Genomic DNA, 56,408 nt, shown 5'->3' with positions numbered 1-56,408 from the left:
GCTGCGGATCACCTCGACGGCCGGCACCAGGTGGGCCGGCATGAAAAAATGCAGGCCCAGCATGCGCTGCTGCGTCGCCAGGCCGGCACCGATCCGGCTGATCGGAAAACTGGACGAATTGCTGGTCAAGGGAGTCGGGGCCGGACACAGCGCCTCGAGTTCGGCGAATACCGCCTGCTTGAGCGCGAGGTCCTCGAATACGCATTCGATGACGATATCCACGCCCACCCAATCGACCTGAGCAAGCGCGCCATATACGGCCGGCGCGCTCACGGCGCCATCGGCACCCAGCGCGCGCGCGGCCGCATCCACCTTTCCGGGCGCCGCCAGCCGCGCCGATGCGTCGCTCTCGACCACGTGCGCGGCCCAGCCAGCCACGCTGAACATGGCCGCGACCGCGCACCCCATGGTCCCTCCTCCCACCACAACAACCTTATTGACGCTGCTCATTTTTTTCCTGCCTGCAGGTTCGGTTAAGTGCTGGATCACAATGTACCGACATGCGTACGATTGGTAAAATTCAAATAAGCGAATAGAGTTTTTAAAAAAACCGATAGTTCAAGCTATCGGCTCCACCGACGGAGTCAGGCCATGCTGGGTGATCTCAAGCAGCTACGCGCGTTTCTCGCCATCGCCCGCCTGGGCAACTTCACCCGGGCCGCCTACGAACTCAATATCTCCCAATCGGCGCTGACCATACAGATCCAGCAGCTGGAATCGCATCTGTGCACACAGCTTTTCGACCGCAACCGCCGCTGCGTCAACCTGACGCCGCAAGGTCTGGAGCTGTTCCCCCGGATCGAGCGCCTGGTGAGCGACATCGAAGACCTGGTCACCCACGCGCGCGACACCAGTGACCCCGACCGCGGCGCCGTCACCGTGGCCGCCCTGCCCTCGCTGGCCGCGAGCGTGCTGCCCCACGCCATCCGCAGGCTCAACCGCGACTATCCGCGCATCACCGTCCGCATCCGCGACACGGTCGCCTCGCGCCTTACCTTCATGATCCGCAACGGCGAGGTCGATTTCGGCGTGGGCAGCCCGGTCAAGCGCGACCCTGAACTGGTCTGGGAGAAATTGATGACCGACCGCTTCTGCGCGTTCGTCTCGCCGGACTATCCGTGGACCACCCAAGACACGGTCACGCTCAGCGACCTGGCGGGCCCGCCGCTGATCCTGCCTGTCAGAGAAAGCAGCATCCGCATGCATATCGAGGCGGCCGCCGACAAAAAGAAAATACTGCTGCCTGCCGCCTACGAGGCGGTCTACAACTCGACGATCATGGCGATGGCGGCCGAAGGCCTGGGCGTGGCCATACTGTCCGAACTGGTGGTGCGCGGCGGCGACACCAGCCGCCTGCGCCGCATCTCCATCGACAACCCGCCGCTGTATCGCGATATCGGCATCCTGCGGCGCGCCGGCAGGTCCCTGTCGCGACCGGCCGAATTGCTCATGAGCACATTAAGAGAAGTCGCGGGCAAGGATTGATACGGCGCGCCCTAATGGAGGTTGCCTCACCAGATAGTCTGAACGTGGGGGTAACCACGAATCTTCATATCAGCAGAGATCAGAGGGGCCGAATGACGCCGCGCCGTGGCCACGATGATGCGGTCCGCCGGGTCCTTGTGAAACTCTCCGGGCAGCTGGACAGATTGGATCGAAATGCCGACATCCACCGGAACGAACCGGATTGCGCGCACCTGGGCGACCGTATCCAGCCAGGCCTCGGCCTCCATGGTCAAAGCCAGACGCCCGGCCTTGGCCAGCATCGCCACTTCCCAAGCGCTGATGGCCGAGACCAGGATTTCGCCATCCTGGGCCTCTGCCTCGATGGCGTCGCGCGCGGCGCGGCTAAGCTGCGGATCGCCCGCCGCCCACCAGATCAGCACATGGGTGTCCAATACGATCATTGCGCTGCCTCCCACGCATCGTCGCCGACGGGAGACAAGGGATCATCGAACCGCAAAACGGACCCGCGCAACACCTCGAGCGGGTCCCGTTGCGGAGCCGCCCGATAGGGCCGGATTTCCAGCGCGGGCTTGCCGTGGTCGGTTACGACAATGGGCTCGCCCGTCGCTTCGACCTGCCGGAAAAGCTCCAGCGCCCGGGCCTTGAACTCGGTTTTCGACACATGCAGGGTCGACATGACGGCCTCCCATGGATGGATGATGCAGTTCATCTTATCAAAAATGACCATTAAAAATAGTCATTTCATGGATGGCGGGCTAGGCTGCGCTGTCGTTCACTACAGGCGAAAAAAAAGCACCGCGATTGCTCGCAAGTGCTTGATTCTCTTCTGCCTTCTTCTGCCTTCCTAAAAAAGGAAGGGGTGGTGGGTTGAGCGAGACTCGAACTCGCGACCAACGGATTAAAAGTCCGCTGCTCTACCGACTGAGCTATCAACCCGACCGAAGCCAGACATTATGGCGTGTTACGGGAAGTTTGTCAAAAAAATCCCGACTTGCCGTGCTTACCAGGCCGCGACCACGGCGCCCTTGTACTTGGTCTCGATGAATTGCTTCACGGCCGGGCTGTGGTAGACGCTGACCAGCTTGGCGAATTCGGGACGGTCCTTGTCCTTTTCGCGCACCACCAGCACGTTGGCGTACGGCGAGTCGGGCGATTCCTGGGCGATGGCGTCCTTGGCCGGGTTCAGGCCGGCTTCCAGGGCGAAGTTGGTGTTCACGGCCGAGGCGTCGGTGTCGTCCAGCGAGCGCGGCAGCTGGGCGGCGTCCAGTTCGATGAAGCGCAGCTTCTTGGGGTTTTCGACCACGTCGATCGGGGTCGCTTTCAGGCCAACGTCGGGGCGCAGCTTGATCAGGCCGTTGGCCTGCAGCAGCAACAGGGCGCGGCCGCCGTTGGTGGGATCGTTGGGCAGCGCGAAGCGGGCGCCCTCCTTCAGCTCGGACAGCGATTTGATTTTCTTGCTGTAGATGCCGATGGGGAAGATCACGGTCTTGGCGATGCTGACCAGCTTGTAGCCGCGGTCGGCGTTGGCGTTGTCCAGGTAGGGCTGGTGCTGGTAGCTGTTGGCGTCGAGGTCGCCCGAGGCCAGGGCCACGTTGGGCTGCACGTAGTCGGAGAATTCGATGACTTCGATCTTCAGGCCCTGCTTGGCGGCTTCCTGCTTGACCACGTCGAAGATCTGGGCGTGCGGGCCGGCGGTCACGCCGATTTTCAGCGGCTTGTCCTGGGCCAGCGCGGGCTGGGCGAATACGGCGGCGCCCAGGGCGAACGCGGCCAGCGACTTCAAAACCTTGATGCTCATGTTGCGTGTATCCCGAATATCGGAAGTGGGGGGAAGAAAATCGCTCAGCGGTGCGAGATGCGGCGCACGTAGCGGTCGCCCAGGCTCTGCACCACCTGGACCAGCACGATCAGCACGATGACGACCGCGGCCATCACGTCGGACTGGAAACGCTGGTAGCCGTAGCGGATGGCCAGGTCGCCCAGGCCGCCGCCGCCGATGGCGCCGGCCATCGCGGAATAGCCGATCAGGCTGACGATGGTGACCACGGTGGCGGCCACCAGGCCGGGCAGGGATTCGGGCAGCAGCACCTTGAGGATGATCTGCATGGGCGAGGCGCCCATGGCGCGCGCCGCGGTGATCAGGCCCGGATCGACCTCGCGCATGGCGTTCTCGGCGATGCGGGCCATGAACGGGATGGCGGCGACCGACAGGGGCACGATGGCGGCGGTGGTGCCGATCGAGGTCTGGGCCACGAAGCGCGTGAACGGGATGATGGCGACCATCAGGATGACGAAGGGCACCGAGCGCGTGGCATTGATGATGGCGCCCAGCACGTGGTTGACGGACTGGTTTTCCAGCATGTTGCCGCGGGCCGTCACGGTCAGGACCACGCCCAGCGGAATGCCGACCACCACCGCGATGGCGCTGGCCACGCCCACCATCAGGAGGGTGTCAAGCAGCGACGTAATAAGCAGGTCGATCAGTTGCGGGCTCATGGGCGATTTCTTCTACGGAGATGTCACGGGCGGTCAGGGCGGCGATGGCGTCCTTGACCGCGGCGGGCGCGCCCTGGGCCAGCACGAACATCGTGCCCACGGCCACGCCCTGGATGTCTTCGACACGGGCCTGGATCAGGTCCACGTCGAGCGAATGCTGCTTGGTCAGGTCGGACAGGAACGACCCGGATGCGTCGTTGCCGGTCAGCGACAGGCGCAGCAGGCGCAGCGCCTGGTCCGGCTTGGCCGCGGCCAGCGTCTCGATGCGCTGCCTGACCGCCGCCAGCGTGGCGTCGGTCAGTTCGGAAGCGGTGGCGGCCGAGACCATGGCGCGGGTCACTTCATGGCGCGGCTGCGCGAACACTTCGCGCGTGCTGCCCATCTCGACCACTTCGCCCTGCGACAGCACGGCCACGCGGTCGCAGACTTCGCGCACCACTTCCATCTGGTGCGTGATCATGACCACGGTCACGCCGGTCTTGCGGTTGATGTCGCGCAGCAGGGCCAGGATGTTGTGCGTGGTTTCCGGGTCCAGCGCCGAGGTGGCCTCGTCGCTCAGCAGCACGTCGGGGTTGTTGGCCAGGGCGCGGGCGATGCCGACGCGCTGCTTCTGGCCGCCGCTGATCTGGCTGGGATAGCGGTCGCGCAGATGCTCCAGGCCGACCAGCGCCAGCAGGCGCTCGACGCGCGCCGGGATCTCGGCCTTGTCCACGCCGGCGATTTCCAGCGGCAGCGCCACGTTGCCGTACACCGTGCGGCGCGACAGCAGGTTGAAGCCCTGGAACACCATGCCGATGCGGCGGCGCTGGGCGCGCAGCTGCGCCTCGGACAGGCCGGTCAGGGGCTGGCCGCCGATGGCGATCGAACCTTCGTTGGGCCGCTCCAGCAGGTTGATGCACTGGACCAGCGTGCTTTTGCCGGCCCCGCTGGGGCCGATGATGCCGAAGACCTCGCCCTGCGCGATGTGCAGGTTGATGCCCCGCAGCGCCTGGAATTGTCCATGCGGCGTGGCATAGGTCTTGGATAGGTTCTCGATGTGAATCATGGCAAGCGATTTTGTATCTTCTCTCTTCTAAAGAGAACGACCGTTTTTTCCATTTTTTATAACTTTAAGTAATATAAAGGCCCGAATCCGCGCTTGCCGGCCCTGCGGCAAGTGTCCTTCATAAAGGCGGAAATGGGCAGCCGGGAAGGAATGTCCTCCTGACTGCCCATCTGCTTTCCGGACCGCCTCCGTGGAGGCGGGCCCCGCGATCAACGTGCGCGCGAGATGCGGACCTCGGCGCCGCGGCGCTTGACTTCCAGCCCCTCGGACGGGGAAATGCGCAGGCCTTCCAGACCCTTGATGTAGCTGGAGCCCTGCATCTGCATCACGCGGATCTTGTTGCGCATGACGACCGGATTGTGCACCGGCATGCCGAACATCCAGACCTCGTCGAGGATACGGGCCGAGTTGAACTCGCCCGTATGCTGCGCGGCCGGTCCCAGACAGAGCATGTGCCCCTCGCGGCCGAACACCGGGAACTGGCCGAAGTCGCAATCCATGGTCCAGGTGGTGCCGCCTTCGTAGCGGTGCCCGGTGTTCAGGTCCCACCAGGCCTCGCCCTTGGGCAGGTATACGCGGACCTGCTTGCCGGGCTCGGTCACAGGGGCCACCAGCAGCGCCGGGCCGAGCAGGTATTGCAGGTCCCAGTCGTGGGCATGGGGATCGTTGGGGAACGACATGGCCATGGAGCGCTGCACCGGCAGGCCGGTGCGCGCCGAATCCTCGATGGCGCCCAGCACGTAGGGCACCAGGCGGTAGCGCCATTGCAGCCAGGTCTTGGCGTGCCCCAGGATCTCTTCGCCGAAGTCCCAGGGCATCAGGCCTGCCACGCCCTGGAACGAGAAGTTGGACGAAAACACGCCGGCGGTCAGCCAGCGCAAATAGAGTTCGGGCGTCATGCCGGCGCGGTCGCGCGAGGCCGAGCCGATGCCGTGCACCTGCACCGGCACGCCGCTGGCGCCGATGGACAAGGCGGTGCGCAGGGTATGGCGCAGGCCTTCCCAGCTGTTCTCGACCTGCGGCCCCACCTGCCACGGCAGGCGCTGCGCGGCCGGGAACAGGTCGGCGCTGGGCACCACGCCCTCGGGCGGGACCTTGAGGCCGGCGACCGCGTCGAACAGCGCGCGGCGCACCAGGAGCGGGTACATGCTGCGCAGCGCCGGGCCGGTTTCGCCGTTGCGGGCGCTCACGCCGTCGGGAATGGCGATCTGGGCATCGCACGCGGGCGCGTCCAGGCCGTCTTCGACCAGCTGGCGATGGCGCTCCACCCACAGGTTATAGATGTCGCGGTAGGTCAGGTCCAGCAGGCCGTAGGGCTGCCCCGAGGTGGCGGCGTTGCCGTCGAACACCTGGGCCGAGCCGTCGTCCCTGGTCAGCAGCCAGCCGCGGTCTTCCAGTTCCTCGAACAAGGGGCTGGTCTTGAGCACGCCGGGAAAACCGGAGGCCGCGACGTGCACGTTGTGCTTGTGGAAGAGCGCCAGCATCTGCTTGGCGTCCGGGAAGCGCTGGGCGTCCCATTCGAATACGGTCTTGTCCGCCTGGAAGCCCCAGGCCGCCGGCTGCGCCAGCGTCACGGCGTCGACCGGGATCTGGTTCTCGCGCATGCGCGCCACCAGCGCCACGGTCTCGGTCGGCATTTCGCCCGAGGCCTGCTGCAGCCACGCGCCCATCGCCCACAGCGAGGGCTGGCCGGCGCGGCCGGTCAGCGCGGTGTACTGGTTGAGGATTTCGCCCGGCTCGCCGACGAACAGGAACAGGTCGAGGACGGCGTCGTCCAGCGTCAGCACGTAGGCGGAATCGGCCGGCGCGACGCCGACCGAGTGTTCGACGCGGCGCATGGAATTCACATAGAGGCCCCAGCCGCGCGGGCTCCAGGCCAGCGGCAGCGCGCGGTGCTCCGGATCGTCGGACACCACGGACTCTTCGCGGCGGTTCAGGTCTCCGGGAGTTTCGCCCAGGCCGTACACGCGCTCGTCGGCCTGCAGCGTGAAGCCGGCCGTCCAGACGGCGTCTTCGGCCTGGTCCAGCGCGTTGTGCCCGAACGCGGGCGTATGCGCGGAGACCTCGGATTCCAGCACGCGCTCTTCGTTGCGGTAGAGCGCCACGCGCACGGGGTTGGACAGCAGCTCCAGCACCACGTCGCCCTGGGCGATGCGCCAGCCGTCGCCGTCGTCGCGCGGGGCGACGGTGGCTTCACCCACCGCTTCCTGGCGCGCGAGCAGCATCTCCGCCACGGCGCGGGCGCGCGCAGTGGGCTTGTCATCGGTAAGGTGATTCGCCTCGCCGCAGCGCAGGCGGAACACACCAGGCGCATGCGCCTCGACTACCAGGTGCAACCCATCGCCCGCGTCGAAATCTATGCGACTGGGACGGGACGTCAGCAGCTCGACGGTATCGAGCTGGGTAGTATGGGCAAAGTCGAACTTGGGCGGCACAGAGCATCCCCCGGCTTAAGCCAAAAACCATCAAAAGACGCTATTTTGACGGATTTGGGCTTTGAAATAAACTCGGTCCCTCTTTTGGACGGCCATATCGTCCAAAAAAGGGGTCTAAAGCCCCCGGTCATCGCCCACGGGCGGAATGCCTGCCGGGCCCTCGACGCGCCGGGTGTGGCACCAATTCCGGCCCAATTGGCGTCAAATCCTGGCAATTCCAGCATTCTACGCCACCGTCCCCGTGCGCCCCGCCCTGCGTCCCGACTTTTTCAGCGCGGCGCCACCAGCCTGGCCAGGTCGGTCTCCAGCGGCGCGGGTTCGCCCTGCAACCGGGCGCCGATCAAGTCGCCCATTAGCGCCGACCACGACAGCCCCCGCGAGGCATAGCCCACGGCCAGCCACAGGCCGGGCGCCTGGGGCAGTTCGCCCACCGCCGGCAGGCGGCCGGGCAGCACCGCCCGCCATCCCGCCCAGCCCGGCAGGCTGCCCGGCTCCAGGGCCTGGAACGCCGCGGGCACGCTGCCCAGCAGGCCCGCGGCCTTGTCCAGCGTGACGCGCTGGCCCTCGGCGCTCACCCGGGCCTCGGCGGCGCCATGCACATAAGTACTGCCGGCCACGCAGCCCGCGCCGGTGTCCGGCAGCAGATAGCCTTCGCCGCCGACGATGCAGCGCGGTCCGCCCGCCAGCGCCGCGGCCGGCACCAGCGTGACCTCCCCGGCCAGCGCATGCATCTGCGCCAACCGTGGCAGCGGCTCCAGCAGTCCGCTGGCCGCCAGCACGCCCTGCGCCCCCGCCGCATTGGCCAGGATCACGGTATCGGCCTGCGCCAGTTCGGCGCCGGCTGCGTCCAGCACGCGCCAGCCCTGCCCGGCCCGCTCGACCCGCGCCGCCGCGCCGGGTTGGACCGTGACGCCGGGCGTGGCCAGCAGGGCTTCTATCAGCCGCCCGGGCTGCACCAGCATGCCCTGCGCGAAAAACACGCCGCCGCGCGCCAGCGGCAGGCCGGCCAGCTGGCTGGCCTCGTCGCGGTCGACCTGGCGCACCCATTGCGCCGGAAACGCCAGCGCCTCCAGGGTGCCGGCCATCGCCGCGGACCGGCCGGCGTCGCGTTCGAGCTGGACGGTGCCGCAGACCCGCGGGGCGGCGTCCCCCGCCAGGCCCAGCCAGCGCGCCTGCGCCCGCTGGCTGCCGGCGCGCGACAGGCGCGCCCGCGCATTGTCGTCGCGCGCCAGCACCGGGGTCAGCGCCGCGGCGACGTGCCCGGCATGCGCGGGCGCGCCCTGCGCGCGGCCGGCGTCGACCACGGTCACGCGCCAACCGCGCAGGCCCAGCGCCTGGGCGATGCCCGCGCCCGCCAGGCCGGCGCCCACCACCACGGCGTGGCGGTGGGCCACGGGACGCAGCCCGGCGGCCACCGCGCCTTCCCGCGCGGCCTCGCCCGCCGTCATATGCCATTTGCCGCCGTAGCCCGGGGCGCGGCGCACGTTGAAGCCCGCTTCCTGCAAGGCGCGGCGCAGCTCGCCGGTGCAGGCCCAGGTGGCCACCGTGGCNAAGGTGATTCGCCTCGCCGCAGCGCAGGCGGAACACACCAGGCGCATGCGCCTCGACTACCAGGTGCAACCCATCGCCCGCGTCGAAATCTATGCGACTGGGACGGGACGTCAGCAGCTCGACGGTATCGAGCTGGGTAGTATGGGCAAAGTCGAACTTGGGCGGCACAGAGCATCCCCCGGCTTAAGCCAAAAACCATCAAAAGACGCTATTTTGACGGATTTGGGCTTTGAAATAAACTCGGTCCCTCTTTTGGACGGCCATATCGTCCAAAAAAGGGGTCTAAAGCCCCCGGTCATCGCCCACGGGCGGAATGCCTGCCGGGCCCTCGACGCGCCGGGTGTGGCACCAATTCCGGCCCAATTGGCGTCAAATCCTGGCAATTCCAGCATTCTACGCCACCGTCCCCGTGCGCCCCGCCCTGCGTCCCGACTTTTTCAGCGCGGCGCCACCAGCCTGGCCAGGTCGGTCTCCAGCGGCGCGGGTTCGCCCTGCAACCGGGCGCCGATCAAGTCGCCCATTAGCGCCGACCACGACAGCCCCCGCGAGGCATAGCCCACGGCCAGCCACAGGCCGGGCGCCTGGGGCAGTTCGCCCACCGCCGGCAGGCGGCCGGGCAGCACCGCCCGCCATCCCGCCCAGCCCGGCAGGCTGCCCGGCTCCAGGGCCTGGAACGCCGCGGGCACGCTGCCCAGCAGGCCCGCGGCCTTGTCCAGCGTGACGCGCTGGCCCTCGGCGCTCACCCGGGCCTCGGCGGCGCCATGCACATAAGTACTGCCGGCCACGCAGCCCGCGCCGGTGTCCGGCAGCAGATAGCCTTCGCCGCCGACGATGCAGCGCGGTCCGCCCGCCAGCGCCGCGGCCGGCACCAGCGTGACCTCCCCGGCCAGCGCATGCATCTGCGCCAACCGTGGCAGCGGCTCCAGCAGTCCGCTGGCCGCCAGCACGCCCTGCGCCCCCGCCGCATTGGCCAGGATCACGGTATCGGCCTGCGCCAGTTCGGCGCCGGCTGCGTCCAGCACGCGCCAGCCCTGCCCGGCCCGCTCGACCCGCGCCGCCGCGCCGGGTTGGACCGTGACGCCGGGCGTGGCCAGCAGGGCTTCTATCAGCCGCCCGGGCTGCACCAGCATGCCCTGCGCGAAAAACACGCCGCCGCGCGCCAGCGGCAGGCCGGCCAGCTGGCTGGCCTCGTCGCGGTCGACCTGGCGCACCCATTGCGCCGGAAACGCCAGCGCCTCCAGGGTGCCGGCCATCGCCGCGGACCGGCCGGCGTCGCGTTCGAGCTGGACGGTGCCGCAGACCCGCGGGGCGGCGTCCCCCGCCAGGCCCAGCCAGCGCGCCTGCGCCCGCTGGCTGCCGGCGCGCGACAGGCGCGCCCGCGCATTGTCGTCGCGCGCCAGCACCGGGGTCAGCGCCGCGGCGACGTGCCCGGCATGCGCGGGCGCGCCCTGCGCGCGGCCGGCGTCGACCACGGTCACGCGCCAACCGCGCAGGCCCAGCGCCTGGGCGATGCCCGCGCCCGCCAGGCCGGCGCCCACCACCACGGCGTGGCGGTGGGCCACGGGACGCAGCCCGGCGGCCACCGCGCCTTCCCGCGCGGCCTCGCCCGCCGTCATATGCCATTTGCCGCCGTAGCCCGGGGCGCGGCGCACGTTGAAGCCCGCTTCCTGCAAGGCGCGGCGCAGCTCGCCGGTGCAGGCCCAGGTGGCCACCGTGGCGTCCGGCGCGGCCAGCGCCGCCAGATCGCGCAGCAGCGGCGGTGCCCACATGCGGGGATTGCGCTCGGGCGCGAAGCCGTCCAGGAAAAACGCGTCCACCCGCGCGCTCAACCGGGGCGCCAGCGCCTGCGCCTCGCCGAAGCCCAGCGTCAGCGTGACGGCCCCGCCTTCGAATTCCAGGCGGTGCAGTCCGGGCAGCAGCTCCGGCCAGCGATCGGCGAGCCGCCGCCCCAGGCCGGCCAGCGGTTCGGGCGCGTAGCGCTCCAGCAGGGCCGCCAGGTCGGCGCGCGCAAAGGGGTGTCCTTCTATGGCGAGCACGTGCAGGGCGGCCGGACGCTGGGGGTCCTCGCGCCAGGCGCGCCACAGCGCCAGGAAATTCAGTCCCAGCCCGAAGCCGGTTTCACAGACCGTGAAGGCGCCGCGGCCGCGCCATCGCCCGGGCAGCCCGTTGCCGCGCAGGAACACGTGTTCGGCCTGCCCGAGCGCGCCGGAGGGCGAATGGTAGACGTCGCCATAGGCGGGGCTGAACAGCCTGCCTTCGGCGTCGAACTCGGCCACGGCGGGAATCAGGGGGGAATAGGTAACGGACATTGGGTGCGGCGGAAACAAACAGTATCGGGCCAAGCCCGGAAATTCGGGATAAACGCAAATTATCGGCGGACCGCGGTCCATACGTTGGGCGAAAGCCACGCGGCGGCGCGGTTTCGGGCCGCTTGCCACCGATTTGACTCATACATGGGCTTACACTCGATTCATGGATACTTACGATCAGCCCCGTTCGCTGGCCTCGCCCATCGACCTGTGCGCCGCGATCGACGCGGCCGTCACAGCCTCGCATGCCGGCGCCGCCATCCTGCAATCCTACGCGCATCACCGCAGCGACCTGGTGATCGACCGCAAGGCGCGCAACGATCTGGTATCCCAGGCGGACCGCGAGGCCGAAGCCGCCATCATCGAGCAACTGCAAGCCCGCACGCCCCAGTTCGGCATCGTCGCCGAGGAAACCGGGGGCAAGCCGCAGGGCGACGCCACCTGGTACATCGACCCGCTGGACGGCACCACCAATTTCCTGCACGGCATTCCGCACTACGCCGTGTCGATCGCGCTGGTGGCCCACGCCGGCACCGCGGTCTCGGCCACCGAAACGCTGGAACAGGACACCCCCGTGGCCGGCGCGGTCTACGACCCGCAGCGCGAAGAGCTCTTCACCGCGGTCTACGGGCTGGGGGCCTGGCTCAACGGCCGGCGCATCCAGTGCTCGCGCACCCAGACCATCGAGGACGCGGTGCTGGCCACCGGCTTCCCGTTCCGCGACTTTTCATTCGCCGCGCAGTACATGCCCATGCTGCACGACGCCATCAACCGCTCGCGCGGCGTGCGCCGCATGGGCGCGGCCGCCCTGGACCTGGCCTGGACCGCCTGCGGCCGCTACGACGGCTATTGGGAAATGGGGCTGGCGCCCTGGGACGTGGCTGCGGGCACGCTCATCGTGCGCGAGGCCGGCGGCGCCTGCTCGGACATGCATCGGCAGGACCCCTGGCCCATCGGCGGGCGCGTCGTGGCCGGCAACCGCGCCGTCGAGCGCGCCCTGCACGAGATGATCGCGCCGCACCTCGGCGCCGCCGCCTAGGCGGCCTTGCCCGGGTCCGACGCCGGCGCATCGGGCCGCAGTTCGCGGCGCAGGATCTTGCCCACGTTGCTCTTGGGCAGTTCGTCGCGGAATTCCACGAAGCGCGGACGCTTGTAGCCGGTGAGCCGTTCGCGGCACCATTCCTGGATCTGGGCCTCGGTAAGAGACGGGTCCTTTTTCACCACGAACACCTTGACGGCCTCGCCGGAATGCTCGTCCGGCACGCCTATGGCCGCGCACTCCAGCACGCCCGGATGCTGCGCCACGGCGGCCTCGACTTCGTTCGGATAGACCTTGAAGCCCGACACCGCGATCATGTCCTTCTTGCGGTCGACGATGCGGGTATAGCCCTGCTCGTCCATGATGCCGATGTCGCCGGTGCGGAAATAGCCGTCGGCCGTCATGGACTGGCGGGTTTCCTCGGGCTTCTGCCAATACCCCAGCATGACCTGGGGACCGCGGATGCAGACTTCGCCGCGCTCGCCCAGCGGCACCTCGCGGCCCTCGTCGTCCAGGATGGCCACGTCGGTCGACGGCAGCGGCAGGCCGATGGAGCCGGAGTACTCGGTCGCGTTGGTGGGATTGACGGTGGCCACCGGGGAGGTCTCGGACAGGCCGTAGCCTTCGACCAGCGGCCGGCCCGTGATTTTCAGCCAGCGCTCGGCCACCTGGCGCTGCACCGCCATGCCGCCGCCCAGCGTCAGGCGCAGCGCGGAGAAGTCCAGGCGGGCGAAATCCTCGTTGTGCGCCAGCGCGTTGAACAGCGTATTGACGCCCGGAAAAATGTTGATGGGCGTCTTGCGCCACGCGTTGATCAGCGAAGGCTGGTCGCGCGGATTGATGATGAGCACGTTGCGCATGCCGGCGTACAGGCCATACAGCCCGCAGACCGTCATCGCGAACACATGGTAGAGCGGCAGCGCGCTGATGATGGTGAGCTGCTGGCCGGCGAGGTCGTGCACCACGGGCTGGGCCACGGCCTCGGTCTGCAGCACGTTGGCCGTCAGGTTGCGGTGCGACAGCATGGCGCCCTTGGGCACGCCGGTGGTGCCGCCGGTGTACTGCAGCACCGCCACGTCGTCCATGGACAGGACCGGCGGCTTGAAGGACAGCTTCGCGCCGTCGCTCAGCACCCGCGGCAGTTCGTGGGCGCCGTCGATGCGCCAGGCGGGCACCAGCTTCTTGATATGGCGGGCGACCAGGTTCACCAGCGGCGCCTTCAGGCCGCCGAGCAGGTCGCCGGGGCCGGTCACGACGATGTGCTTGAGCTGCCCGCGGTCGGTCACGCGCTCCAGCGTATGCGCGAAGTTCTCCAGGATGACGATGGCCGAGGCGCCGCTGTCGAGCAGCTGGCGCTGCAGTTCTTCGGCGGTGTAGAGGGGATTGACGTTGACCACGACCAGGCCGGCGCGCAGCGTGCCCAGCATGCTGACCAGATAGGCGGGCACGTTGGGCATCATCAGCGCCACGCGCGCGCCCTTGGGCAGGCCCAGGCTTTGCAGCCAGGCCGCGAATGCGCGGGCATGGGCGTCCAGTTGCGCGTACGTGATGTCGCTGCCCATCGCGGTGCACGCGATGCGGGAGGCATACTGTTTGCAGGCCCGGTCCAGCAGGTCGGTCAGAGAGGAATACCCCTCGGTCGAGATCTCCGCCGGAACGCCTTGCGGGTAATGGGCAAGCCACGGACGCGTCATGGTAGTTGTCTCCATTAAGGAAGGTCTGAAGAACTCGATTTCAAACATCCAAAAATCGACCTCATGACCAAAGTATTCAAAAATGGTTAAAAACTGCTCAAATCATCGCCACTTTCGGGTTGTTTGCACCCCGATCAGGCCCGTTTTCGGGCCTGTTGGCGCTTTTTGGGCGCACTTACCCTGCCACCGCCGTCAACGGGCGGCGTGCCATCCAGATATTGGACAGCGTAAACAACATTTTCAAATGCGCAGTGTTCTTGGCCAGTCCACGGAATCTGACTTTACGAAACCCGAATTGGCATTTGATGACACGAAACGGATGCTCAACCTTGGCTCGAAGACTGGATTTGGCCCGCTCAATGTTTTGCGTCAAACGATCAATTGCGCTGTTACCCAAGGCGCGCCGTTTGCCGGGGCGCATGGCAATGTGCCAGGTTACGTCACGCCCTTGGTGCTCGGGTCGTTTGTCTACGCCTTGATAACCGGCATCGCCAAAAGCCAACGTTTCTTCACCATGCAGCAACGCAGCCGCCTGAGTAACATCATGCTCATTGGCAGCGGTGCCCACCACCGTGTGGACCAGCCCGCTGTGAAGATCAACCCCAATGTGGGCCTTCATCCCAAAGTGCCACTGGTTTCCCTTTTTGGTCTGATGCATCTCGGGGTCCCGCGTGCCGCTGGCGTTCTTGGTCGAGCTGGGTGCATCGATAATTGTGGCGTCCACAATGGTGCCTTTGCGCACCTGAATGCCTTGATCCTGCAACAGCAGGTTGACCGCCTCAAGCGCTTGGTCGGCAATGTTGTGCTGCTCGAGCAGATGACGGAAGTTCAAAATGGTGGTCTCGTCCGGCACACGACCTCCAGGCAGTTTGGCAAACTGGCGCATCGAAAAGCTGTCGTACAGCGTCTCTTCCATGGCCGGGTCCGACAGCGAAAACCACAGTTGCATGAAGTAGATGCGCAGCATCGTTTCCAGCGGATACGGTGGACGACCGATGCCCGGTTTGGGGTAATGCGGATCGACCAGATCGGCAAAGAGCTTCCACGGCACCGCACGCTCCATCTTGGCCAGAAACTTCTCACGGCGCGTTTTCTTGCGTTTGCCAACGTACTCGGCTTCGGAAAAACTCAACTGGCTCATCGGGTTCACTCGGATCGGACTGTTTTCAATAACTTATATTCTGACAGGTTCGTTGGACTTGTTCAGAGGTTCCTTAAATCGATTTTTGATTGATGATAACCTTGTTGCGTTCCCATATTCCGCCCGAGTGCAATGCCATGAAACTGCTCGAACCCATCGTCGCGTGGCACCGCGATATTTCCACGATCCGGCGCGACATCCACGCCCATCCCGAACTGGCTTTCGAGGAGTTCCGCACGGCCGACGTGGTCGCCGCGAAACTGCAGGAATGGGGCATCGAAATCCATCGCGGGCTGGGCGGCACGGGCGTGGTCGGCATCATCCGCGGCAACCTGCCGGGCGAACGCGCCGTGGGCCTGCGCGCCGACATGGACGCGCTGCCCATGCAGGAGGTCAACACCTTCGCGCACGCCAGCAAGCACGAGGGCAAGATGCACGCCTGCGGCCACGACGGCCACACCGCCATGCTGCTGGCCGCGGCGCGCTACCTGTCGCAGCACCGCGACTACGCCGGCACCGTCTACGTGATCTTCCAGCCGGCCGAGGAAGGCGGCGGCGGCGCCAAGCGCATGATCGACGACGGCCTGTTCACGCGCTTCCCCATGGAAGCCGTGTTCGGCATGCATAACTGGCCCGGCATGAAGCCCGGCCAGTTCGGCCTGACCCCCGGCCCCATCATGGCTTCCAGCAACGAGTTCTCCATCGTCGTCAAGGGCAAGGGCTCGCACGCCGGCATGCCCAACCTGGGCATAGACCCGGTCATGGCGGCCGTGCAGCTGGCCCAGTCGCTGCAGACCATCATCACGCGCAACCGCAATCCGCTGGACGCCGCGGTGCTCAGCATCACCCAGATCCATGCCGGCAGCGCCGACAACGTGGTGCCCAACCATGCCGAATTGCGCGGCACCGTGCGCACGTTCACGCTGGAGACGCTGGACCTGATCGAACGCCGTATGGAAGAGATCGCGCGCCATACCTGCGCGGCCATGGACTGCGAAATGGAATTCACATTCCAGCGCAACTATCCGCCCACCATCAACCACCCCGCCGAGGCCGAATTCTGTGCCGAGGTGCTGCGCGACATCGTCGGCGAGGACAACGTCAACGACCACGTGCAGCCGACCATGGGCGCGGAAGACTTCGCCTTCATGCTGCAGGAGCTGCCGGGCTGCTATGTCTGGATCGGCAATGGTACCGGCGAGCACCGCGACAGCGGCCACGGCCTGGGCCCGTGCATGCTGCACAACGGCAGCTACGATTTCAACGACGAGCTGCTGCCGCTGGGCGGCACCTACTGGGTCCAGCTGGCGCTCAAGCGCCTGGCCAAGGCCTAGTTCCGTTACACCGTTTCGGGCGCGCCGACCGCCAGGCACATCGCCAGGAAACGTTCGGCCGCCCGCGCCGCCGCGTCCGCGTGCGGTACCAGGATGCTCAGGGTCCGCGTCAGCGGCCGCGGCAACAGGCGCAGGGCCGCCAGCGCCCCGTCCTCGTGGCGCATCGACATGACCGACACGAAGCCCACGCCCAGGCCCGCGCGCACCGCCTGCTTCACGCCTTCCACCCCGGCCAGTTCCAGGCCCACCGACGGCGCCAGCCCGGCGTCCGAAAACGCGCGCTCCACCAGCCGGCGCACGCCCGAACCGGGTTCGCGCATGACCAGCGCCGAAGCGGCCAGGTCGCGCAGGGTCACCGCCCCCTTGCCCGCCAGCGCGTGGTCCGCCCGCACGATGGCCACCACTTCGTCCTGCCGCCAGGCGTGCACCGCCGTGTCCGCCGGCAGGCCCGTCGGCACGTCGCCCTCGATGAAGGCCAGGTCCAGGGCCGGCAGGCGCTCGACGATTTCGCGGGTGTTGCCGTCGGACAGATGCAGGCTGACCGAGGGAAAGGCGCGGCGGAAGTCCGCCACCAGGCTGGGCAACAGATAACTGGCCGGCGTGGTGCTGGCGCCCAGGCGCAGGGCGCCGGTTTCCAGGCCGCGCCAGGATTCGCGCACGGCCTGCGCCTGGCGGTACACCTGGCGCAGTTGCCGGGCCTGTTCGGCCAGGCGCTCGCCGGCCTCGGTCAGGACGATGCCATGCCCGCTCCGGCGGTACAGGGGCTCGCCGAACCATTCCTGCAACATGCGCAGCTGGCCCGACACCGCGGGCTGGGACAGGTTCAGCACCAGGGCGGCGCGGCTGATGTTGCCGGTATCGGCCACCGAGGCGAAGGTAAGCAGCTGGTCCGGAGTCATGGCGGGCTAATTATCAGTTAATCCGATATTACATATTCAAAATAACAATTTTTCAAATAACAGGCCAGCCCCTAATATTTCGTCTAGTTATTTAGATATGTACCAGGTCCAACCATGAGCAATTCCTCCAGCACCGCCGCCGCCCCCCTGCCCGCCACGCCGCCGGTGTCCGCGGCCGCCGCGGCCACGCCCTGGCGCGACAAGCTCAACGGCGTGCTGTTCGTCGGCCTGATGTCGGCCGCGGTCATGCAGCTGGCCGACCTGCCCGCCATCCGCCAGCTGGGCTTTTCGCCCCTGGTGGTGGGCATCGTCTGCGGCATGCTGTATGGCAACTTCCTGCGCGGCACCATGCCGGCCGACTGGGGCGTGGGCGTCAATTTCACCGCNNCCCGCCGCCTGCTGCGCATCGCCGTGGCCTTCTACGGCCTGAACATCAGCATCCAGCAGATCGCGGCCGTCGGCCTGCCGGGGCTGGCCGTTTCGGTGGCGGTGGTGCTGAGCACCCTGCTGATCGGCACCGTGGCCGGCCAGCGCCTGCTGGGCCTGGACCGCGACACCGCCATGCTGACCGCCGCCGGCAGCGCCATCTGCGGCGCCGCCGCCGTGCTGGCCTTCGAGCCCACGCTGCGGGCCGCGCCGCACAAGAGCGCGGTGGCCGTCGCCACGGTGGTGCTGTTCGGCACGCTGTCCATGTTCCTGTACCCGGTGTTCTACCACGCGGGCTGGCTGAGCTTCGACACCCAGGCGCTGGGCATCTATATCGGCGGCACCATCCACGAAGTGGCGCAGGTCGTCGGCGCGGCCAGCAACGTCGACCCCGCCACCACCGAAGTCGCCACCATCGTCAAGATGACGCGCGTCGCCCTGCTGGTGCCGGTCCTGCTGGTGCTGGGCATGTACCTGCGCAGCGCGGCCTCGCACGCCGGCGGCCAGGCCAAGGGCGCCAAGCTGCCGATCCCCTGGTTCGCGGTCGGCTTCCTGGTGCTGGCCATCGTCAATTCGCTGAACGTCATTCCCGCCGACATCGTGGCCGCCATCCGCCGCCTGGACGTGTTCGCGCTGACCATGGCCATGACGGCGCTCGGCATCGAAACCCGCTTCGCCCAGATCCGCAAGGCCGGCCCGCGCGTGATGGCGCTGGGCCTGATCCTGTACGTGTGGCTGCTGGCCGGCGGCTACGCCATCGTCAAGCTGGCCTACTGATGCGCGCCCGCCGCGGCTGCTTGCCGCGGCGGGCCTTGCGCACGCACGCGGCAGTCGCATTTTTCCTGCATAATCGGCTGGTTCTCTTGCAGCGGAGTCAGCCGCATGGCCTCCAGCCACAAAACCCCTACCACGACCTTGCCCGCCGACCGCGACGCGGTGTTGCGCGTCATGCCGATGCCGGCGGACGCCAATATCCACGGGGACGTTTTCGGCGGCTGGATCATGTCGCAGGTCGACATCGCCGGCTCCATCCCCGCCGCGCGGCGCGCCGCCGGACGCGTGGCCACCGTGGCGGTCAACGCCTTCCAGTTCAAGCAGCCCGTGTTCGTGGGCGACCTGCTCAGCTTCTACGCCTCCATCATCAAAACCGGCACCACCTCGATCACGGTGTCGGTCGAGGTCTACGCGGAACGCCAGCGCCTGGACGCCGAGATCGTCAAGGTCACCGAAGCCACGCTGACCTACGTCGCCACCGACGAAGCGCGGCGCGGCCGCCCCCTCCCCACCCTTTGAGCCGTAACGCATGACGCAGTCCGCCGCCGCGCAGAAACCGCCCGCGACGCCCCGCCGCCTCGACCCGGAAGACGCCCAGCACGCCCTGGCCGAAGTGCAGGAGCGCCTGCGCCGCCAGCAGCTGGTCGCCGACCTCGTGCATCGCCAGGAAGAAGGCGACTCGAAGGCCTCGCTGGTCGAAGACCTGGTCCACCGCCAGCACGAAGCCGAACTCAAGACGCTGCTGGACGGGCTGCATCCGGCCGACATCGCCTTCATCCTCGAATCGCTGCCCAAGGACGAGCGCCAGGCGATCTGGGCGCTGGTCAGCCCGGAGCACGACGCCGACGTGCTGCTGGAAGTCGAAGACTGGGTGCGCGAATCGCTGATCGAAGCGATGGACCGCCAGGACCTGGTGGCCGCCACCGGCAGCATGGACGCCGACGAGCTGGCCGACCTGGCGCCCGACTTGCCGCCGGACGTGGTGGCCGAAGTCCAGAAGGGCCTGACCGAAGAAGAACGCGCGCAGCTGCTGGAAGCCATGGGCTATCCGGAAGACAGCGTGGGCGCGATCATGGACTTCGAAATGGTCCGCGTGCGCGAGGACGTGACGCTGGAGGTCGTGCTGCGCTACCTGCGCCGCCTGCACGAGCTGCCGGACCACACCGACCAGATCTTCGTGGTCGACCGCCAGGACAAGCTGCAAGGCATCCTGCCGCTGTCGCGCCTGCTGGTCAGCGAGCCCGAGACCGAGGTGCGCGCGGTCATGAACTCGGATTTCCTGACGCTGAATCCGCTGGATTCCGACGCGGACGCCGCCGGCGCGTTCGAACGCTACGATCTGGTGTCCGCCCCCGTGATGGACGACCAGGGCCGGCTGATCGGCCGCGTCACCATCGCCGACGTGGTGGACGTGATGCGCGAGGACTCCCAGGAACAGGCGCTGTCGCGCGCCGGTCTGCAGGAAGAAGACATCTTCGCGCCGGTCGCCACCGCCTTGCGCAACCGCGCGCCGTGGCTGCTGTTCAATCTCTGTACCGCGGCTACGGCTTCGTTCGTGGCCTCGCAGTTCGAAGGCACGGTCAGCCAGATCGTCATCCTGGCCTTCCTGATGTCCATCGTGGCCGGCATCGGCGGCAACTCCGGCAACCAGACCATGACGCTCATCATCCGGGCGCTGGCCATGGGCCGCATCACCGGACGCAACCTGTGGCAGCTGGTCAAGCGCGAGCTCTTCGTGACCCTGCTGGTGGGGCTGTGCGGCAGCGTGGTGGCCGCGCTGTTCGCCTGGGCGATCTCGCACTCGGTGTCGATCGCGCTGGTGATGATGGCCGCCATGATCTGCAACATGCTGGTCGGCGCCTCGGTCGGCGTGCTGGTGCCGATGGTGCGCGCCCGCTTCGGCAAGGACCCGGCGATGGGCTCCTCGGTGCTGCTGACCTTCGCCACCGACTCGCTGGGCTTTTTCATCTTCCTCGGCCTGGCGACCATCTTCCTCCTGTAGCCTGCCTGCAACACATTGCGGCGCCCGTCCTCCTGGCTCTCCCAGGGGGACGGCGTTCTTGACAGCTAGCTGACAGGGATAGCGGCGGTCATTCCATTACAGTAATGGGATTGTCATATCCATCCCATCAGCGCCCGCAATGACCGCCAGACTCCGGGCAGCGCTCCTCTGTCTGCTGCTCTCCTTCTTCGCCTCCGCCGCCCAAGCCTGTGACAGCATGCCCTCGTGGGCGCAATCGGCCTGCAACCGCCTGGACCAGATCTGGTCGGAAGGCGGCAACGATCTCTACCTGACCGGCTATTCGTGGCATAACCGCGCCACCTACAGCAAAGAGAAGATCGACAGCTTCAACGAACTGGCCTGGGGCGGCGGCTACGGGCGCAGCATCTACGACGAAGACGGCGACTGGCAGGGTCTGTACGCCATGGCCTTCCTGGATTCGCACAGCAAGATCGAGCCCATCGCCGGCTACGGCTTCCTGAAGATCGGCCAGGTCAGCGAGAACTTCCGCCTGGGCGCGGGCTATACCGTGTTCCTGACGGCGCGCAGCGACATCATGAGCTACGTGCCTTTCCCCGGCATCCTGCCGCTGGTGAGCGCGGGCTACAAGGACGCCATGCTTTACGCGACCTACATCCCGGGCTCCAGCGGCGCGGGCAACGTGCTGTTCATGTTCGGCCGCTGGCAGTTCTGAAGCGCTCAGTACGTGCCGGGGTAGCCGCCGCCGTCGATGAGGATGTTCTGCGCCGTCATGTAGCCCGCGTGGGCCGAACAGACGTAGGCGCATAGCGCGCCCAGCTCCTCGGGCTGGCCGTAGCGGCCCGCCGGGTTCGAGCGCCCGCGCTCGTCCCACAACTGCTCGAAGGTCTTGCCGCCGGACTGCTCGAGCATGCCCTGGATGTGCCTGACCTGCGCATCGGTGGCGAAGGCGCCGGGCAGCAGGTTGTTGATGGTGACGTTGTGCCTGACGGTCTGCCGGGCCAGCCCGCCCACGAAGCCGATCAGCCCCGAACGCGCGCCATTGGACAGGCCCAGTTCGGCGTGCGGCGCCTTGACGCTGCGCGAGACGATGTTGACGATGCGGCCGAAGCGCCGTTCGATCATCCCGTCCACCACGCGCCGGATCATGTCGATCGGCCCCAGCATCATGGCGTCCAGCGCCGCCATCCAGTCCTCGTGCGACCAGTCGCGGAAGTCGCCCGGCAGCGGCCCGTCGGCGTTGTTGATCAGGATATCGGGCCGCGGACAGGCGGCGATGGCGGCGTCGCGGCCCTGCGGCAGGGTCAGGTCGGCCGACACCCAGCCCACGCCCACGCCGGTCTCGCGCGAAATCTCGGCAGCGGCCTGCTCCAGCATCGCCGGATTGCGCGCGGCGATCGTGACCGCCACGCCTTCGCGCGCCAGCTGCAGGGCGCAGGCCCGGCCCATGCCGCGGCTGCCGCCGAATACCAGTGCCGTCTTGCCGCTGATGCCCAGATCCATGCCTGTCTCCTTCAACCCATCCACTGGCTGACCGGCGCCGCGGCGTCCTGCAGCGGCTGGGCCACCACGTCGATCAGCGCCGGACCGTCATGCTCCATGGCCGCCTTGATGGCCGCGTCCAGCTTGGCCGGGTCCTCGACGCGCCATGCCTTCACCCCGTAGGCCTCGGCGATGCGCGCGTGGTCGGTGCGATCGAAGTCCACGCTGTAGTAGCGTTTGTCGTAGCCGGCTTTCTGGCTGGCCTTGATCCAGCCGTAGACCGAGTTCGAGAACACTACCATCAAAAGCGGCGCCTTGTGCCGCACGATGGTCTCCAGCTCGCCCACGGTGAAGCCGAAGCTGCCGTCTCCCATCACCGACACGCACTTGGATTGCGGCCGGCCCACCCAGGCGCCCAGCGCGGCCGACATGGAAAAGCCCAGCGCGCCGTGCGCGCGGTTGGTGATGAAGTGGCGCCCCGGGCGCGACACGTCGTAATAGGCCGAGAAATACGGGCAAGGCGTGCCGGGATCGGCGCACACCACGGCGTCGTCGGGCAGCAGGCGGTTGAGCGATTGCACCACGCGCTCGGGGCGGATGGGCGTGTCCAGGCTGCCGGCCAGCGGCTCCAGCTGGGCGCGGCGCGCCGCCTTGGCGCGGCCGGCCAGCACCGCGCCGTCGACCGCGTCGGCGGGGCGATGGGCCAGGCGCTCGGCCACTTCGGCGCCCAGCGCCTCCAGCGCCAGCCTGGCGTCGCCCACCATGCCGACTTCGGTCAGGTAGTTGGCGCCGATCACCATCGGGTCGATGTCGATGTGCAGGATGGGCACGTCGCGGTTGGGGAAGCGCCAGTGCTCGGTCGAGGTCGAACCGGCGCGGCACCCCACGAACAGCACCGCGTCGGCGGCCGCGACCACTTCGCGCGTCGCCATCACGCCGCCGTTCGAGCCCACCACGCCCGCGTTCAGCGGATGCGTGTCGGCCAGGCTGCCCTGCCCGCTCACCGTCACGCAGACCGCCGCCTTGAGCGCCTCGGCCAGCTGCTGCAGGGCGGCGCTGGCGCCGGCGATCACCACGCCGCCGCCGCAGATGATGACCGGCGAACGCGCGCCGACCAGCCGCTGCGCCGCGCGCGCCACGTCGGCCGGGTCCGGCGCGCAGCGCATCGCCGGGTAGCTGCCGTGCTCGGGCTGGGCCCAGATGTCGGAGGCGTCCACCTGCTGCTTCATCACGTCGTACGGGAAGCACAGGTGGGCCGCGCCCGGCTTGCCGGTCGTCATCGCGCGAAACGCCGCCCGCACCATGCCGGGGATCTGGTCGGCGCGGTCGATCGTGCGGTTCCATTTCGTCAGCGGGCGGTACAGCGCCTCCTGGTCGAGCTCGGTCAGCGGGTACTTGCCGCGCGAGCCCACCGCCACGTCGGAGGTGATGCCCAGCACCGGCACGGACGATTCATTGGCCTCCACCAGGCCCGGCAGCAGATAGGTCGCGCCGCCGCCGCTGGGGCCTTCGCACACGCCGACCTTGCCGGTCACGCGGGCATAGGCGTCGGCCATGTAGCCGGCGCTGCGCTCGTCGCGCGTCAGGATGTGGCGCATGCCGTGGTCCAGGCGGTACAGCGCGTCGTAGAACGGCAGGCTGGTGTCGCCGCACAGGCCGAAAATATGCTTGACGCCGTTGTGCTGCAGCATCCGCACCATTGCTTCGGCGCCGGTCAGGTTTTCCATGTCGTCTCCAGTGTTGTGGCTCGCGCGGCGGCCGGGCATGCCGGCCGCGCGCCGTTCAGTTGTCCAGGTTGATCTTGCTGCTCTTGATGAAGGCGCTCCAGCGCTCGTATTCCGACTTCACGTAGGCGTCCAGCGCCGGGCCGTCGGAGGCCACGATCTCGAAGCCTGCCTCGGTCACTTTCTTCCTGATCGCGGGATCGGCCAGCACGGCCTGGAACGCCGCGGTCAGTTTTTTCACCGTGGCCTCGGGCGTGCCCTTGGGCGCGAACATGCCGCTCCACGAATAGGCGACGAAACCGGGAAAGCCGGACTCGGCCACCGTCGGCACGTTGGGCAGGTCGGGCAGGCGCTTGTCGCCGGCCACGGCCAGCGGCTTGATCTTGCCTGCCTGGATCTGCCCGCGCAGCGCCGCGAAGCTCAGCCAGGTCATGCTGGCCTGCCCGCCCACCACGGCCTGGATGGCCGGCCCGCCGCCGCCGTACGGCACATGCAGCAGCTCGACCTTGGACAGGCGCTTGAGCTCTTCGGGCGCCAGGTGATTCAGCGACCCAACGCCGGTGGAGGCGTAGTTGAACTTGTTGGGCGGCTGCTTGGCCGCCGCCGCCAGGAACTCCTTGAGCGTCTTGCCCGGCACGCTCGGGTTGGCCCCGATCACCAGCGGGAAGCGCACCGTCTGCGAGATCGCGACGAAGTCCTTGAAGGTGTCGTACGGCAGCTTGGGCTTTACGGCGGGATTGATGCCGTGGTTGTCGAAGCTGACCAGCAGCGTATTGCCGTCGGGCTCGGCGCGCGCCACGAAGGCGGTGGCGATCTGGCTGGCCGCGCCCGGGCGGTTCTCGACCACCACCGGACGCCCGCCCAGTTCCTCGGACAGGCGCGGCTGCAGGATGCGGGCCAGGATGTCGGTGCTGCCTCCCGGCGGATAAGGCACGACCATCACCAGCGGCCGCTCTTCCGCCCAGGCGGGCGCCGCGCCCAGGCCGCCCCCTGCGGCGGCCAGCACGCATAACGCCGCCAGTCCGCGTTTCAAGCTGTGGTTCATTGCTTTTCCCCTGCTGATATGGTGTTGGCCGGCGTTGGCGATGCGGGTTCGGCCTGGTCCCGCATGTAGATCGTGGAAAAACCGGTGCGGATGACGTCGGTGATCTGGTCCAGCCGGCGGCCGATGTGCGCGCTCATCAGCCCCGGCAGCGCCTCGATGTCGCGGCGCTCCAGCGCCTCGACGATGCGCAGGTGCTCGCCCTGGGTATGGCCGCGGCGGCCCTGCTGCATGTCGATCCAGCGCACGAAATGGATGCGCGCGTTGACGCTTTCCAGCGCCCGCACGAATTCCTCGTTGCGCGAATAGCGCGCCAGCGTCAGGTGGAAGGCTTCGTCCAGTTCCAGCAGGCGCGTGGCCTCGCAGTCCTCGGGCACGTCGCGCGAACGCTCGACGAAGGCCCGCAGGCCGGCCAGCTCTTCGTCGCTGGCGCGCTCGCAGGCGGCGCGCACGATGCCGGCCTCCAGCACCGCGCGGTACTCGTACAGGCTGTGGATCTGCTTGGCGTCGAGCAGGCGCGCGATGAAGCCCCGGTTCACCGAGCGCGTCAGGAAACCCTCGACCATCAGCTGGTTCAGCACCTCGCGCAGCGGCGTGCGGCTGACGTTCAGCCGGCGCGCCAGCTCCACCTCGTTGATGCGCTCGCCAGGCTTGAACTCGAACCGCACGGCCATCGCCTTGACGGCGCCGTACAGTTCGGCCTGGGCCGCCTGCGTGCGGGCGGCGGGACGGATCGGGTTGGGAGTGGGCATGGCGCCGCCGGATTGCGTGGTCGGATTAAGTGCATACTAAAGTGCATACACTTTGGGCGGCAATGCGGGTTTGTCCCGGGGCGGGACGTGAACGACCTACGGTATTACAGCCCCGTATCCAGCGCGTAATGGGCGCCGTCGCGGTTTTCCAGGGTAAGGGAGCACAGCACCGGCCGGGCGGCCGACTCGTCGGGCCGCACGTGGATGCGCAGGTTGGCCAGCGGCACGTCCCAGCCTTCGCCGGCCGGCTCCGCGACGACGTCGGCGACCTGCGCCAGGCGCTCGGCCACCGCGCGCGCGTCGGCGGCGCGGGCGTCGATGCGCAGCAGGCTGCGCGCGCCGTTGGGATGCGCCATCAGGTCGGGCTGCCACACGCATTCCGGCGTCAGGTGGCGGCAGAAATACATGCGGATGCCGGGCAGCGGCTGCTCGGCGAAACGCACGGTATGGAAACGGGCCTGGACTTCCTCGCCGTCCAGCATGGCCGCGCGGGTCAGTTCCTGGACCGGATTGACGGCGAAGCCTGCGGCCCGCAGGCGTTCGTAGGTGGCCTCGGCGTCGTAGGTGCGGAACACCAGCGCCTCCAGCCCGAAGGGCGAGTCAGCGATCTCCTTGCGCGCCGGCGGCGCGCCGGGCGGCCAGCCCAGGAGTTCGACGTAAGCGCCTTCCAGCACGATCAGGCGGTTGCACGACCCCAGGTTGTGCACCGACTTGTCGCTCAGGCGAAAGCCCTGGCGCTCGAAATGCGGCGACAACGCATCCAGCCGGTCACGCACCATGACCACTGCGTGATCGAATTCGGTACGGCCGACGGGATGCAGCATGGTCAGGTCTCCGGGTTCAGACGAGCTTGCCGTGGCACTGCTTGTACTTCTTGCCGCTGCCGCAGGGGCACGGATCGTTGCGGCCGACCTTGGGCACCACGTTGCGCACCGGCTGGGCGCCGCCCTCGGAATCCTGCTGGGCCAGCGCTTCGTCGTAGTCGGAATGATGGTACTGCACATTCTGCACGTGCGACTGGGCGGCTTCGGCCTCGGCCTGGTCGACCTGCTCCTGCGACTGCACGCGCACCGTCATCAGCACGCGCACCACGTCGTCGCGGATGCGGTCCAGCATGCCCGAGAACAGTTCGAAGGCTTCGCGCTTGTATTCCTGCTTGGGGTTCTTCTGCGCGTAGCCGCGCAGGTGGATGCCCTGGCGCAGGTAGTCCAGCGCCGACAGGTGCTCGCGCCAGTGCGTGTCGATGGCCTGCAGCATGATGGAGCGCTCGAACTGCGACCACGATTCCTGGCCGACCTGGTCGACCTTGGCCTGGTAGGCATCGCGCGCGGCGGCCACCACGCGTTCGCGCAGGTCGTCGTCGGTGAGGTTGGCCTCTTTTTCCAGCATTTCCACCAGCGGAAGCTGGACGTGCCAATCGGCTTCCAGCGCCTTTTGCAGCGCCGGCACGTCCCACTGCTCTTCCACCGATTCCGGCGGCACGTGGACGTTGAACATCTCGATCACGGCGGCGTCGCGCAGGTTCTGCACGGTCTCGCCCACGCTCGCGGCCTCCAGCACGTCGTTGCGCTGCGAGTACAGCACCTTGCGCTGGTCGTTGGCCACGTCGTCGTATTCGAGCAGCTGCTTGCGGATGTCGAAGTTGCGGCCTTCGACCTTGCGCTGCGCGGTCTCGATCGAACGCGTCACCATGCCGGCCTCGATGGGCTCGCCTTCCGGCAGCTTGAGGCGTTCCATGATGGCGCGCACCCGGTCGCCGGCGAAGATGCGCATCAGCGAATCTTCCAGCGACAGGTAGAAGCGCGAGGAACCGGGGTCGCCCTGGCGGCCGGCGCGGCCGCGCAGCTGGTTGTCGATACGGCGCGATTCGTGGCGTTCGGTGCCGATGATGCGCAGGCCGCCGGCGGCCTTGACCTGCTCGTTCAGCGGCTTCCATTCGGCGCGCACCTTTTCGATGCGGGCCTGCTTTTCTTCCTCGGACAGCGATTCGTCGGCGCGGATCAGGTCGACCTGCTTGTCGACGCTGCCGCCCAGCACGATGTCGGTGCCGCGGCCGGCCATGTTGGTGGCGATGGTGATGTGGCCCGGCTTGCCGGCCTCGGCGACGATCTCGGCTTCGCGCGCGTGCTGCTTGGCGTTGAGCACCTCGTGGGGCAGCTTGGCCTTTTTCAGCAGGCCCGACAGCAGCTCGGAGTTCTCGATGCTGGTGGTGCCCACCAGCACCGGCTGGCCGCGCTCGTGGCAGTCGCGGATGTCGTTGAGGATGGCGTTGTACTTTTCCTGGTCGGTCTTGAAGACCTGGTCGTTCTGGTCCTTGCGGACCATGGGCTTGTTGGTCGGGATGATGACCGTTTCGAGCCCGTAGATTTCCTGGAATTCGTACGCTTCCGTGTCGGCCGTGCCGGTCATGCCGGACAGCTTTTCGTACATGCGGAAGTAGTTCTGGAACGTGATCGAGGCCAGCGTCTGGTTCTCGTGCTGGATCTTCACGCCTTCCTTGGCCTCGACCGCCTGGTGCAGGCCGTCGGACCAGCGGCGGCCGACCATCAGGCGGCCGGTGAATTCGTCGACGATGACCACTTCGCCGTCCTGCACCACGTACTGCTGGTCGCGGAAGAACAGCGTGTTGGCGCGCAGCGCCACCATCAGGTGATGCATCAGCGCGATGTGGCGCGGGTCGTACAGCGATTCGCCTTCGGGCAGGATGCCCAGGCGGGCCAGGATGCCCTCGGCGTTCTCGTGCCCGGCTTCGGACAGGTAGACCTGCTGGCTCTTTTCGTCGACCCAGTAGTCGCCTTCGGGTTCCGGTTCCTGCGGCTTGGGTTCGCCGGCCATGCGCTTGAGCAGCGGCGGCACCGCGTTCATGCGGATGTAGAGCTCAGTGTGGTCCTCGGCCTGGCCGGAGATGATCAGCGGGGTGCGGGCCTCGTCGATCAGGATCGAGTCCACCTCGTCGACGATGGCGTAGAACAGGCCGCGCTGGCGGCGGTCCTCAACACGGTATTCCATGTTGTCGCGCAGGTAGTCGAAGCCGAACTCGTTATTGGTGCCGTACGTGATGTCGGCGGCGTAGGCGGCCTTCTTTTCCTCGTTGGGCTGCTGCGGCACCACCACGCCCGTGCTCATCCCCAGGAAGCGGTACAGCCGGCCCATCCATTCGGCGTCGCGGCGGGCCAGGTAGTCGTTCACCGTGACCACGTGCACGCCCTTGCCGGCGATCGCGTTCAGGTAGACCGGCAGGGTCGCCATCAGCGTCTTGCCTTCGCCCGTGCGCATTTCGGCGATCTTGCCGTTGTGCAGGGCGATGCCGCCCAGCATCTGCACGTCGAAATGGCGCATGCCGAACACCCGCTTGCCCGCCTCGCGCACCACGGCGAAGGCCTCGGGCAGCAGCTCGTCCAGGGACGTGCCCTGGGCGTGGCGGGAACGGAACTCCTCGGTTTTGGCCGCCAGCTCCGCATCGGAGAGCGCGGAGATCTTGGACTCGAGCCCATTGATCTGGGTTACCAGCTTGCGATACTGCTTAAGCAGCCGGTCGTTGCGACTGCCTATGAGTTTTTTGAGCAGAGAAACCATGCGTATGTCGGCCGCACGGGACACGCCGCCCTGTCGCCAGGGATGGGCAGCGTCGCCCGTGACTTGATGTTATTGGTTGAGCGGGGGTCCGCTGGGAAACGAGCCAGTTTAACGCACCTGAAGCGCAATAGCCTGGATCTATCAACACCAGGGTAGCACTGTCGGGCAGTTTGACCGGGCAGAGTGCCGCCAGTTCAGCGGCAGTTCAGCGCGAGGCGTGGGCCACGGCGGGCGGCGCGTTCTGCTGCGGTCCCAGGAACAGGCGCGGGTCCAGCGGCTGGCCCGCCAGGCGCACTTCGAAGTGCAGGTGCGGGCCGGTGGAGCGTCCCGAGCTGCCGACGCGGGCCACGGGCTGGCCGCGGTCGACCAGCTGGCCCTGCTTGACCAGCAGCGAAGAGGCGTGGGCGTAGCGGGTGATCAGGCCGTCGCCGTGGTCGATCTCGACCATGTTGCCGTAGCCCGGATGGTATTTGGATTCCAGCACCACGCCGCCGGAGGCGGCCAGGATGGGCGTGCCCGAGGGCGCGGCGAAGTCCAGGCCCTCGTGCATGGCGCTGCGGCCGGTCACCGGGTTGCGGCGCCAGCCGTAGGAGGAGCTGAGGTAGGGATAGTCGGTGATCGGCATGGCCGTCGGCATGCGGGCCTGGTCGGCCGAGCGGCGGGTCAGCGCCGCGTCCAGCAGCTTGAGGTTGTCGGTCTGCTGGGACAATCTGGCCTGGATCTCGTCGAGCTGGCGCCCGAGGGCTTCGGCCGAGGCGGCGCTGGGCGGCGGGTGGTCGGTGAAGAGGTCGTCCATGACCTCGGTGGCCTCGGGCTGGATCAGCGCTTCCGGCTGGGCCACGGCCAGTTGCTTGGCGAGTTCGGGATCGGTGTAGGCCACGCCGGCGACCTTGGCCACGCGCTGGCCCAGGCCGTCGATGCTGACCAGCTTGGCCTGCAGCGCCCCCACCTTGGCCGCCAGCAGGTTCATGTTGCCGCGCAGGAAATCGGCGTCGCGCCCCGGCTGGCTGGCCAGGGGCCAGCCCACGGTGTGTACGGCCGGCGATACCGGAGTAAGGTATCGTTGTAGCGCGGCGCCGCAGATGGCGGCCGTGATCAAGGCGAGCCCCAGGAACAGCGCGAGGTGGCCGCCGCCCAGGGTGAAATGCCCGTCCTTCCCGTCACGGGCGTGCATAATCACGATTTTCAAGGTTTGCTTCCTAATTCATAGAGCCGGCATGAATAGACCCACTTCATACCGCCAACGTTCCAGTTCCAGCCGGCGCGAGGACAATACCGCCCTGGGATGGCTGGGTCATGACATGCGGGGCGCCGGCGTCCTGGCGACCGCCCGCAAGCACTTGCAAATCCAGTACGCGGTGGCGGCGGTTCTGCCCGCCCCGCTGGGCGCCGTCTGCCAGGTGGGCAAGCTGGAAAACCAGTGCCTGCACCTGGTGGTGCCGAGTGCCGCTCATGCGGCCAAGATGCGTCAGCTGGCCCCGCGCATCGCGCGGACTCTGGCCGACCAAGGCTGGAACCTTAACGAAATCGCCGTCAAGGTACAAGCGGGTTTGCCCACGCCCGGCGCCCGCCAGCCCCGCCCCCCGAAGGAAGCGCAACCGCTGGGCGCAACCGCGCTGGGCGCCTTTGAAACGCTGCAAGGCAAGCTGCGTCCCGGACCGCTGGCCGACGCGGTCGCCAAACTGCTCAGGCACCACAAGAGTAGCTGAACCCGCCCCGCTTGTGCGGCCGCAGCCGCGTCCCGAAACCAAGCGAAACCAAGTTCTCGGACGGAGCCATACTATGGTTTGCCACCGGTTTACGCCCTAAGCGCGAGAGGATGACGCCCCCCATCGTCCAAGGGGAGCCATCGCAACGCTGAGGCCCGCAAAGACAGTCGGGGCATTAACCCGCTGCTGCCAGGAGCAAGCGGGGACACCGCCAGATCCGGCTCCGCCGGTCTGCAGGTGTCGCCCCCCTGGGGGGGCGCGCGTAAGCGCGTAGGGGGGGAGCCTTCAGGCCAGCTTCCACTCGTGGCGGAACGCCTGGGGCGCCTCCGCCTGCGATTCGTAGCTGATCAGTTCCCAGGCATCGCGCTGGGCCAGCAGCGCGCGCGCCAGCTGGTTGTTCAGGCCGTGGCCAGACTTGCACGCCACGTAGCGCGCAACCAGGGGCTTGCCCAGCAGGTACAGGTCGCCGATGGCGTCCAGGATCTTGTGCTTGACGAACTCGTCGTCGTAGCGCAGGCCGTCGCTGTTGAGCACGCGGTACTCGTCCATCACGATGGCGTTGTCCAGGCTGCCGCCGCGGGCCAGGCCCATCGAGCGCAGGGCCTCGACCTCGTTGACGAAACCGAAGGTGCGCGCGCGGGCGATCTCGCGCACGTAGGAATGGGTGGCGAAATCGATCTCGGCGAAATTGGCCGTGGAGTCGATCGCGGGGTGGCGGAAGTCGATGGAAAACGCGAGCGCGAAGCCTTCGTGCGGCTCCAGGCGCGCCCACTTCTCGTTGCGGCCTTCGCCTTCGCGCACTTCCACGGGCTTGAGCACGCGGATGAACTGCTTGGGCGCGTTCTGTTCGACGATGCCGGCCGAGCGCAGCAGGTAGACGAAGGTCGCCGCGCTGCCGTCCATGATGGGGACTTCTTCCGCGGTCAGGTCGACGTGCAGGTTGTCGATGCCGAGTCCGGCCAGGGCGGACATCAGGTGTTCGACGGTGGAGACGCGGACGTTGCCCTGCTGCAGCACGGACGCCATGCGCGTGTCGCCCACGCCGGACGCCTGGGCAGGCAGGTCCACGACCTCGGGCAGATCGACCCGATGGAAAACGATACCGGTGTTGGGTTGTGCCGGGCGCAAGGTGAGCTCGACCCGCCGTCCGGAGTGGACGCCGACGCCTGTCGTGCGGACGAGATTCTGAATGCTGCGCTGTCGGAACATGAGACTTGGGTGATTTGAGCCAGAAAGCCGGCAAGATAACCAATAGATTGCCGGCGTAACTGACGTATTGTAACGCTGTCCGATCCCTGGCGCCATCAGGCGTCCGGACCGACCTATACCTCCGTCCCCTTATTTATGCCGTGCAAGGGAGACACGGACCGCTCCGCCTCCGGCCCGCCCGAGGGGACAGGCGGGCCGGAGATGAGGGAGTGCGCTTTAGAGCCCGGAATGGGCTCTTTGGTTCAATCCGCCTGCTTGCGCAGGAACGCCGGGATGTCGAAATGATCCATGCCCGAGCTTTCCAGCGCGCGCACCTGGGCCGAAGCCTGGCTGCGCGGGTTGCGCATGACCGAGGGCATGTCCAGGTTGCGGTAGTCGCCTTGACCGGCCGGCATCGCGCCCATGGGCATGTTGTCGGTACCGGTGCGCAGCACCTCGGCGGTGTTCTGCACGAGCTGCGGACGCGATTGCGCACGGCCCAGGCCGGTCGCGACCACGGTCACGCGCAGGGTTTCGCCCATGGATTCGTCGTAGGCGGTGCCGAAGATCACGGTGGCGTCGTCCGAAGCGTAGCTGCGGATCGTTTCCATGATTTCGCGCGTTTCGCGCATCTTCAGCGAGCGGCTGGCGGTGATGTTGACCAGCACGCCGCGCGCGCCGTTCAGATCCACGCCTTCGAGCAGCGGGCAGGCAATGGCCTGCTCGGCGGCGACCCGGGCGCGGTCCGCGCCGGAAGCCGACGCCGTGCCCATCATGGCCTGGCCCTGCTCGCCCATGATCGTCTTGACGTCTTCGAAGTCGACGTTGACGTTGCCTTCGACGTTGATGATTTCGGCGATACCCGCGCAAGCGTTGTGCAGGATGTCGTCGGCCGAACGGAAGCAGTCTTCCTGCGTCGCGTCCTCGTCCATCAGTTCATAGAGGTTCTCGTTGAGCACCACGATGAGCGAATGCACGTGCTTGGCCAGTTCGGCGATGCCGTCCTCGGCCATCTTCAGGCGCTTGTTGCCTTCGAAGGTGAAGGGCTTGGTGACCACGCCCACGGTCAGGATGCCCAGTTCCTTGGCCACTTCGGCCACGACCGGACCGGCGCCGGTGCCGGTGCCGCCGCCCATGCCGGCGGTGATGAAGACCATGTGCGCGCCGTTCAGGGCGGCACGGATCTCTTCGCGCGCGGTTTCGGCCGAGGCACGGCCCTGCTCGGGCTTGGCGCCCGCGCCCAGGCCGGTGCGGCCCAGACGGATCTGCACCGGGGCGTTGGTCGCCGCCAGCGCCTGCGCATCGGTGTTGGCGCAGATGAAATCCACGCCGTGCACGCCGTTGCGAATCATGTGCGCGACGGCATTGCCGCCCGCACCGCCCACACCAACGACCTTGATAACGGTCCCTTTGGTGGTGTTTTCAAGCATCTCAAAGTTCATCATGATGACTCCCTCACAAGTCCGATTTTGCAAATCACAAAAATTCCCCAACAACCTATTTTTTGTGAATCGCCTCAAACACGTCGCCGGCGTCGCCCGCAGCGGGTTTGAAGCGCCTCCCCTCTTCTGGCCCGGCCTGCGATACCGCCAGCCGACCGGACCAAGGAGCAGGCCCCAACCTGCCCCCCTCAACCTAGTTCATGAACCATTCCTTCATGCGCGCCAGCAGGCTCTTGAAGTTGCCGGTCTGGGCGGCGACCTTGCGGCCGCGCACCCGCTGCATGCGCGCTTCCTGCAACAGCCCCATCACCGTCGAGAAGCGCGGATTGCGCATCACGTCGGCCAGGCTGCCTTCGTATTCGGGCACCGCCACGCGCACCGGCTTGAGGAACACGTCCTCGGCCAGCTCGACCATGCCGGGCAATTGCGCCGAGCCGCCGGTCAGCACCACGCCGGAAGCCAGCAGGTCCTCGTAGCCGGAGTCGCGCACCACCTGCTGCACCAGGGTGAACAGCTCTTCGACGCGCGGCTCGATCACCGCGCCCAGCGCCTGGCGCTTGACCTGGCGCGGGCCGCGGTCGCCCAGGCCGGGAACCTCCACGGATTCGTCGGGACTGGCCAGCACCTGCTTGGCCACGCCGTAGCGCAGCTTGATTTCCTCGGCATCGGGCGTGGGCGTGCGCAGCATGGCCGCGATGTCGTTGGTGATCTGGTCGCCGGCGATAGGCAGCACGGCGGTGTGGCGGATCGCGCCGCCGGTGAAGATGGCCACGTCGGTGGTGCCGCCGCCGATGTCCACCAGCACGACGCCCAGCTCCTTTTCGTCGGCCGTCAGCACGGCCAGGCTGGAGGCCAGCGGCTGCAGGATCAGGTCCTGCACTTCCAGGCCGCAGCGGCGCACGCACTTGACGATATTCTGGGCGGCGCTGACCGCGCCCGTCACGATGTGCACGCGCACTTCCAGGCGCAGGCCGCTCATGCCGATGGGCTCGCGGATGTCTTCCTGGCCGTCGACGATGAATTCCTGCGTCAGCACGTGCAGCACCTGCTGGTCGGTCGGGATGTTCACCGCCTTGGCGGTCTCGATGACGCGGGCGACGTCGGTGGCGGTGACTTCCTTGTCCTTCACGGCGACCATGCCGCTGGAATTGAAGCTGCGGATATGGCTGCCGGCAATGCCGGTGTAGACGTCGCGAATCTTGCAATCTGCCATCAGCTCGGCTTCTTCAAGCGCGCGCTGGATGGAATTCACAGTGGTCTCGATATTGACGACCACGCCCTTGCGCATGCCGCGCGACTCGTGCTGGCCGAGGCCCAGCACTTCGAATCGCCCTTCAGGCAAAATTTCAGCCACCACAGCCACCACCTTGCTGGTGCCGATATCGAGGGCGACGATAAGGTCCTTGATGTCACGGGTCATGGCGTTAGCGTTTCTTCGGAGGTTTCGGTGTGGATTTGGTTTTGGTTTCCGACGCCGGCAACGGAGCCAGCGCCAGTGCGAAACCATTGGGATAGCGCAAGTCGGCCTGCGTCACGGTGCGCCCTTCCAGGCGCCCCGCCACGTCGGGCCAGGCTTGCACGAAGCGTTGAATTCGGGCGGCGAAGGGCAAGGCGCCGGGCAGGCCGTGCGGGTCCGGCGCGTCGGCGCCCGGATCGCGGCCCAGGTCCAGCAGCATGCCGTTGGACAGCACCACGCGCCAGGCGTAGCGCGGGCTCAGCTCCAGCTGCTTGACGTGCATGTCCAGCGGGGCGAACCAGCGCGCCAGCTCGGCGTAGCGCTGCACCACCAGCGACTCGGTGCCCTCGGGCCCGACGAACTGCGGCAGCACGACGTCGTCGTCCACCTCGCCCGTGTTGGCCGTGAAGGCCTCGCCCCAGGTGTTGATCATCTGGTTCTCGTTCCACAGCGCCAGCGGCTGCTGCTCCTCGATCCGCACGCGCAGCACGTTGGGCCAGATGCGGCGCACGGTGGCATGCCGCACCCAGGGCACCGATTCGAAGATCTCGCGCGCGTCGTCCAGGTCCACCGTGAAGAAGTTGCCCTTGAAGCGGCCGGCGATCGCGGCTCGCACCGCCCCCGGCGACACGTAGTGCAGCTCGGTGTCCGGCATCGATTCCAGCTCGATGGCCGACAGCGTGAAGTACGGGCGCTGCGCTACCCACACCACGCCCGCGACGAGCATGGCGCAGACCGCCAGCACGGCTAGCGTGTTGGCGATCAGGTTGGTAGTTCGGGCGTCGTTCCACACAGAATGTCCAGGTCAAGCGTTGCGAGCGGGGCTGCGCACTTTGCACGCGGCCTCGGCCAGGATCGCCACGCACAGTTCGGCATAGCTGATGCCCACGGCCTTGGCGGCCATGGGGACGAGTGAATGGCTGGTCATGCCGGGCGAGGTGTTCATCTCGAGCAGCCACGGCCGGTTGTCGCGGTCGAGGATGAAGTCCGCGCGGCCCCAGCCTTCGCAGCCCAGCGCCCGGTAGGCCTTGACGGCGATGGCCGCGACTTCCTCGGCGACCTCGGCGGGCAGGGTCGCGGGGCAGAAGTACTGCGTGTCGTCCGAGAAGTACTTGTGCTCGTAGTCGTAGTTGCCGCCGGGCGCGGCGATCTCGATCACCGGCAGCGCGCGCGCCGTCTTGCCCGAGCCCAGCACCGCCACGGTCAGCTCGCGGCCGGTGATGAACTGCTCGGCCAGCACCTCGCTGTCGAAGCGCGCGGCCGCGGCATAGGCTTCCTTCATATCGGAATAGCCCACCACCTTGGTGATGCCGACCGTCGAACCTTCGTGCGGCGGCTTGATGATGAGCGGCAGGTTCAGGCGGTCGGGCACCAGGCGCAGCTCGGTATCGGCGTCCAGCACTTCGAATTCGGGGGTGGGCAGGCCTTGCTGCAGCCACACGCGCTTGGTCATGGTCTTGTCCATGGCCAGCGCGGAAGCCAGCGGACCGCTGCCGGTGTAGGGAATGCCCAGCAGTTCCAAAGCGCCCTGGATGGAGCCGTCCTCGCCGTAGCGGCCGTGCAGCGCGATGAAGACGCGTTCGAACCCTTCGGCCGCCAGTTCGGCCAGGCTGCGTTCGCCGGTGTCGAAAAGGTGCGCGTCCACGCCCGCGCTCAGCAGCGCCTGGTGCACGCCGGCGCCCGACATCAGGGACACCTCGCGCTCGGCGGAGCGTCCGCCGTACAACACGCCCACTTTGCCGAATTGCTTGTTCATGCCAGCTCTCCTACCTGGGCGGGGACCTTGCTGATCGAACCCGCTCCCATGACGATCACCACGTCGCCGTCGCGCACGAAGTCCAGCACCGCCTGCGGCAGTTCGGCCACGTCCTCGACGAACAGGGGCTCGACCTTGCCGGCCACGCGCAGCGCGCGCGACAGGGCGCGGCCGTCGGCGGCCACCAGCGGCGGCTCGCCCGCGGCGTAGACCTCGGTCAGCAGCACGGCGTCGGCCGAGCCGAGCACGCGCACGAAATCCTCGAAGCAGTCGCGCGTGCGGGTGTAGCGGTGCGGCTGGAACGCCAGCACGATGCGGCGGTCCGGCCACGCGCCGCGCGCCGCGGCCAGCGTGGCGGCCATTTCCACCGGATGGTGGCCGTAGTCGTCGATCAGCGTGAAGCTGCCGCCGCCGTGGGCGGCGGGCACCGCGAATTCGCCGCTCTGCGTGAAACGGCGGCCCACGCCCTTGAACGAGGCCAGCGCCTCGCGGATGGCTTCGTCGGAGACGCCCAGCTCGGTCGCCACGGCGATCGCCGCCAGCGCGTTGCGCACGTTGTGCAGGCCCGGCAGGTTCAGCTCCACTTCCAGCGGGGGCAGCAGCGTGTCGAGGTGGGTGCGCTGCACGTTGAAGCGCATGCGCGTGCCTTCGGCCTGCACCTCGTAGGCGCGCACCATCGCTTCCTCGGCCAGGCCGTAGGTGGTGATGGGGCGCGACACGAACGGCATGATCTCGCGCACGTTGGCGTCGTCCAGGCACAGCACCGCGCTGCCATAGAACGGCAGGCGCTGCGTGAATTCGATGAAGGCGCTTTTGAGGCGCGCCACGTCGTGGCCGTAGGTGTCCATGTGATCGGCATCGATATTGGTCACGATGGCCATCACGGGCAGCAGGTTCAGGAACGAGGCGTCGGATTCGTCGGCCTCGACCACGATGTAGTCGCCCTGCCCCAGCCGCGCATTGGCGCCGGCGGAATTCAGCCGGCCGCCGATCACGAAGGTGGGGTCCAGGTCGCCGGCGGCCAGGATGCTGGCCACCAGGCTGGTGGTGGTGGTCTTGCCGTGGGTGCCTGCCACCGCGATGCCGCGCTTCAGGCGCATCAGCTCGGCCAGCATGATGGCGCGCGGCACCACCGGGATGCGCGCGGCGCGCGCCGCGATCACTTCGGGGTTGTCGCCGGCCACCGCGGTGGAGGTCACGATGGCGCCGGCGCCGGTGACGTTGCTGGCCACGTGGCCGATGGCGATCTTCACGCCCAGCTCGGCCAGGCGGCGAGTCACGGCCGACTCGTGCAGGTCGGAGCCGCTGATGGTGTAGCCCAGGTTGAGCAGCACTTCGGCAATGCCGCTCATGCCCGAGCCGCCGATGCCTACGAAATGGATATGTTGGATTCTGTGCTTCATGATGCGCGCCCCGCTGCTTGTTCACATGCGTCGGCGATATGCGCCGCCGCCTCGGGGCGCGCATGCGCGCGGGCCCGTTCTGCGACGGCTTGGAGTTCTTGTCGGTTGCGCTGGCCCAGCCACTGCGCCAGCCACTCGGGCGTCAAGGCGGTCTGCGGCTGCAGCCAGGCGGCCTGCGCGTCGCTCAGGAAGCGCGCGTTGGCGGTCTGGTGGTCGTCGATGGCATGCGGGAACGGCACGAACAGCGCTGCCACGCCCGCCGCCGCCACTTCGGACACCGTCATGGCGCCGGCGCGGCAGATCAGCAGGTCGGCCTGGCCCAGCGCGCCCGCCATGTCGTCGATGAAAGCGCGGCAGTCGGCCGCCACGCCCGCCTGGGCGTAGGCCTGCTGCAGCGCGGGCAGATGCTGTTCGCCGGCCTGGTGGACGACCTCCGGCCGCTGGTCCTGCGGCAGCAGCGCCAAGGCCTGCGGCAGCGTGGTGTTCAGCGCCTGGGCGCCCAGGCTGCCGCCCACCACCAGCAGGCGCAGCGCGCCGCTGCGGCCGGCGTAGCGCGCGGCCGGATCGGGCAGCGCGCACAGGTCGGCGCGCACCGGGTTGCCCAGGGCCTCGCCCTTGGACAGCACGCCGGGGAAGCCGCTGAGCACGCGGCGCGCCATGCGGGCCAGCCACTTGTTGGCGGTGCCGGCCACGGCGTTCTGCTCGTGCACCACCAGCGGCGTGCCGCGCAGCGCCGCGATCACGCCGCCGGGAAAGGCCACGTAGCCGCCCATGCCCAGCACCACGTCGGGGCGCACCTCGGACAGGCGCGACCAGGCCTGCGCGAACGCGCGCACCAGCAGGAACGGCAGCTTCAGCAGCGCCGCCGCCCCCTTGCCGCGCACGCCGGCAAAGCGCAGCGGGACCAGCTCGATGCCGCGCGGCGGCACCAGCCGGCCTTCCATCTTGTCGGGATTGCCCAGCCACAGCACGCGCCAGCCGCGCGCGCGCAGCACGTCGGCCACGGCCAGGCCGGGCATGATGTGCCCGCCGGTGCCGCCGGCCATGATGAGGATGGTGCGCGCGGCCGTCATACCCGTCCTCCGCGCATCATGATGCGGTTTTCCACGTCGACCCGTATCAGCATGGCCAGCGCGCACAGGTTCATCACCACGCCGGAACCGCCGTAGCTCATCAGCGGCAGGGTCAGGCCCTTGGTGGGCAGCAGGCCCAGGCACACGCCCATGTTGATGAAGGCCTGCACGCCGATCCACATCGCCACGCCGTGCGCCACCAGGCCCGCGAAAGTGCGTTCCATGGCGATGGCCTGACGGCCGATGTCGAAGCCGCGGTACACGATGATGGCGAACAGGATGATCACCAGCATCACGCCGGCAAAGCCCAGCTCCTCGCCCACCACGGCCATCAGGAAGTAGGTGTGCGCCTCGGGCAGGTAGTGCAGTTTTTCCACGCTGGCGCCCAGGCCCACGCCCAGCCATTCGCCGCGGCCCAGCGCGATCAGCGAATGCGACAGCTGGTAGGCGCTGCCGTAGGCGTTGTCTTCGTTCCAGGGGTCCAGGTAGGCGAACAGGCGCGCGCGGCGCCACGGCGACAGCCAGATGAGCATCAGGAAGGTGCCGACCAGCACCGCCAGCAGGCTGCTGAAGTACTTGCCGTTGATGCCGCCCAGGAACAGGATGCCGATGGCGATGGCCACGATCACCATGAAGGCGCCCAGGTCGGGCTCCAGCAGCAGCAGCATGCCCACGCCGCCCAGCGCGACCGCCATGGGCATGAAGCCGCGCGCGAACGCCTGCATGTGTTCCTGCTTGCGCACCGTATAGTCGGCGGCGTAGAGCAGCGCGGCCAGCTTCATCAGTTCGGAAGGCTGGAAGTTCAGCGGACCCAGCGGAATCCAGCGGTGCGCGCCGTTGACTTCGCGGCCGATGCCGGGAATCAGCACGGCGACCAGCAGCACGATCGCCACCCCGAACAGCGGCACCGCCAGGCGCTGCCAGACGCGGATGGGGATGGCCAGGACCACGGCCCCGCCGATCAGGCCGGCGGTGACGAACAGGCCGTGGCGGATCACGAAATAGTAGCGGCCATAGGAGGCGTAGCGCGGGCCGTCGGCCAGCGCGATCGACGCCGAATACACCATCAGCAGGCCGAGCAGCAGCAGCGTCGAGGCCGCGATGACCAGCGGCAGATCGAAGTTGCGCATCTTGGTACGGCCGGGCCGTACGGCGTTGACGCTGGCGGTGAGATCGGCGATCAGGCTCATGCGATCTCTCCACGGTCGCGGGCCAGGTCCTCGACCTCTTCCACGAACACCTGCCCGCGATGCGGGTAGTTGCGGAACATGTCCAGGCTGGCGCAGGCCGGCGACAGCAGCACGGCGTCGCCGGGCTGCGCCAGTTCGGCGGCGCCGCGCACGGCATCGCGCAGGGTCTCGACGGTCACGCAGTTCACGCCGGTGGCGGCCAGCACCCGGGCGATCTCGGGCGCGTCCACGCCGATCAGCATCACAGCGCGCGCGTGGCGCGAGACCACCGGAATCAGCGGCGAAAAGTCCTGGCCCTTGCCCTGCCCGCCGGCGATCAGCACCACCTGCTGGCCCAGGCCTTCCAGCGCGGCCACGGTGGCGCCCACGTTGGTGCCCTTGCTGTCGTTGATGTAGTCCACGCCGCCGATGGTGCGCACGAACGCGGCGCGATGCGGCTCGCCCGCGTAGTCGCGCAGCGCGCGCAGCATCGGGCCCCAGCCCAGGTCCAGGCAGCGCGCGAGCTGCAGGGCGGCCAGCGCGTTCAAGGCGTTATGGATGCCGCGGATGCGCAGGGCGTCGACCGGCATCAGCCGGCTCATGCGGCCCTTGGCGCGCACCGGCTCGGGCGCGTCCTTCTTGCGGCGCGTGGGCGGCGCGGGTTCGTCGAAATCGTTGGGCTCGCAGGCGGTCAGCCAGGCCACGCCCTGGCCCAGCTCCAGGCCCATGTCGCCGACCAGCTCCGGCACGTCGCGGCCGAAGGTGCGCACGTTCATGGCGTCGAGCGCCGGCACCATGTCGATGGTGTACGGATCTTCGCGGTTGACGATGGCCACCCGGGCCATCTTCAGCAGGCGCGCCTTGGCGGCCGCGTAGGCCTGCATATCTCCATGCCAGTCCAGGTGGTCCTGCGTGACGTTCAGCACCACGGCCGCGTCGGCCTTGAGCGAGCGCGTGGTTTCCATCTGGAAGCTCGACAGCTCCAGCACCCAGACCTGCGGCAGCGCATCGGCGTCCAGCGCCGTCATCAGCGCGGCCAGCGCCGCCGGGCTGATGTTGCCCGCGGCCACGACCGACAGGCCGCCGGCCTCGATCAGCTGGCGCGTCAGCGCGGTGACGGTGGTCTTGCCGTTGGTGCCGGTCACGGCCAGCAGGCGCGGACGGTATTCGCGCGTCTCGGCCAGTTCGGCCAGCGCGCGCGCGAACAGTTCGATCTCGCCGACGATCTCGATGCCGCGGGCCTCGGCCTCGCGCAGCAGGTCGGCGGCCGGGGCCTGCGTCGGCGCCAGGCCGGGACTGAGCACCACCTGGTCCACGCCGTCGAGCAGCGCGGTGTCGAAAGACCCGTCGCAGCCCAGGCGGTATTCCACTTCGGCCTGCGCCAGCGCGGCGCGCAGCGAGGCCAGTCCGCCCGGTTCGGCGCGCGTGTCGGCCACGCGCAGGCGGGCGCCCTGGCGGGCGCACCAGCTTGCGGCGGCCGCGCCCGTCTCGCCCAATCCGAGGATCAGGACGAGCGGCGCGCCGTCACGGGAGGTTTCCATCGTATTCATCGCAACTTCAAGGTAGAGAGGCCAATCAGCACCAGCATCATGCTGATGATCCAGAAACGCACGACCACCTGGGTTTCTTTCCAGCCGCCCACTTCGAAGTGATGATGCAGCGGAGCCATGCGGAATATGCGTCGACCTGTTCCATAACGTCGCTTCGTGTACTTGAACCAGGTCACCTGCAGCATCACCGAAAGCGTCTCGACCACGAACACGCCGCCCATGATGAACAGCACGATTTCCTGGCGCACGATCACGGCGATGGTGCCCAGCGCGCCGCCCAGCGCGAGCGCGCCGACGTCGCCCATGAAGACCTGCGCCGGATACGCGTTGAACCACAAAAACGCCAGGCCGGCGCCGCCGATCGCGGCGCACAGCACCATCAGCTCGGCCGCCCCGGGGATGTAGGGAAACAGCAGGTACTTGGAATAGTCGACCCGTCCGACCACGTAGGCGAAGATGCCCAGCGCGCTGCCCACCATGACGGTGGGCATGATGGCCAGGCCGTCCAGGCCGTCGGTCAGGTTCACGGCGTTGCTGGTGCCGACGATGACCGCCCAGGTCAGCGCCACGAAGCCCAGCACGCCCAGCGGATAGCTCACGGTCTTGAAGAACGGCACGATCAGGTCGGCGCGCGTGGGCAGCGACATCGTGAAGCCGCTGCCGACCCAGGCCTTGAACAGCGGCCACAGTTCGGTATTGGCCGGCGCCGACACCGCGAACGCCAGATACACGGCGGCCACCATGCCGATGGTGGCCTGCCAGAAGAACTTCTGCCGCGCCGGCATGCCTTCCGGATCGCGATAGACCACCTTGCGGTAATCGTCCATCCAGCCGATCCAGCCGAAACCAAAGGTCACCAACAACACCACCCACACGAAGCGGTTGGTCCAGTCCGCCCACAGCAAGGTGCTGATGGCGATGGAAATCAGGATCAGCACGCCGCCCATGGTGGGGGTGCCGGTCTTGACCAGGTGCGACTCCGGGCCATAGGAGCGCACGGCCTGGCCGATCTTCATTTCGGTCAGCTTGCGGATCACGCGCGGGCCGGCCACCAGGCCGATCAGCAGCGCCGTCGCGCAGGCCAGCACCGCGCGCATGGTGATGTATTCGAACACCCCCAGCGCGCGCACGTCATCCGAAAGCAAGCGGGCGATTTCAAGCAGCATCGTGCTCTCCCTGCCCCTTGGCCATCATCCCTTCATTCGTCGAAAAAGCCGTCACTACCCGCTCCATGCGCATAAAGCGCGATCCCTTTACCAATACGCAGGACGGGCGCAAGCCGCGCAACGCGGCAACGACTTCGTCTACCGATGCGCAGGCGTGCGCGCCCACACCGAATGCGGCCGCTGCCGCCCGGCTGGCTTCGCCTAGCGTGATGAGCGCGTCGAGCCCATGCTCGCGCGCGTAATTGCCCACCTCTTCATGCATGGCGGGGCCGTTGTCCCCGACCTCGCCCATGTCGCCCAGGACCAGGACGCGCGTGCCGTCGACGCGCGCCAGCACTTCGATGGCCACGCGAACCGAGTCGGGGTTCGCATTGTAGGTGTCGTCGATGAGCAACGTTCCGTCACTCAATTTTTTGCGCTGCATGCGGCCGGCCACCGGGCTGAAACCCGCCAGCGCGCGCACCGCGGCGTCCAGCGGCGCCCCCGCCGCGATGGCGCTGGCGATGGCCGCCAGCGCATTGCGCAGGTTGTGCAGGCCGGGCACCGGCAACGCCAGGTCGGCCGTGCCGACCGGCGTCACCACGCGGCAGCGCGTGGCGTCGACGTCGGCCAGGATCTGCTCGGCGTACACGTCCAGGCCGGGCTGCAGGCCGAAGCGCAGCACGCGGCGCGGCTCGGCCAGCGCATCCCAGACCGTCGAATACGGCTCGTCGCCCGGATAGACGGCCACGCCGTCGTCGGGCAGCGCGGCGATGGCCGCGCCGTTCTCGTGCGCCACCGCTTCCACGCTGTGCATGAATTCCTGGTGCTCGCGCTGGGCGTTGGTCACCAGCGCCACCGTGGGCGCGGCCAGCGCCGCCAGCTGGGCGATTTCGCCGGGGTGGTTCATGCCCAGCTCGAACACCGCGGCGCGATGGCCGGGACGCAGGCGCAGCAGCGTCAGCGGCACGCCGATGTCGTTGTTCAGGTTGCCGGCGGTGGCCAGGCGGCCTTCCGCGCCGCGCCACTCGGCCAGCATGGCCGAAATCATTTCCTTGGTGGTGGTCTTGCCGTTGCTGCCCGTCACGGCGATGACCGGCAGCGAGAATTGCGCGCGCCAGGCCGCGCCGATGCGCATCAGCGCCACGCGGGTATCGCCCAGCACCAGCTGCGGCAGGCGCGCGCCGGCGACCGGATGCGCCACCACGGCCGCGCAGGTGCCGCGCGCCTCGGCCTGGTCCAGGTAATCGTGCGCGTCGAAATTCTCGCCCACCAGCGCCACGAACAGCTCGCCGGCGTCGATGCGCCGCGTGTCGGTGGACACGCCCTTGACCTGCGGCAGCAGCATCGCCAGGCGCGCCCATTCGCGGTCGTCGAACGGCAGCTTCTCGCCGCCGATGTCCTGGTAGGTCTCGTGGCCCTTGCCGGCCAGCAGCACCACGTCCTCGGGCGCCGAGGCCCAGATGGTCTGCATGATGGCGCGCGCGCGATCGACCTGTACCACGGCATGCGCGGACCCGGGAATGCCGGCCAGGATCTGCCGGACGATGTCTTCGGGCGATTCGCGGCGCGGATTGTCGCTGGACACCACCACGTGGTCGGCCAGCTCGGCCGCGATCCGGCCCATCTCGGGACGCTTGCCCGGATCGCGCTCGCCGCCGCAGCCGAACAGGCAGACCAGGCGGCCCGAGCGCGCGGCGGCGACGGCGCGCAGCGCGGACAGCGCCCGCGACAGCGCGTCGGGCGTATGGGCGTAATCCACCACCACCAGCGGGCCGCGGCCGGTGCCGGCCTGGGCGCCGTTCGAGCCCAGCGGCTCCACGGTCTGCAGGCGGCCGTCCACCGGATCGGTGGCGGCCAGCTCGCGGGCGATCTGCGCGAACGGCAGGCCCAGCTGATACAGCACGCCCGCCACCAGCAGCAGGTTGGAAACGTTGTGCGCGCCCAGCAGGCGCGTGACGATCTGGGCCTCGCCATGCGGCGACACCAGCGTGAAGATCTGGCCCTGGGCGGTCGCCTGCAGGTCGCGCGCGCGCATCCGGGCGGGAACCTCCGGCGCGTCGCTCAGGCTGTAGCCCATCGCCAGTTCCGCGGGCAGGCTGGCGATCAGGCGCCGGCCGGCCTCGTCGTCCGCGTTGATCACGGCGGCGGTCAGGCCAGGCCACGTGAACAGGCGCGCCTTGGCCGCTTCGTAGCGCTCCATGGTGCCGTGGTAATCGAGATGGTCGCGCGTCAGGTTGGTGTACGCCGCTAACGCCACGCGCACGCCGTCCATGCGGCCCTGCTCGATGCCGATGGACGAGGCCTCCATGGCCACCGCCTTGGCCCCGGCGTCGCGCATGGCGGCCAGGGTGCGGTGCACGGTCAGCACGTCGGGGGTGGTCAGCTCGCCGCCCAGCGTCTGCCCGTCGGGCAGCACCGCGCCCAGCGTGCCGATGGTGCCGCAGGGCTTGTCGTTGCGGCTGAGCGCATGGGCGATCCATTGCACCGAAGACGTCTTGCCGTTGGTGCCCGTCACGGCCACCACCGCCAGCGCGGCCGACGGCCGGCCGTACCAGGTGTCGCCCAGCTCGCCCAGCAGGGCGCGCAGGCCCGTCACCGGCAGCATCTGCGCCTGCCCGGCCGCGGCCTCGACGGCCGCGCTGGCGGGCGCTTCGAACAGGACCGCGCTGGCGCCCAGCGCCAATGCCTTATCTATATAGAGGCGTCCATCGCTGGACAGGCCCGGGCAGGCGACGAACACGTCGCCCGGCTCGATATCGCGGGAGTCCAGCTTGAGGTGCGCGGTCAGCGAGACGCGCGCATGCAACCACGCCACGATCTCGGCGACCGTGGCGGCGGGGGAAGTAGAGAGGAAGCCTTTGGCGCTCATCTGCCTGGCTCCTTGAGACCAGCAACAATTGTGGATTCGAAGGGCGCGTCCGGACGCACCCCCATCAGCCGCAGGCCGCCTCCCACGATCTGGGAGAACACCGGCGCGGCGATCGCGCCGCCGTAATAGCCGCCGACGGTCGGTTCGTCGATGGACACGGCCACGACGATCTTGGGATCGGACACCGGCGCGAAGCCCACGTACGAACTGCGGTAGCGCTGCTTGCTGTACTTGCCGTCGACGATCTTGCGCGCGGTGCCGCTCTTGCCGGCCACGCGGTAGCCCTGCACCTGCGCGGCCTTGGTGCCTTCGGGACCGGCGGCGGCCTCGAGCATGCCGCGCACCAGCGCGGTGGTCTTGGGCGTATAGATCTTGACGCTGGTGGGATCGCTGTCGCGCTTGACCAGCGTGAGCGAGACCATGTCGCCGTTGCGCGCGAAGACGGTATAGGCGCGCGCCACCTGCAGCAGCGACACCGACAGGCCGTAGCCGTAGGCCATGGTGGCCTTTTCTATCAGGCGCCAGCGGTCCCAGGGACGCAGGCGGCCGGGCGCGGCGCCGGGGAATCCCACCTGGGGGGCCTGGCCCAGGCCCAATTCGGTGAAGCGGTCCCACATCTCGCGGGATTCCAGCTTCTCGGAGATCATGGTCATGCCGATATTGCTGGACTTGCGCAGCACGCCGGCCACGTCCAGCGTGCCGTTGCGGCTCACGTCGCTGATCGTGCTGCCCTGGTACTGGAAGCGGCCATTGCCGGTCTCGAACAGGGTCTTGGTGCTGATGCGGCCCAGGTCCAGCGCCAGCGCGGCGGTGAACGGCTTCATGATGGAGCCGGGCTCGAAGGTATCGGTGATCGCCTGGTTGCGCAGGTTGGCGCCGTGAAAGGTTTCGCGCTTGTTGGGATCGAAGGTCGGCACGTTGGCCAGCGCCAGGATCTCGCCGGTATGCACGTCCACGACCACGGCGGTCGCGCCCTTGGCCTGGTGCTTGTCCATGGCGTCTTTCAGGGCCTTGAACACCAGGTACTGCAGGCGGGTGTCGATGGACAGGCGCAGGTCGCGGCCGTCGACCGGCAGGGTCACGGCCTGCACGTCCTCGATGACGCGGCCCAGCCGGTCCTTGATCACGCGTCGGCTGCCCGGGCGGCCGGAGAGCTGCTGGTTGAACGTGAGTTCGACGCCTTCCTGGCCCTGGTCCTCGACGCTGTTGAAGCCCACCACGTGGGCCATCACGTCGCCGTCCGGATAGTAGCGGCGGGTTTCGGGCTGCTGGTGTATGCCGGGCAGGCCCAATTGCTTGATCTGGTCGGCCACGTCCATGGCGACCTGGCGCTTCAGGTAGACGAAGTTCTTGTCCTCGTCGACCAGGCGGCGGCGCAGGTCGGCCACCGGCATCTCCAGCAGCTTGGCCAGCGAGTCGAGCTGCGCCGCCGTGGCCTGCTTGGCGTCCTCGGGAATCGCCCAGATGGCGCGCGCCGGCACGCTGGAGGCCAGCACCGCGCCGTTGCGGTCCAGGATCTTGCCGCGCGTGGCGGGCAGGGTCAGCGTGCGCTCGTAGCGGCGCTCGCCCTGCTGCTGCAGGAATTCGGTGGACAGCCCCTGCAGGAATAGGGCGCGGCCGGCCAGCACGACGAACCCGCCGAACAGCAGGATCAGCACCAGGCGCGCGCGCCAGGTGGGCAATTGCCCGCGCAGCACGGGGTTGTCGAAGAAGGGCACCCGCTTCATTGGGCACCTCCGGCGGCGGAGACGGGCGCCTGGTTCAGATAGAGCGTGCGGTCCGGAACGATGGAGATCATCTTCAGGCCCTCACGCGCGATGGCGTCCACCCGCGCGTTGCGGGCGAGTTCGGCGCGCGCCAGCTGCAGGCGCCGCCAGTTGGTTTCCAGGTCGCGCGCCTGGGCCTGATCGCGCCCCAGCTCGATGAAGAGCTGGCGCGACTGATACCGGCTGGTGACCAGGGAAATGGCCGACAGCATCAGCAAAGCCGCAACGATCAGGTTGACGCGACCCATCAGCGGCGCCCTCCCTTGCCGCCGCGCCGCGGCGGCGGAGCCAGATCGCTGCCCGGCAGGGAGCCGATCTTGACGAACGCGGCGCCGCCCTCTGCGGGCAGCGGGGTTTCCGTGCGTTCGGCCACGCGCAGGATGGCGGAGCGGGCGCGCGCGTTGCCCGAGACTTCGTCGTCCTCGGCCACCACGCGGCCCAGGGAACGCAGCACCGGCTGGGGCATTTCGCTTTCACGCAGCGGCAGGCGCGCATGCGCGGCAGCCGGACGAGCCGCCGCCGCGATGCACTGCTTGACCATACGGTCTTCGAGCGAATGAAAGCTGATCACCGCCAATCTCCCCCCCGGAGCCAGCAGGTCTAGAGCTGCCGCGAGGGTGCGCGCGAGCTCTTCGAGTTCCCGATTGATGTAAATCCGTAAAGCTTGAAAGGTGCGTGTGGCCGGATGCTGCCCCTTTTCGCGCGTGCGGACGGCGCCGGCGACGCACTCGGCAAGCTCGAGCGTGGTGCGCAGCGGCCTTGTTGCGCGGCGAGCAGCAATCGCCTTTGCAACCTGAAAAGCAAACCGTTCTTCGCCATAATCCGCTATGACCTCCCGCATCTCATCCACACTGGCTTGCGCCAGCCAATCCGCCACCGTGGGACCACGAGTGGTGTCCATCCGCATGTCGAGCGGGCCGTCTCGCATGAACGAGAAACCGCGCTCGGCATCGTCGATCTGAGGCGACGAAACGCCCAGATCCAGCATTACGCCATCGACCTTGCCGATGCCGCGCTGCTGCAATTCTTCGGCCATGGTGGCGAAGCCGCCATGCACCACGGTGACCCTCGGGTCCGCTGCCGCCAATACATTGGCGACGGCGATCGCCTCCGGGTCCTTGTCGAACACCACCAGCCGCGCGTCCGGGCCGAGACGGCCGAGCAGCTCGCGGCTGTGCCCGCCGCGGCCGAAAGTGCCGTCGACGAAGACGCCGCTTTGCGCCCGCGTAGCCGCAGCCGGCCCGCCTTGCTCTTGCGACCGTGCCGCGCCCTTGCCGCCGAAGCCGGCCAGCAGTAACGCGTCCACCGTCGGCTCCAGCAAGACGGGCCGATGTTCGAATTCCATAACTTTTTCAGAACGAAAACTGATTCAACACATCCGGCATACCCTTGGCCAGGTCCTCAGCCTCGCGGCTGGCCAGGGTAGCGGCGTCCCACAGCTCGAAGTGCGCGCCCAATCCGAGCAGCATCACATCGCGCGTCATACCGGAAGCGTTGCGCAGTTCAGGCGCGATCAGGACCCGGCCCGAGCCGTCCAGTTCCACGTCCTGAGCGTTGCCCAGCAACAGCCGCTGCAACGCGCGGGCCGACATGGGAAACGCGGCGATCTGCTCGCGCTTCTTTTCCCACTCGGGCCGCGGGTAGACCAGCAGACAGCCGTCGGGGTGGCGAGTCAGGGTCAGCCGGCCATCGGCCTGCGACATGAGCGCGTCACGATGCCGGGTCGGAATCGAGATCCGTCCCTTGGCATCCAGCGTGAGCGCGCTGCTTCCCTGAAACACCACTTTTACCCCACTTAATTGCACAATTTCCTACTATTTCCCACTCTACGGTATGGGAAAGGGGCGGTCAAGGGAGAGGTTGCAATTTTTTCAATCACAACAAGGACTTAGGCCAATATGTAAATCCGCAAAAACAAAAACCTCCCAATAAATCAGGAGGTTGCGGCACTATCTAAAAGTCCTTCTTCAGAAGTAGCGGCTAACAATGGCTTTGCATTGTTTTACGATCGGTCCTTCGCTCCTATTGGCGAGGCTTCCCACCGCCTGCGGCGTCCGGGGCCGCCCGAAAAATGGCGCAGCCCGGTCCGCCCGGCGCCGGGACGGCCGCGCATTCGAGAATGAGTTGCAAGACGGGTCTATAGGCCGGATTCTGTACACCAGGTTGCCCTGGCGGACGATCATTCCTCTGCGCGGACCATTGCTGGGCCGCTGTAGCCATCTACCCGCATGCTCGGACGGAGCCGCCCTTCGCGGCCCGAAGGCCGCACGCATGCCTATTTGATGTTGCTCCGGATAGAGGTTGCCGCGTTTCACCCTGCGATGCCGCCGCCCGTTGCCGGACGGCGCGATACGGAGATGGCCGTACCTGTGCGCGCGCCGCGCGCCCGCCCCGCAGACTCGTCTCTGTGGCCCTGTTCCTCAACCGCGCCCGAGGACGCGGCCGGACGGCCGTTAGCCGTTATCCTGCCCTGTGGAGTCCGGACCTTCCTCGATGGATTCGCATCCACCGCGATCGCCCGACCCGTCTTGCGGTTCGTATTCTAGTACAGGTGGCGGCTCCGTCCCCCAAGGCCCGCGCCACCGCCGACGCCCGCGCGGGTTCCTGCGACAATACGCCTTGATTCGCACAGACGCAGACGCTGCTCCATTACATGGCACTCGCTACTCTCATCACCCTTACCGACATCCAGCTCGCCTACGGCCACCATCCGCTGCTGGACCACGCCGATTTCGCCATCCAGGCCGGCGAGCGCATCGGCCTGATCGGCCGCAACGGCGCCGGCAAGTCGTCCCTGCTGAGGCTGCTGGACGGCCGCACCCTGCCCGACGACGGCGACATCGCCCGCAGCTCGGGCCTGCGCGTGGCCACCGTCGAGCAGGAGCCCGAGCTCGACGAGAACGCCACGGTCTTCGACGTGGTCTGCAATGTGGAAGGCGACCACGAAGACTGGCAGCGCCCTTCGCGCGTGCGCGCCGTGATCGAAAAGCTCGGCCTGCCCGCCGACGCGCAGATCGCCGGCCTGTCCGGCGGCACGCGCAAGCGCGTCGCGCTGGCCCGCGCGCTGGTCGACGAACCCGATCTGCTGCTGCTCGACGAACCCACCAACCATCTCGACTTCGACGGCATCGCCTGGCTGGAAGACATGCTGCGCGGCTGGAAGGGCGCCGCGGTCATCATCACCCACGACCGCCGCTTCCTGGACGCCATCGCCACCCGCATCGTCGAACTGGACCGCGGCCGGCTGCTGAGCTTTCCCGGCAATTTCTCGCAATGGCAGGAACGCAAGGCCCAGTGGCTGGAATCCGAACGGCTGGAGCAGGCCCGCTTCGACAAGCTGCTGGCCCAGGAGGAAGTCTGGATACGCAAGGGCGTGGAGGCGCGCCGCACCCGCAACGAAGGCCGCGTGCGCCGCCTGGAGCGCCTGCGCGTCGAACGCGCCGAACGCCGCGAGCGCGTGGGCAACGTATCGCTGGCGCTGGCCGAGGGCCAGCGTTCCGGCAAGCTGGTCGCCGAACTCGAGCACGTCAGCAAGGCCTTCGGCGAAAAAATCGTGGTGGACGATTACTCCACCACCATCCTGCGCGGCGACCGCATCGGCATCATCGGCCCCAACGGCGCCGGCAAGACCACGCTGCTCAAGCTGATCCTGGGCGAAATGCAGCCCGACAGCGGCGCCACCCGCATGGGCACCAACGTCTCGGTCGCCTACTTCGACCAGATGCGCGCGCAGCTGGACGAGAACGCCACGCTGGTCGACATCATCAGCCCGGGCAGCGAATGGGTCGAAATCGGCGGCGCCCGCAAGCACGTCATGAGCTACCTGGGCGATTTCCTGTTCTCGCCGGCACGCGCCGGCTCGCCGGTGCGCAGCCTGTCGGGCGGCGAACGCGCGCGGCTGCTGCTGGCCCGCCTGTTCGCGCGGCCCGCCAACGTGCTGGTGCTGGACGAGCCCACCAACGATCTCGACATCGAAACGCTGGAGCTGCTCGAAGAGCTGCTGCAGGAATACGCAGGCACCGTGCTGCTGGTCAGCCACGACCGCGCCTTCCTGAACAACGTGGTCACCCAGACCATCGCCTACGAAGGCCATGGCCGCTGGCGCGACTACGTCGGCGGCTACGACGAATGGCTCGCGCAGCGGCCCGCGCCGGCCGCGCCCGCCGAGGAGGCCGCGCCCGCCGCCAGGCCGGCCGACGACGGCGCGGCGCGCGCCAAGGCCGCGCGTCCCAAGCCGGCGCGCGCCGCCAAGATGAACTCGTGGGAACTGCGTGAACTGGAAGGCCTGCCCGACGCCATCGCGGCGCTGGAAGCGCAGCAGGCCGAACTGGCCGGCAAGCTGGCCGACGGCAGCCTGTACCGCGACGCGCCGGCCGAGGTCGAACGCATCAACAGCGAATTGGCCAAGCTGGAAAGCGAGCTCGAAGAACGCTTCGCGCGCTGGGAACTGCTGGAAGCGCGGCGCGAAAGCTCGTTGTGATCCGACGCGCCATATCTATATAGCGCACCTGCGAAGGGCTGCCCGCGAGGCAGCCCTTTTTCCGTCTCAGACGTGGGCGCGCCAGGCCAGCGCCTCGCCCGCGGCCAGCGGCACCAGCGTGGTGTCGCCGAAAGGCAGGTCCTCGGGCACCGTGTAGGCTTCGCGCACCAGCGTCAGCGTGCCGGTGTTGCGCGGCAGGCCGTAGAAGTCCGGGCCGTGGAAGCTGGCGAAGCCTTCCAGCTTGTCCAGCTTGCCGGCCGCGTCGAACGCGGTCGCGTACAGCTCCATCGCGTGCAGCGCCGTGTAGCAGCCGGCGCAGCCGCAGGCATGTTCCTTCAGGCCGCGTGCATGCGGCGCGCTGTCGGTGCCCAGGAAAAAGCGCGGGCTGCCGCTGGTGGCGGCCTCGACCAGCGCCTGGCGATGCGTTTCGCGCTTGAGGATCGGCAGGCAGTACCAGTGCGGACGCACGCCGCCCTGGAAGATCGCGTTGCGGTTGTACAGCATGTGCTGCGGCGTGATGGTCGCGGCGATCGGCCCTTCGGCGTCGCGCACGTAATGCGCGCCCTCTTTGGTGGTGATGTGCTCGAACACGACCTTCAGCGCCGGGAAGGCGCGGCGCAGCGGCAGCATCACGCGCTCGACGAACACCGCCTCGCGGTCGAACACGTCGATCGACGGGTCCGTCACTTCGCCATGCACCAGCAGCGGCATGCCGCATTTTTCCAGCGCCTCGAGCGCCTTGGTGCATTTGCCCAGCAGATCGGTCACGCCCGCGTCCGAGTTGGTCGTGGCGCCGGCGGGGTACAGCTTGACCGCATAGACCTGGCCCGACTCGTGCGCGCGGAAGATCTCCTCGGCCGAGGTGTTGTCGGTCAGGTAGAGCGTCATCAGCGGCGTGAACGCGGCGGGATTGCCGCCCGCCTTGGCCAGCGCCTCCAGGATGCGGCCGCGATAGGCCAGCGCCTGTTCGGTGTTGGTCACCGGCGGACGTAGGTTCGGCATGATGATGGCGCGCGCGAACTGCCGCGCGGTGTCGGCCACCACCGCCTCCAGCGCCGCGCCGTCGCGCAGGTGCAGGTGCCAGTCGTCCGGCCGGGTGATGGTAAGCTGGGTCGTGTTTTGCGTGGACATGGAAAGCTTCTTAGTCTGCCAGCGGCATGCCCCGTTCGGCCAGCGCGCAGAACATCGCGCTGCCCAGGGGAATGACGGCGTCGTTGAAATCGAAATGCGAGTTGTGCAGCACGCAGCCGGAATCGGCTCCGCCCTGCCCCAGCCGGAAATAGGCGCCCGGCTTGCTCTGCAACATGAAAGAGAAATCCTCGGAGCCCATGGACGGCACCAGGTCGCGCACCACGTTCTCCTTGCCTATCATTTCGGTAGCGATGTCGGCCACCAGGTTCGCGTGCTGCGGCGTGTTCAAGGTGGCGGGATAGATCCGTTCGTAGATCACTTCGGCCGTGCCGCCGAACGCGCCGGCGATGGCCGAGACCAGCTCGCGCATGCGCGTCTCCACCATTTCCTGCACCGACTTGCGGAACGTGCGCACGGTGCCCACCATCTTCGCTTCGCGCGGAATCACGCTCATCGCGCCGGGATGGCCGGCCTGCAGCGAGCCGATGGACACCACCGCCGAATCCAGCGGATTCACGTTGCGCGACACGATGGTTTGCAAGGCCGTGATGATCTGTCCCGCGATGGTGACGGGGTCGATGGTCTGATACGGATGCGCGCCGTGGCCGCCGCGTCCGGTTATCTGGATCTCGAAGCGGTCGGCCGCGGCCATCATCGGTCCGGGATTGATGCCCACCGTGCCCGGCTTGAGGCCGGGCCAGTTGTGCAGCGCGTAGATCGCGTCGCACGGAAAGGTATCGAACAGGCCGTCTTCCAGCATGGCGCGCGCGCCGCCGCGCCCTTCTTCCGCAGGCTGGAAAATCAGCACCGCGGTGCCGTCGAAATTGCGCGTCTGCGCCAGATACTTGGCCGCGCCGATCAGGATGGCCGTGTGGCCGTCGTGGCCACAGCCGTGCATCAGGCCGGGCTTGGTCGACTTGTGGCCGAAGTCGTTGTCTTCCGTCATCGGCAGCGCGTCCATGTCGGCGCGCAGCCCTATCATGCGCCCGCTGTCGCAGCGCTTGCCGCGGATCACGCCCACCACGCCGGTCTTGCCGATGCCACGGTGCACCTCGATCCCCAGCGCCTCCAGCGCGCCCGCGACAATCCCGGACGTCCGCACTTCCTCGAAACCCAGCTCGGGATGCGCGTGCAAATCGCGCCGCAGCGCCGTCAATTCGTCATGAAACAGCCGAATCGATTCCAACGGAGAACGTGCGTACATAGGAGGTTACAGAAAGACGATAGAGTAGGAAGAATCTGTGCATTTTAGTTGCTACAGAGGATAAATGCCTTTGTCTTTAGGGTAGAGACACGTTATGCTCCGGCCGCAGGACAATTTTTCCAACAGCCAGAGAAGGAGCGCCGCATTATGGCCACAACCTCCAAACCCGCGACCGCGCGCAAGCCGAACGCTGCATTCATGAAGCCCCTGACCCCCAGCGCCGAATTGGCTGCTGTCATCGGCTCGGAAGCCGTGCCGCGTACCGAGGTCACCAAGAAGATCTGGGAATACATCAAGAAGCACAACCTGCAAGATGCCAGCAACAAGCGCAACATCAACGCCGATGCCAAGCTGCGCCCGATCTTCGGCAAGGATCAGGTCACGATGTTCGAACTGACCAAACTGGTCAACGCACATCTGAAGTAAGCAGGCAAAGGGCGTACCCCGTACGTCCCTGCCTCCAGCTCGCCTCGACGCCCTGGCTCCAGTGCCGGGCGAGCCTCCCGACCTACGCCTGGCGCCTTCCTCCGCCTGCGGCAGCCATGCCGGCAGCGCAGCGACTCCCCTACCTCCGCACTTCCTCTCCAAGCCTTCGCGCCTGAGCGCTGCTTGCGGCCGTCCAATGGAAAAGGCCGGCATATGCCGGCCTTTGCGTGGGTCTGCGCGAATCAGGCGTACGTGGTGGGCGCAGAGCCTTCCAGCAGCGCCAGCCAGCCCTTGATGAGGCGATACAGCACCCACACCACGGTGGCGGCCAGGCCGATCCAGCCGATGAAAATAAGCGTGGCGATCGCGCTGATGGCCAGCCACAGCAAGGCCCACCAGAAGGTGCGCAGCAGCCAGTCGAAGTGGGAGGCGTACACGGTGCCCGCGGCGTCGGAGCGCTTGACGTACATCAGCACGACGGCGGCCAGCGTGGCGATGCCCAGAAATCCACTCGTCAGAAAGCCCAGCGCGTACAGGCCGTAGGCCACGTGGGTCAGCGTGCGCAGATCTAAAGTCGTACCGGGCACGGGGGTCTGGGGATCACTCACGATAACGCTCCAACGAATTGACTCGGTCAATCTTACCGCACAAAGTCGACCCGCCCACGGCCGTTGTTATTTCGGCACATTCAATGCTGGCGCGGCTTGCAGCCTGATCGCAGGTTTGCGCAAGACAAAGAAAAACCCCACAGCGCGAGCTGTGGGGTTTCGGGATTGGCGCCTGACAATGACCTACTTTCACGGACGTCCGTCCACTATCATCGGCGCAAAGGCGTTTCACTGTCCTGTTCGGGATGGGAAGGAGTGGGACCACCTCGCTATGGTTGTCAGGCATAGCTGTTCGAACGCCTGCCCATGCTGGCAAACGCTCCGATTCTGGAGCCGGCCCTGCCGTAACGGCCCGCCCTGTACCGCCTAGAAATTTGGGTTAAATCTCATCAAGATACGTGTCCATGTATTTTTTGAGATGGACACGTATTTCGATGAGCGATTCTCTTTCTTTGGTGGCGACCTCTCAAGGCTCTCGGCGCCGCTATCCGGTCGAGTACAAGCGGCAAGTGGTGCAAGAATCGATGGTGGCGGGAGCCTCAATAGCACGGGTCGCGCTGACACACGGCGTCAATGCCAACCAATTGCATAACTGGCGCTGGCAATATCGGCGTGGCGACTTCGGGCCAATCAACCAAGGGCCGGTGTTGCTGCCGGTGCAGATTAAAGCGACTTCGAACACACCACAGCAGCAACCGGCCAAGATAGTTGACGGGCAAGGCAGCATCGGGGCGGGGGATATTGAACTAATCTTTAGCGGCGCACGTGTCCTGCTTCACGGGGCGCCCGACCCGGCCACGTTACGCTACGTCATCGAAGCGCTGCGCCCATGATTGGTTTACCGACCGGAACCCGCGTGTGGT

The 56,408-nt window shown here is 67.6% G+C and carries 47 protein-coding genes, 1 tRNA gene, 1 rRNA gene, 1 other RNA gene and 1 pseudogene (1 of these 51 only partly in view); 11 read left to right on the top strand and 40 right to left on the bottom strand.

Features of this window, described 5'->3' with window-relative positions; translation table 11 throughout:
• Window positions 1-450, bottom strand: the beginning of a protein-coding gene (locus C1I89_RS26810; protein WP_102775430.1) for a 3-hydroxyacyl-CoA dehydrogenase family protein. Its footprint begins 486 nt before the window's first position; only the first 450 of its 936 coding nucleotides appear in the window; it begins with the start codon at window positions 448-450; its stop codon lies off the left edge, out of view.
• Between the two features lie 141 nt (window positions 451-591).
• On the opposite strand from C1I89_RS26810, the gene C1I89_RS26805 reads away from it, so the two are divergent.
• Complete coding sequence (locus tag C1I89_RS26805; RefSeq protein WP_102775429.1) at window positions 592-1,485, top strand: LysR family transcriptional regulator; 894 nt, start codon at window positions 592-594, stop codon at window positions 1,483-1,485.
• Window positions 1,486-1,511: 26 nt separating this feature from the next.
• Here C1I89_RS26805 and C1I89_RS26800 read toward each other — a convergent pair whose 3' ends face one another.
• From C1I89_RS26800 to mnmC (C1I89_RS26760), 9 genes and pseudogenes are all read right to left on the bottom strand, one after another.
• Window positions 1,512-1,907, bottom strand: a complete 396-nt coding sequence (locus C1I89_RS26800) for a type II toxin-antitoxin system VapC family toxin (protein WP_102775428.1) — start codon at window positions 1,905-1,907, stop codon at window positions 1,512-1,514.
• Window positions 1,904-2,143, bottom strand: a complete 240-nt coding sequence (locus tag C1I89_RS26795; RefSeq protein WP_102775642.1) for a type II toxin-antitoxin system Phd/YefM family antitoxin — start codon at window positions 2,141-2,143, stop codon at window positions 1,904-1,906. The genes C1I89_RS26800 and C1I89_RS26795 overlap by 4 nt, the downstream gene beginning before the upstream one ends.
• 184 nt (window positions 2,144-2,327) lie before the next feature.
• Window positions 2,328-2,403, bottom strand: a tRNA-Lys gene (locus tag C1I89_RS26790).
• Window positions 2,404-2,467: 64 nt separating this feature from the next.
• Complete coding sequence (locus C1I89_RS26785; protein WP_102775427.1) at window positions 2,468-3,265, bottom strand: MetQ/NlpA family ABC transporter substrate-binding protein; 798 nt, start codon at window positions 3,263-3,265, stop codon at window positions 2,468-2,470.
• Window positions 3,266-3,309: 44 nt separating this feature from the next.
• Window positions 3,310-3,963: a methionine ABC transporter permease gene (locus tag C1I89_RS26780; RefSeq protein ID WP_102775426.1), complete on the bottom strand. Its 654-nt coding sequence runs from the start codon at window positions 3,961-3,963 to the stop codon at window positions 3,310-3,312.
• Window positions 3,920-5,008 carry a methionine ABC transporter ATP-binding protein gene (locus C1I89_RS26775; protein ID WP_102775425.1) on the bottom strand — a complete coding sequence of 363 codons (1,089 nt, stop codon included), beginning with the start codon at window positions 5,006-5,008 and terminating at the stop codon, window positions 3,920-3,922. The genes C1I89_RS26780 and C1I89_RS26775 overlap by 44 nt, the downstream gene beginning before the upstream one ends.
• Before the next feature lie 209 nt (window positions 5,009-5,217).
• Window positions 5,218-7,443 (bottom strand): glycoside hydrolase family 31 protein, encoded by a 2,226-nt coding sequence (locus tag C1I89_RS26770; RefSeq protein WP_102775424.1) that lies wholly within the window; start codon window positions 7,441-7,443, stop codon window positions 5,218-5,220.
• A gap of 269 nt (window positions 7,444-7,712) precedes the next feature.
• A pseudogene (mnmC, locus tag C1I89_RS26765) lies at window positions 7,713-8,993 on the bottom strand (FAD-dependent 5-carboxymethylaminomethyl-2-thiouridine(34) oxidoreductase MnmC); the annotation flags it as partial.
• Window positions 8,994-9,431: 438 nt separating this feature from the next.
• Entirely contained in the window at window positions 9,432-11,303 is a 1,872-nt protein-coding gene (gene mnmC / locus C1I89_RS26760) for an FAD-dependent 5-carboxymethylaminomethyl-2-thiouridine(34) oxidoreductase MnmC (protein WP_102775423.1), read from the bottom strand.
• A gap of 163 nt (window positions 11,304-11,466) precedes the next feature.
• On the opposite strand from mnmC (C1I89_RS26760), the gene C1I89_RS26755 reads away from it, so the two are divergent.
• Window positions 11,467-12,342, top strand: a complete 876-nt coding sequence (locus C1I89_RS26755) for an inositol monophosphatase family protein (RefSeq protein ID WP_102775422.1) — start codon at window positions 11,467-11,469, stop codon at window positions 12,340-12,342.
• On the opposite strand, the gene C1I89_RS26750 is transcribed toward C1I89_RS26755, so the two are convergent.
• On the bottom strand, window positions 12,339-14,036 hold the full coding sequence (locus C1I89_RS26750; protein ID WP_181391061.1) for a long-chain-fatty-acid--CoA ligase: 1,698 nt from the start codon (window positions 14,034-14,036) through the stop codon (window positions 12,339-12,341). The genes C1I89_RS26755 and C1I89_RS26750 overlap by 4 nt on opposite strands.
• Before the next feature lie 175 nt (window positions 14,037-14,211).
• Entirely contained in the window at window positions 14,212-15,177 is a 966-nt protein-coding gene (locus C1I89_RS26745) for an IS5 family transposase (RefSeq protein ID WP_102770808.1), read from the bottom strand.
• A gap of 137 nt (window positions 15,178-15,314) precedes the next feature.
• Here C1I89_RS26745 and C1I89_RS26740 point away from each other — a divergent pair, with 137 nt between their 5' ends.
• Entirely contained in the window at window positions 15,315-16,511 is a 1,197-nt protein-coding gene (locus C1I89_RS26740; protein WP_102775420.1) for a M20 aminoacylase family protein, read from the top strand.
• Between the two features lie 5 nt (window positions 16,512-16,516).
• Here the strand turns inward: C1I89_RS26740 and C1I89_RS26735 are convergent, their stop codons facing one another.
• Window positions 16,517-17,410 (bottom strand): LysR family transcriptional regulator, encoded by an 894-nt coding sequence (locus C1I89_RS26735; protein ID WP_102775419.1) that lies wholly within the window; start codon window positions 17,408-17,410, stop codon window positions 16,517-16,519.
• A 114-nt stretch (window positions 17,411-17,524) separates the two neighbouring features.
• On the opposite strand from C1I89_RS26735, the gene C1I89_RS26730 reads away from it, so the two are divergent.
• The 4 genes from C1I89_RS26730 (at window position 17,525) to pagP (ending at window position 21,306) form a co-directional block, all read left to right on the top strand.
• On the top strand, window positions 17,525-18,613 hold the full coding sequence (locus C1I89_RS26730; RefSeq protein WP_258231539.1) for a YeiH family protein: 1,089 nt from the start codon (window positions 17,525-17,527) through the stop codon (window positions 18,611-18,613).
• A gap of 105 nt (window positions 18,614-18,718) precedes the next feature.
• Window positions 18,719-19,129, top strand: coding sequence for an acyl-CoA thioesterase (locus tag C1I89_RS26725; RefSeq protein WP_102775418.1), 411 nt, complete (start codon window positions 18,719-18,721; stop codon window positions 19,127-19,129).
• Window positions 19,130-19,139: 10 nt separating this feature from the next.
• Window positions 19,140-20,612: a magnesium transporter gene (gene mgtE, locus C1I89_RS26720; RefSeq protein ID WP_102775417.1), complete on the top strand. Its 1,473-nt coding sequence runs from the start codon at window positions 19,140-19,142 to the stop codon at window positions 20,610-20,612.
• 139 nt (window positions 20,613-20,751) lie between these two features.
• Complete coding sequence (gene pagP, locus C1I89_RS26715; protein ID WP_102775416.1) at window positions 20,752-21,306, top strand: lipid IV(A) palmitoyltransferase PagP; 555 nt, start codon at window positions 20,752-20,754, stop codon at window positions 21,304-21,306.
• Window positions 21,307-21,311: 5 nt separating this feature from the next.
• On the opposite strand, the gene C1I89_RS26710 is transcribed toward pagP, so the two are convergent.
• The 7 genes from C1I89_RS26710 to C1I89_RS26680 all read right to left on the bottom strand — a co-directional run bounded on the left by C1I89_RS26710 (window position 21,312) and on the right by C1I89_RS26680 (window position 30,341).
• Window positions 21,312-22,094, bottom strand: a complete 783-nt coding sequence (locus C1I89_RS26710) for an SDR family oxidoreductase (RefSeq protein WP_102775415.1) — start codon at window positions 22,092-22,094, stop codon at window positions 21,312-21,314.
• Window positions 22,095-22,105: 11 nt separating this feature from the next.
• The gene (locus tag C1I89_RS26705) at window positions 22,106-23,800 is read right to left on the bottom strand and encodes a thiamine pyrophosphate-binding protein (protein WP_102775414.1); all 1,695 of its coding nucleotides are present in this window, start codon (window positions 23,798-23,800) and stop codon (window positions 22,106-22,108) included.
• Between the two features lie 55 nt (window positions 23,801-23,855).
• A complete protein-coding gene (locus C1I89_RS26700; protein WP_102775413.1) occupies window positions 23,856-24,842 on the bottom strand; it encodes a tripartite tricarboxylate transporter substrate binding protein in 987 nt (328 codons plus the stop codon).
• Window positions 24,839-25,591, bottom strand: a complete 753-nt coding sequence (locus C1I89_RS26695; protein WP_102775412.1) for a GntR family transcriptional regulator — start codon at window positions 25,589-25,591, stop codon at window positions 24,839-24,841. Before C1I89_RS26695 ends, C1I89_RS26700 begins: the two co-directional genes overlap by 4 nt.
• 104 nt (window positions 25,592-25,695) lie before the next feature.
• Window positions 25,696-26,415, bottom strand: a complete 720-nt coding sequence (locus tag C1I89_RS26690; RefSeq protein WP_102775411.1) for a VOC family protein — start codon at window positions 26,413-26,415, stop codon at window positions 25,696-25,698.
• A 16-nt stretch (window positions 26,416-26,431) separates the two neighbouring features.
• On the bottom strand, window positions 26,432-29,167 hold the full coding sequence (secA, locus tag C1I89_RS26685; protein ID WP_102775410.1) for a preprotein translocase subunit SecA: 2,736 nt from the start codon (window positions 29,165-29,167) through the stop codon (window positions 26,432-26,434).
• Window positions 29,168-29,372: 205 nt separating this feature from the next.
• Entirely contained in the window at window positions 29,373-30,341 is a 969-nt protein-coding gene (locus C1I89_RS26680) for a M23 family metallopeptidase (protein ID WP_102775409.1), read from the bottom strand.
• A gap of 127 nt (window positions 30,342-30,468) precedes the next feature.
• On the opposite strand from C1I89_RS26680, the gene C1I89_RS26675 reads away from it, so the two are divergent.
• On the top strand, window positions 30,469-30,876 hold the full coding sequence (locus C1I89_RS26675; protein WP_102775408.1) for a DciA family protein: 408 nt from the start codon (window positions 30,469-30,471) through the stop codon (window positions 30,874-30,876).
• A gap of 285 nt (window positions 30,877-31,161) precedes the next feature.
• Here the strand turns inward: C1I89_RS26675 and lpxC are convergent, their stop codons facing one another.
• The 16 genes from lpxC to rnpB form a co-directional block, all read right to left on the bottom strand.
• Window positions 31,162-32,085 carry a UDP-3-O-acyl-N-acetylglucosamine deacetylase gene (gene lpxC / locus C1I89_RS26670; RefSeq protein ID WP_102775407.1) on the bottom strand — a complete coding sequence of 308 codons (924 nt, stop codon included), beginning with the start codon at window positions 32,083-32,085 and terminating at the stop codon, window positions 31,162-31,164.
• 242 nt (window positions 32,086-32,327) lie between these two features.
• A complete protein-coding gene (ftsZ, locus tag C1I89_RS26665) occupies window positions 32,328-33,509 on the bottom strand; it encodes a cell division protein FtsZ (RefSeq protein ID WP_102775406.1) in 1,182 nt (393 codons plus the stop codon).
• Window positions 33,510-33,699: 190 nt separating this feature from the next.
• A complete protein-coding gene (gene ftsA / locus C1I89_RS26660; protein WP_102775405.1) occupies window positions 33,700-34,926 on the bottom strand; it encodes a cell division protein FtsA in 1,227 nt (408 codons plus the stop codon).
• 4 nt (window positions 34,927-34,930) lie between these two features.
• Window positions 34,931-35,755, bottom strand: coding sequence for a cell division protein FtsQ/DivIB (locus C1I89_RS26655; RefSeq protein WP_102775404.1), 825 nt, complete (start codon window positions 35,753-35,755; stop codon window positions 34,931-34,933).
• Between the two features lie 12 nt (window positions 35,756-35,767).
• Window positions 35,768-36,718, bottom strand: a complete 951-nt coding sequence (locus tag C1I89_RS26650) for a D-alanine--D-alanine ligase (RefSeq protein WP_102775403.1) — start codon at window positions 36,716-36,718, stop codon at window positions 35,768-35,770.
• Window positions 36,715-38,121 (bottom strand): UDP-N-acetylmuramate--L-alanine ligase, encoded by a 1,407-nt coding sequence (murC, locus tag C1I89_RS26645; protein WP_102775402.1) that lies wholly within the window; start codon window positions 38,119-38,121, stop codon window positions 36,715-36,717. The genes C1I89_RS26650 and murC overlap by 4 nt, the downstream gene beginning before the upstream one ends.
• Window positions 38,118-39,194, bottom strand: a complete 1,077-nt coding sequence (gene murG / locus C1I89_RS26640; protein WP_102775401.1) for an undecaprenyldiphospho-muramoylpentapeptide beta-N-acetylglucosaminyltransferase — start codon at window positions 39,192-39,194, stop codon at window positions 38,118-38,120. The genes murC and murG overlap by 4 nt, the downstream gene beginning before the upstream one ends.
• Window positions 39,191-40,384 (bottom strand): putative lipid II flippase FtsW, encoded by a 1,194-nt coding sequence (gene ftsW / locus C1I89_RS26635; RefSeq protein WP_102775400.1) that lies wholly within the window; start codon window positions 40,382-40,384, stop codon window positions 39,191-39,193. The genes murG and ftsW overlap by 4 nt, the downstream gene beginning before the upstream one ends.
• Entirely contained in the window at window positions 40,381-41,913 is a 1,533-nt protein-coding gene (murD, locus tag C1I89_RS26630) for a UDP-N-acetylmuramoyl-L-alanine--D-glutamate ligase (protein ID WP_102775399.1), read from the bottom strand. Before murD ends, ftsW begins: the two co-directional genes overlap by 4 nt.
• Complete coding sequence (gene mraY, locus C1I89_RS26625) at window positions 41,910-43,079, bottom strand: phospho-N-acetylmuramoyl-pentapeptide-transferase (protein WP_102775398.1); 1,170 nt, start codon at window positions 43,077-43,079, stop codon at window positions 41,910-41,912. Before mraY ends, murD begins: the two co-directional genes overlap by 4 nt.
• A complete protein-coding gene (murF, locus tag C1I89_RS26620; protein ID WP_102775397.1) occupies window positions 43,069-45,930 on the bottom strand; it encodes a bifunctional UDP-N-acetylmuramoyl-L-alanyl-D-glutamate--2,6-diaminopimelate ligase MurE/UDP-N-acetylmuramoyl-tripeptide--D-alanyl-D-alanine ligase MurF in 2,862 nt (953 codons plus the stop codon). The genes mraY and murF overlap by 11 nt, the downstream gene beginning before the upstream one ends.
• On the bottom strand, window positions 45,927-47,657 hold the full coding sequence (locus C1I89_RS26615; RefSeq protein WP_102775396.1) for a peptidoglycan D,D-transpeptidase FtsI family protein: 1,731 nt from the start codon (window positions 47,655-47,657) through the stop codon (window positions 45,927-45,929). Before C1I89_RS26615 ends, murF begins: the two co-directional genes overlap by 4 nt.
• Complete coding sequence (gene ftsL, locus C1I89_RS26610) at window positions 47,654-47,944, bottom strand: cell division protein FtsL (protein WP_102775395.1); 291 nt, start codon at window positions 47,942-47,944, stop codon at window positions 47,654-47,656. The genes C1I89_RS26615 and ftsL overlap by 4 nt, the downstream gene beginning before the upstream one ends.
• Window positions 47,944-49,041 (bottom strand): 16S rRNA (cytosine(1402)-N(4))-methyltransferase RsmH, encoded by a 1,098-nt coding sequence (gene rsmH / locus C1I89_RS26605; RefSeq protein ID WP_102775394.1) that lies wholly within the window; start codon window positions 49,039-49,041, stop codon window positions 47,944-47,946. Before rsmH ends, ftsL begins: the two co-directional genes overlap by 1 nt.
• Before the next feature lie 7 nt (window positions 49,042-49,048).
• Complete coding sequence (mraZ, locus tag C1I89_RS26600) at window positions 49,049-49,477, bottom strand: division/cell wall cluster transcriptional repressor MraZ (protein ID WP_043542651.1); 429 nt, start codon at window positions 49,475-49,477, stop codon at window positions 49,049-49,051.
• Between the two features lie 343 nt (window positions 49,478-49,820).
• Window positions 49,821-50,226, bottom strand: an RNA gene (gene rnpB, locus C1I89_RS26595) — RNase P RNA component class A.
• Window positions 50,227-50,349: 123 nt separating this feature from the next.
• Between rnpB and C1I89_RS26590 the strand changes: the two genes are divergently transcribed.
• Window positions 50,350-52,176 (top strand): ATP-binding cassette domain-containing protein, encoded by a 1,827-nt coding sequence (locus tag C1I89_RS26590; protein WP_102775393.1) that lies wholly within the window; start codon window positions 50,350-50,352, stop codon window positions 52,174-52,176.
• Between the two features lie 66 nt (window positions 52,177-52,242).
• Here C1I89_RS26590 and pyrC read toward each other — a convergent pair whose 3' ends face one another.
• Window positions 52,243-53,307, bottom strand: a complete 1,065-nt coding sequence (gene pyrC / locus C1I89_RS26585) for a dihydroorotase (protein ID WP_102775392.1) — start codon at window positions 53,305-53,307, stop codon at window positions 52,243-52,245.
• Between the two features lie 10 nt (window positions 53,308-53,317).
• Window positions 53,318-54,511 carry a M20 aminoacylase family protein gene (locus C1I89_RS26580; RefSeq protein ID WP_062685144.1) on the bottom strand — a complete coding sequence of 398 codons (1,194 nt, stop codon included), beginning with the start codon at window positions 54,509-54,511 and terminating at the stop codon, window positions 53,318-53,320.
• A gap of 147 nt (window positions 54,512-54,658) precedes the next feature.
• Here C1I89_RS26580 and C1I89_RS26575 point away from each other — a divergent pair, with 147 nt between their 5' ends.
• On the top strand, window positions 54,659-54,937 hold the full coding sequence (locus C1I89_RS26575) for an SWIB/MDM2 domain-containing protein (protein WP_006217453.1): 279 nt from the start codon (window positions 54,659-54,661) through the stop codon (window positions 54,935-54,937).
• Window positions 54,938-55,179: 242 nt separating this feature from the next.
• Here the strand turns inward: C1I89_RS26575 and C1I89_RS26570 are convergent, their stop codons facing one another.
• The gene (locus C1I89_RS26570; protein WP_168202223.1) at window positions 55,180-55,545 is read right to left on the bottom strand and encodes a DUF4870 family protein; all 366 of its coding nucleotides are present in this window, start codon (window positions 55,543-55,545) and stop codon (window positions 55,180-55,182) included.
• 170 nt (window positions 55,546-55,715) lie between these two features.
• Window positions 55,716-55,828, bottom strand: a 5S ribosomal RNA gene (gene rrf / locus C1I89_RS26565).
• Window positions 55,829-55,949: 121 nt separating this feature from the next.
• Here rrf and tnpA point away from each other — a divergent pair.
• Window positions 55,950-56,378 carry an IS66-like element accessory protein TnpA gene (gene tnpA / locus C1I89_RS26560; RefSeq protein ID WP_258231538.1) on the top strand — a complete coding sequence of 143 codons (429 nt, stop codon included), beginning with the start codon at window positions 55,950-55,952 and terminating at the stop codon, window positions 56,376-56,378.
• Window positions 56,379-56,408 lie beyond the last annotated feature (30 nt).

This window comes from Achromobacter pulmonis (genome assembly GCF_002885955.2).
In the GTDB taxonomy this organism is placed as follows: Bacteria; Pseudomonadota; Gammaproteobacteria; order Burkholderiales; family Burkholderiaceae_B; genus Achromobacter; species Achromobacter pulmonis_A.
Note: the sequence above shows the minus strand (reverse complement) of the source record. Positions and strands in the feature narration are given on the sequence as shown.

What these genes read in the sequence shown, in the direction of transcription:
- C1I89_RS26805 (WP_102775429.1), top strand. Translation starts at nt 592, where the DNA reads ATGCTGGGTGATCTCAAGCAGCTACGCGCGTTTCTCGCCATCGCCCGC.
- C1I89_RS26800 (WP_102775428.1), bottom strand. Translation starts at nt 1,907, where the DNA reads ATGATCGTATTGGACACCCATGTGCTGATCTGGTGGGCGGCGGGCGAT.
- C1I89_RS26795 (WP_102775642.1), bottom strand. Translation starts at nt 2,143, where the DNA reads ATGTCGACCCTGCATGTGTCGAAAACCGAGTTCAAGGCCCGGGCGCTG.
- C1I89_RS26785 (WP_102775427.1), bottom strand. Translation starts at nt 3,265, where the DNA reads ATGAGCATCAAGGTTTTGAAGTCGCTGGCCGCGTTCGCCCTGGGCGCC.
- C1I89_RS26780 (WP_102775426.1), bottom strand. Translation starts at nt 3,963, where the DNA reads ATGAGCCCGCAACTGATCGACCTGCTTATTACGTCGCTGCTTGACACC.
- C1I89_RS26775 (WP_102775425.1), bottom strand. Translation starts at nt 5,008, where the DNA reads ATGATTCACATCGAGAACCTATCCAAGACCTATGCCACGCCGCATGGA.
- mnmC (WP_102775423.1), bottom strand. Translation starts at nt 11,303, where the DNA reads ATGTCCGTTACCTATTCCCCCCTGATTCCCGCCGTGGCCGAGTTCGAC.
- C1I89_RS26755 (WP_102775422.1), top strand. Translation starts at nt 11,467, where the DNA reads ATGGATACTTACGATCAGCCCCGTTCGCTGGCCTCGCCCATCGACCTG.
- C1I89_RS26750 (WP_181391061.1), bottom strand. Translation starts at nt 14,036, where the DNA reads ATGACGCGTCCGTGGCTTGCCCATTACCCGCAAGGCGTTCCGGCGGAG.
- C1I89_RS26745 (WP_102770808.1), bottom strand. Translation starts at nt 15,177, where the DNA reads ATGAGCCAGTTGAGTTTTTCCGAAGCCGAGTACGTTGGCAAACGCAAG.
- C1I89_RS26740 (WP_102775420.1), top strand. Translation starts at nt 15,315, where the DNA reads ATGAAACTGCTCGAACCCATCGTCGCGTGGCACCGCGATATTTCCACG.
- C1I89_RS26735 (WP_102775419.1), bottom strand. Translation starts at nt 17,410, where the DNA reads ATGACTCCGGACCAGCTGCTTACCTTCGCCTCGGTGGCCGATACCGGC.
- C1I89_RS26725 (WP_102775418.1), top strand. Translation starts at nt 18,719, where the DNA reads ATGGCCTCCAGCCACAAAACCCCTACCACGACCTTGCCCGCCGACCGC.
- mgtE (WP_102775417.1), top strand. Translation starts at nt 19,140, where the DNA reads ATGACGCAGTCCGCCGCCGCGCAGAAACCGCCCGCGACGCCCCGCCGC.
- pagP (WP_102775416.1), top strand. Translation starts at nt 20,752, where the DNA reads ATGACCGCCAGACTCCGGGCAGCGCTCCTCTGTCTGCTGCTCTCCTTC.
- C1I89_RS26710 (WP_102775415.1), bottom strand. Translation starts at nt 22,094, where the DNA reads ATGGATCTGGGCATCAGCGGCAAGACGGCACTGGTATTCGGCGGCAGC.
- C1I89_RS26705 (WP_102775414.1), bottom strand. Translation starts at nt 23,800, where the DNA reads ATGGAAAACCTGACCGGCGCCGAAGCAATGGTGCGGATGCTGCAGCAC.
- C1I89_RS26700 (WP_102775413.1), bottom strand. Translation starts at nt 24,842, where the DNA reads ATGAACCACAGCTTGAAACGCGGACTGGCGGCGTTATGCGTGCTGGCC.
- C1I89_RS26695 (WP_102775412.1), bottom strand. Translation starts at nt 25,591, where the DNA reads ATGCCCACTCCCAACCCGATCCGTCCCGCCGCCCGCACGCAGGCGGCC.
- C1I89_RS26690 (WP_102775411.1), bottom strand. Translation starts at nt 26,415, where the DNA reads ATGCTGCATCCCGTCGGCCGTACCGAATTCGATCACGCAGTGGTCATG.
- secA (WP_102775410.1), bottom strand. Translation starts at nt 29,167, where the DNA reads ATGGTTTCTCTGCTCAAAAAACTCATAGGCAGTCGCAACGACCGGCTG.
- C1I89_RS26680 (WP_102775409.1), bottom strand. Translation starts at nt 30,341, where the DNA reads ATGCACGCCCGTGACGGGAAGGACGGGCATTTCACCCTGGGCGGCGGC.
- C1I89_RS26675 (WP_102775408.1), top strand. Translation starts at nt 30,469, where the DNA reads ATGCGGGGCGCCGGCGTCCTGGCGACCGCCCGCAAGCACTTGCAAATC.
- lpxC (WP_102775407.1), bottom strand. Translation starts at nt 32,085, where the DNA reads ATGTTCCGACAGCGCAGCATTCAGAATCTCGTCCGCACGACAGGCGTC.
- ftsZ (WP_102775406.1), bottom strand. Translation starts at nt 33,509, where the DNA reads ATGATGAACTTTGAGATGCTTGAAAACACCACCAAAGGGACCGTTATC.
- ftsA (WP_102775405.1), bottom strand. Translation starts at nt 34,926, where the DNA reads ATGACCCGTGACATCAAGGACCTTATCGTCGCCCTCGATATCGGCACC.
- C1I89_RS26650 (WP_102775403.1), bottom strand. Translation starts at nt 36,718, where the DNA reads ATGAACAAGCAATTCGGCAAAGTGGGCGTGTTGTACGGCGGACGCTCC.
- murC (WP_102775402.1), bottom strand. Translation starts at nt 38,121, where the DNA reads ATGAAGCACAGAATCCAACATATCCATTTCGTAGGCATCGGCGGCTCG.
- murG (WP_102775401.1), bottom strand. Translation starts at nt 39,194, where the DNA reads ATGACGGCCGCGCGCACCATCCTCATCATGGCCGGCGGCACCGGCGGG.
- ftsW (WP_102775400.1), bottom strand. Translation starts at nt 40,384, where the DNA reads ATGAGCCTGATCGCCGATCTCACCGCCAGCGTCAACGCCGTACGGCCC.
- murD (WP_102775399.1), bottom strand. Translation starts at nt 41,913, where the DNA reads ATGAATACGATGGAAACCTCCCGTGACGGCGCGCCGCTCGTCCTGATC.
- mraY (WP_102775398.1), bottom strand. Translation starts at nt 43,079, where the DNA reads ATGCTGCTTGAAATCGCCCGCTTGCTTTCGGATGACGTGCGCGCGCTG.
- murF (WP_102775397.1), bottom strand. Translation starts at nt 45,930, where the DNA reads ATGAGCGCCAAAGGCTTCCTCTCTACTTCCCCCGCCGCCACGGTCGCC.
- C1I89_RS26615 (WP_102775396.1), bottom strand. Translation starts at nt 47,657, where the DNA reads ATGAAGCGGGTGCCCTTCTTCGACAACCCCGTGCTGCGCGGGCAATTG.
- ftsL (WP_102775395.1), bottom strand. Translation starts at nt 47,944, where the DNA reads ATGGGTCGCGTCAACCTGATCGTTGCGGCTTTGCTGATGCTGTCGGCC.
- rsmH (WP_102775394.1), bottom strand. Translation starts at nt 49,041, where the DNA reads ATGGAATTCGAACATCGGCCCGTCTTGCTGGAGCCGACGGTGGACGCG.
- C1I89_RS26590 (WP_102775393.1), top strand. Translation starts at nt 50,350, where the DNA reads ATGGCACTCGCTACTCTCATCACCCTTACCGACATCCAGCTCGCCTAC.
- pyrC (WP_102775392.1), bottom strand. Translation starts at nt 53,307, where the DNA reads ATGTCCACGCAAAACACGACCCAGCTTACCATCACCCGGCCGGACGAC.
- C1I89_RS26580 (WP_062685144.1), bottom strand. Translation starts at nt 54,511, where the DNA reads ATGTACGCACGTTCTCCGTTGGAATCGATTCGGCTGTTTCATGACGAA.
- C1I89_RS26575 (WP_006217453.1), top strand. Translation starts at nt 54,659, where the DNA reads ATGGCCACAACCTCCAAACCCGCGACCGCGCGCAAGCCGAACGCTGCA.
- tnpA (WP_258231538.1), top strand. Translation starts at nt 55,950, where the DNA reads ATGTATTTTTTGAGATGGACACGTATTTCGATGAGCGATTCTCTTTCT.